Origin of the sequence: Azonexus caeni (genome assembly GCF_048146105.1) — a bacterium.
GTDB classification, from domain to species: Bacteria; Pseudomonadota; Gammaproteobacteria; order Burkholderiales; family Rhodocyclaceae; genus Azonexus; species Azonexus aromaticus_B.
The window spans coordinates 1-54,187 of the sequence record NZ_JBKJAD010000015.1; the positions used below are offsets into that span (position 1 = coordinate 1).

Here is a 54,187-nt window from a genome sequence, read left to right on the forward strand (position 1 = left end):
GGCCGTATTGCGTCCGCAGTAGCAAAAACAAGGGAAAATCGTGCGCTTCCAGATAAAAATCACCAAATCTCGGCCATCCAAGCTCAATTTCAGCAGCCAGGTCGCCTCAAGTCCGACAGGCTGCTAGTTGTCGTTACCGGAAAAACCAATTGTCGCCAGACACAGACTGGCGTGGCGCAAGAAATCTGCTGTTCTGGAAATGTACATAGGAATGCAGAGGATGTTCTCGCCGATGAAATCGAGGATTTCACTCAAGCCTGTTCAATTGGCGTACTGGAAACCGCGGCGTAACTCCATGCCTTGCGCCATGGCACCGGAAGCGCTAATTTTTTGAGCGTGGCTGATGCCTTCCCGGAAACACGGGCGGCCCTTGATCAGGTTCTGAATGAAAAGGAATTGTGATGTACGTCGCCTGTTCGTATCACCCGAAAGAGGACAGGGTCGTCGTGATGGGCCGCACCGACTACCCGGACTGCGGTGATTTCAAGTCCCAGATTTCGCCCGGCGAAACGTACTACGGCTTGACGTACGATGAGCTGGCTACGCTTGATGGATTCGAAACCGACCCTCTGACCGACCAAGTCATCCGCACCGTTCCGGCAACACCCATACCGCCTGACGCAGACCGCTCCGGAAAACTGATCCCGGACTGGCTGAGAAAGCAGCCTGCGCCATGAACCTGAGCATTACGGTCGATTCCAAACTGCTGACTACAGTGCTCAATCGGATCGGCAAGCTGACGATGACATATCGCTGCCATGAGTGTGCTTGGCATGACGATGAAACGCATGTCCGTAACCGCTTCGAGGCACGGACCGACCCCTTCGGCCAGCCATGGGCGCCGTGGAAACCCTCAATGCTGAAGTCCTATCCCAACGCAACTACCCTTGCGCCGGCCGACGAAGCAGCATTGCTCGACGTCTTCGTAGATGTTCTCAGTAAAATCATCCACAAGGAGAATAAGGTGAGTCCCTCCTCTTTCATCTCGAAGTGCTCGCCGGACCAGCAAGCACGGCTTGATGCTTTGTCGCGCCGCTATCGTTAGGGATGTCTTGATCTGGTATTGGCGGAACTGAATTTCACCATGCAAATTTTTACCATCCGCGATCTGCGTGAACATCCTGGGGAGTTGCTCCGCAGGGCGGAGGATGGCGAGTTGTCGGTGGTTACCCGGCGGGGCAGGCCGGTGTTTGTTGCCGTGCCGTGTGATGAAGCGCTGTTCAGTGACGGGTTGGGGGTGGCGTTGGCGATCAGGCTGTTCGACGATGAGCGTATTTCTCTCAGGCAGGCGGCAAGGCTGGCTGATGTTTCCGTCAGCGAAATGATCGATCTCTTGGGGCGCAGTGGTGTGGCAGTGATTCGCTCGACCGCGGAAACGCTTGAGCGTGAGCTTGCCGATTTTGGCCTGGATGTTGCCGGCAACCCGATTCAATAGCCATCCTGCTGGGGGGCGTCTGTTTCCACTTCGCCGCTATCGAGTTGTGCGGCACGCCTGGCGATTCCCCGTTCAAAGCTTGCGATCCGGGCGCGCGCCAGGGCAATGGCTTCGTCGAAATCTATCGTGCCCATTTCACCTCGCTCGTACGCATCGGTCCGGCGTTCGGCTTCTTCGATCCAACTGGCGAGTATTCCGTCGTCTTGATCGAGACTGAACGGCGGGTCTTCCATCAAGCTGGCGGATTCGTCCGGCGCCAGCTGTGGGGTGGGGGTTTCGTTGTCGTCAGCGGGTATTTGGGGCATGGTGCGCGCCTTCTGGTTTTTTCGGCCGGGGCGCTGCAATCTGCCGGGGCAAGGTGCCGGGCCTCGGCGAGATTGCAGTTTTTCAGCGACCGCGTTTTCCGTATTGCCGCGGGGTTGGGGCGATTACTGCCCGGCTTCGCACTTCTTCATGAATGAAGCCTTGGCAGCGCCGGCCAGGGCCTTGCCGTTCTTGTCCATGGCCTTGGCTTCGCAGGCGGCTTTGGCGCTGCCCTTGTTTTCTGCCTGGCATTTCTTCATGAACGAGGCCTTGGCGGCGCCGGCCAGGGGCTTGCCGTCCTTGCTGACGGCCTTCGATTCGCAGTCCGCGGCTTGCGCGAAACAGAGGCTTGCGGTGAACAAGCCAGCCAGCAATCCCATAAGCAGTTTTTTCATCATGACCTCTCGGTAGTTGATCGTTAGTGCAATGCCGCGATGGCTTCCTGCCGGCGGCGGCTTGAGAGTAGCATCGTTACTGACGAAAGCAATATGCTGCGGTTTGGGCTTCCTGCTGGCTGTGGCAGGATTGCCCGGCGCTTTCCCTTTTCATCCTTGCCCGGAGATTCCGATGTCCGCCTTGTTCGCCCCTTTTACTCTGCGGGACCTGTGCTTGCCCAACCGCATCGGCATGCCGCCGATGTGCCAGTACTCTGCCTGCGAAGGCGTCGCCAACGACTGGCATGTGCAGCATTACGGCAGTCGGGCGGTGGGCGGGGTGGGGCTGGTGATCGTCGAGGCGACGGCGGTGCTGGCGGAGGGGCGGATCAGCCCGGGCGATCTCGGCCTCTGGCACGACGAGCAGGTCGAGCCCCTGGCGCGCGTGCTGCGCTTGATCGAGGGGCAGGGGGCGGTGCCGGCGATCCAGCTGGCGCACGCCGGGCGCAAGGCCAGCGTCGGTCTGGGCTGGGAGGCGCAGCGCACGCTGACGGCGGCGGAAGGCGGGTGGACGGCGGTGGCGCCTTCTCCTTTGGCCTTCGGTACCTATGCGGCGCCGCTGGCGCTGGATGCGGGCGGCATCTGGCGTGTCGTCGATGCCTTTGCAGCAGCGGCGCGGCGGGCTGTGCGGGCGGGTTTCCGGGCGGTGGAGATTCACGCCGCGCATGGCTACCTGCTGCATCAGTTCCTGTCGCCCTTGTCCAATCTGCGCGATGACGGCTACGGCGGCGATTTTGCCGGCCGCACGCGGCTCGTGCGTGAGGTCGTGGCGGCGGTGCGGGCAGTGCTGCCGGCCGGCATGCCGCTGCTGATCCGGCTGTCGGCGACGGACTGGGTGGAGGGCGGCTGGGATGCCGCGCAGACGGTGGAACTCTGTCGGCTGCTCAAGGACGATGGGGTCGATCTGGTCGATGTGTCGACCGGCGGCCTAGTGGCTGATGCGAAGATTCCCGCCGGGCCGGGCTTCCAGGTGCCGTTCGCGACGCGCATCCGGAGCGAGGCTGGCTTGCCGGTGGCGGCGGTGGGCTTGATCACCGAGGCGGCGCAGGCCGAGGCCATCATTGCCAAGGGCGAGGCCGACCTCGTGCTGGTCGGCCGCGAACTGTTGCGCAACCCGTTTTGGCCGCTGCAGGCGGCGCAGGCGCTGGGGGCCGAGGTGGCGTGGCCGAAGCAGTACCTGCGGGCGAAACCGGTCGCTCGTTGAGAGGCTGGCGGTGATGTCGGTTGTGCAGGAATTCCGGGCCTGGTGGCGACGCCGGACGGCGCCTGCGCGGATGTTGCCGGGCTGCGCCTTTCCGGCGCTGGGCGGCCTGCTGGAAGGAGACGTCGCACAGGCGGTGGAGATCCTGGACGATCCCCGGACGCCGCTGCGCTTCATCGAGCAGGTGCTGCAGGCCGAACTCGGGCTGGCGCGTGGCGACGCGCTGCTGGCCGCAGCCTTGGCGCATGGTCACGGTGGGGTGCTGATTCCGGTCATCGATGCGGCGACGGCGGCGACAGCGGCGTCGACGTTGACGGAAGCGGCAAGGAAGGCGGGCTGGCCGTTGCGTTGTCGAGCCGTGGCGCTGGACGGAGTGGGTTCATGAAGCTGACCAGCAAGGCGGTGTACAAATTGTTGCGGGCGGCCATTTCGCCCCGCTTGCCGGCCGGGTTCGTGGCAGCGCCGGGCAATGTTGCCGATTGGCAGCAGGAGAGCGCAGCGGGGGTGCTGGCCTTCTGGTGTCAGTGCGACAAGTGGGGCTGGGATGTGCGCTGGGGTTCGCGCTTCACGCTGGAATTCCTCTTTGCCAGCGATGCCGGCGCGGCCGAGCGTCTGAGCGGCCGGCGCGAGCGGATCGGCGAACTGCTGGAAGGCTTTCCCGAACTGGACGAACTGCGCCAGCGCAACAACGCGGTGATCGCCCGCTTGCCGGGGACGCTGGCCGACGCCTGTGTGGTGACGGTGACCGACGACGGCAACGAGATCATCCTCGAAGGTTACCGGGCCGATCCGCAACCGGCGATCTATGCCCAGGACATCTGGCTGCATTACTACACGGCGGACGATGTGGCCGCCTGGGGGGAATACCTGGCGGCGCGGCTGCCGCGTTTCCTCGAATGCTTCGCACAGCAGACGCGCAGCCCCGCCGGCCTGGCGCACCGGCGCTTCGACGCGGCGCTCGGGCGGGTGCAGGATTGCCGGGATTTTCCCGGCAGGCTGGTGCTGCTTGACGACTATCTGGGCAGCGAGAGCGATCCTTACTACCGTGCGATCGCTGCCCGCCTGCGCGATGAGGTGTTCAAGGTGCTGAACCCGGGCTGAGGGGAGTTTCAGCGGAGTTCGAAGGCTTCCTGATGAAAGTCGTCGCGCGCCAGGCCTGTGCTTCGTTCCCGCGGTGCGGGCCACAGAGCCAGATGCTGCTGCGGTCGCCGCCGAAGGGCCCTTGCGTTCGCTTTGCCGGCGGCGCAGGCGTGCGTCGGTGCGGGCGCGGAGGGTGATTGGCAGGTCCGCGCGACATGGCGCGGACCTTGGAGCGGGCTTAGTGCTCGCTGGTGACGGGAACGTTTTCTACGCTGGTGCCGCCCAGGCTCCAGCCACCGACGCCTTCCCAGGCGTCGTTAATGGCAAAGTGGGCATCGAAGGGAGCCAGATAGGCACCGATCGCCGGCGGTGGCACCGTGATGACGGCACTGCCTTGCAGGGAAACGATCTTGGTGTATTCGCCGAGGCCGGTGTAGCGAATCTGGCCGGTCACGTTGCTGATCAGGACGTCGGACATCGGGCCTTGAACGGCCTGCGTCTGGCGGGCCTGGCCGCTGACGGCGCCGGTGCTGGCGTTGACCATCAAGGAAAAATGAAGGATCGGGGCGCCCGGAGTACCGACATTGCCGGCGGTTCCATGGACGAGATATACACCTACTTTGCCAACTGTGGTTGTCATCGTCATCTCCTTTTGAGGTTGACCAGGAATGCGAAATGCATTCCTTGGTGGACGATGCCATGGGAATAGTTTCCTGGAAAGCAGAGTTTTGTTACACCTGCGCTGCGGCTACGCGGCGCAGGTGCGTGATGGGCTTCCGTCGGAGCAGTTCCGGCGGAATTGGTGGCGGCTTAGCGGAACTCGAAGGCTTCCTGATGGAAGTCGTCGCGCGCCAGGCCTTTTTCCTGGAACAGGCGGGCCAGCGCTTCGCCCCAGCGGCGCGGGCCGCAGAACCAGACGCTGGTGCCGTCGCTGCGGCAGGCGGTGATTTCCTCGCCGGTGAACGGGCCGTCGCGCTCGCTCAGGCGACGGTGCAGGCGAACGCCGGTGCGGGCGCAGAGGGCGTCGAGCTGTTCCGGGAAGGGGCTGTCGCTGGCGCTGGAGTAGAAGAGATCGACGTCGGCGCGCTGGCCGCTGGCGGCGAGCGTTTGCAGGCGGGCGAGGAAGGGCGTGATGCCGATGCCGCCGGCGACCCAGATCTGGCGGGCCGAGGCCGAGGCGAAGTCGAACTGGCCGTAAGGGCCTTCGAGACGGATCGTCTGGCCGGCGGCGACAGTTTGCGGCAGCTTGCCGGTGAAGTCGCCGAGCGCCTTGACGGCGAGCGTCAGGGTGCCGGTTTCGGCGCTCCAGGCCGAGGCGATGGTGAAGGGGTGGGCGCCTTCGCCGCGCACGCCGAAATCGGCCAGCAGGAACTGGCCGGCCTGGTGGCCGGGCCAGGAGGCGGCTGGACGGCAGACGATTTCCAGTACCTGGCCGTCGGCCTGCCGGACCTGTTCAACCTGCGCCGGATGCTGGCGCCGGCGGCCGATGCGGCCGCTCAGCGAGAGCAGCGCCGGCACCACGCCGAGCGCGGCGACGGCGAGCGTCGCCCAGGCCAGCGGCGTCTGCCAGAATTCCTTGGGCATCAGCAGCAGGCCGTGGAAGGCGCCGCCCAGGAAGATCAGGCCGAAAGCTTTGTGCGCGAGGCGGAACCAGTGATAGGGCAGGCGCCGGAGCAGGGCGACGACGACCAGCGCCATCAGGATGTAGCCGGCCCATTCGCCGACGTCCTTGGCCAGCTCGATCCACATGTCGGGCTCGCCGCGCGGCCCGCGCGGCCGGTTCGGCCCGGCGATCAGCCCGGCCTTGGACAGGGTTTTCGGCAGCCATTCGAGTTGCCAGTGCAGCAGCACCAGGAGACCGGCGCCGATGCCGATGTTCTTGTGCAGGCGGTAGAGCTTGTCCAGCCCGCCGAAGCGCTTTTCCAGCCAGGGGGCGCGGGTGGCGAGCAGCATGCCGGCGCTCATCCACCACAGCGCGACGATGCCGGAGAGCAGGATCAGGTTGCGCCGCCAGAACCAGGGGCCGCCCTGTTCGGCGGCCAGTAGATCGGGCAGGGCAAAGGCGGCCCAGAGGCCGAGCGGCAACAGGCCGAGCAGCAAGCGCGGATGTTTCATTGTTTTTCTCCCTTTTCGTGAGGCCTCAAGTCTACGCCGCAGGCAACGGACAGTCTGCCGCTCGCCGGTTTCGGGATGTAAGCAAATGCAAGCGATGTTGCGAGCGGGGGCCGCCGGAGCTGTGTATAATCCGCCCCGTCATTGGGGAGTAGCCGCTCTGCATCCGCCAGAGGCCTGCGTCAACAGACTTGTCCTGCGGGACATGGCGCAGGCGGTTCCGTACTTGGCAAGACCTTTGACCATGTCGCTTTCCCGGGCCGGAGAAGCGATGTGGTCAATCGTCCTGATCCGGCCAGGTATCTTCAGATGGAAGCTTTCCTCATTTCCACGGGCATCGTTGCCCTGGCCGAAATCGGCGACAAGACGCAACTGCTCGCCTTCATCCTCGCCGCCAAGTTCCGTAAGCCGCTGCCGATCATCGTCGGCATCCTGGTCGCCACCATTGCCAACCACGCTTTTGCCGGCGCGCTCGGCGCCTGGATCACGTCACTGGTGGCGCCGGGAACGATGCGCTGGGTGCTCGGCCTGTCCTTCATCGCGATGGCGGTGTGGACGCTGATTCCCGACAAGATGGACGACGACGAGGCGGCGCTGGCGCGTTACGGGGTTTTCGGGACGACGCTGATTGCCTTTTTCCTGGCCGAGATGGGCGACAAGACGCAGGTCGCGACAGTGGCGCTGGCCGCGCAGTATCAGGCGGTCGTCGCCGTCGTTGCCGGCACCACGCTGGGCATGATGATCGCCAACGTGCCGGCCGTGCTGCTCGGCGACCGCATCGCCAACCGCATACCGGTGCGCGTCGTGCATGCGATCGCCGCCGCCATCTTTGCCGTGCTCGGCATCGCGACCCTGCTCGGCGCCGGCGGCAGCCTGGGGTTCTAGGCGGGCTTAGAGCTGGGCGGCAAGCGCGAGCACGCCGCCCAGATTGATGGCGATGCCGGCTGCGAAACGGACCGGGTGTTTCCGGAAAGCGTTGGTGGCAAGGCGGGTCATGACGGTTTCCTTCGGGATCGGTATGCCGTCATTGTCGGCAAGGCCTTGCCGCCTCGCCAATTGACAATGCCGATGCGCTGGATTTGTCCCGGCTATCGCTTGAGCTTGGCGAAGGCGTTGGCCATCGCGTTGCCGGCCGGCGGCGGCGCGTTGTGGCGGGCCTGCTGTTTCGACAGCGGGGCGCCGCGCTGGCTGCCGGCATCGTGCTTCTTCGGCTCGTCGCTCATGCGCATGGTGAGCGCGATGCGCTGGCGGGCGAGGTCGACTTCCAGCACCTTGACCTTGACCACCTGGCCGGCCTTGACCACGTCGTGCGGGTCCTTGACGAAGGTATTGGACAGCGCCGAGACATGGACCAGGCCGTCCTGATGCACGCCGATGTCGACGAAGGCGCCGAAGGCGGCGACGTTGGTCACCACGCCTTCGAGGATCATGCCCGGGCGCAGGTCTTTCACTTCCTCGACGCCGTCGGCGAAGGTCGCGGTCTTGAACTCGGGGCGCGGGTCGCGGCCGGGTTTTTCCAGTTCCTTGAAGATGTCCTGGACGGTCGGCAGGCCGAAGCGCTCGTCGGTGTATTTGGCCGGGTTGAGGCCCTTGAGCGCCTGGCTGTTGCCGAGCAGTTCCTTGATCGGCTTCTTCAGGTCGACGATGATCTTCTCGACCAGCGGGTAGGCTTCCGGGTGCACGGAAGACGCGTCGAGCGGGTTGTCGCCGTTCGGCACGCGCAGGAAGCCGGCGGCCTGTTCGAAAGTCTTGTCGCCGAGGCGCGGCACCTTCTTCAGTTCGTCGCGCGACTTGAAGGCGCCGTGGGCGTCGCGGTAGCCGACGATGTTGGCGGCCAGGCTGCCGTTGAGGCCGGAGATGCGGGTCAGCAGCGGCACCGAGGCGGTGTTGACGTCGACGCCGACGGCATTGACGCAGTCCTCGACCACGGCATCCAGGTTCTTCGCCAGCTTGGATTGCGAAACGTCGTGCTGGTACTGGCCGACGCCGATCGACTTCGGTTCGATCTTCACCAGTTCGGCGAGTGGGTCCTGTAGGCGGCGGGCAATCGAGACCGCGCCGCGGATCGAGACGTCGAGGTCGGGGAATTCCTTGGCGGCGAGTTCGGAAGCCGAGTACACCGAGGCGCCGGCTTCCGAGACGACGATTTTCTGCAGCCGCGCTTCCGGGTACTTCTTCATGACGTCCTGCACCAGCTTGTCGGTCTCGCGGCTGGCGGTGCCGTTGCCGATGGCGACCAGCGTGACGCCATGCGTCGAGGCCAGGCGGGCGATGGTCGAGATCGAGCCGCCCCAGTCGTTGCGCGGTTCGTGCGGGTAGATGGTGGCGGTGTCGAGCAGCTTGCCGGTGGCATCGACGACGGCGATCTTGCAGCCGGTGCGGATGCCCGGGTCGATGCCCATGGTCACGTGCTGGCCGGCCGGCGCGGCGAGCAGCAGGTCCTTGAGGTTCTTGCCGAAGATGCGGATGGCTTCTTCCTCGGCGCGCTCGCGCAGTTCATTCACGAGTTCGAGTTCGAGGTGGGTGTAGACCTTGACCTTCCAGGTCCAGCGCACGGTGTCCTGCAGCCATTTGTCGGCCGGGCGGTTCTGGTGCTTGATGCCGAAGCGGGCAGCGATGCGCTGTTCGCAGGCATTCGGGCCGGGCTTGACGGCGTCTTCGTTGAGTTCCGAGTCGAGCACCAGCGCGACGTTGAGGAAGCCTTCGTTGCGCCCGCGCAAGAGCGCCAGCGCCCGGTGCGAGGGCATGTCGACGATGGATTCGGCGAAGTCGAACCAGTCGCGGAATTTGGCGCCTTCGGTTTCCTTGCCTTCGACGACGGTCGATTTGAGCAGGCCGTGTTCCTTCAGGTAGTCGCGCAGCGTCTGCAAGAGTTGCGCGTCTTCGGCGAACTTCTCCATCAGGATCTGGCGGGCGCCGTCGAGTACCGCCTTGGTGTCGGCGAAACCGGCGTCGGCGTTGAGGTATTTCTCGGCTTCGTCTTCCGGCGTCAGCTCGGGGTTTTCCAGCAGACCGAGGGCGAGCGGCTCGATGCCGGCCTCGCGGGCGATCTGCGCCTTGGTCCGGCGCTTCTGCTTGTACGGCAGGTAGAGGTCTTCGAGGCGCTGCTTCGTTTCGGCGTTCTCGATCTCGCCGCGCAGTTCCGGCGTCAGCTTGCCCTGTTCCTCGATGCTGGCCAGCACCGCGCCGCGGCGATCCTCGAGTTCGCGCAGGTAACCGAGGCGCTCTTCCAGCGTGCGCAGTTGCGTGTCGTCGAGTTCGCCGGTGACTTCCTTGCGGTAGCGGGCGATGAAAGGCACGGTGGCGCCTTCGTCGAGGAGCTGGACGGCGGCCTTGACCTGGGCCGGACGGACGTTGAGTTCGAGGGCGATGCGGTGTTCGATGGGAGCGAGCATGGGGGCGGCGACTGCTGAAGGGGGCGGCAATGATGCCGTAATCTGAAGGTGAATTACAACTCTCTGCGGAGTGGTGTAGGATGCCAATTGATACATCCCAACTCAAGAGGAGAGAGCACATGCAAGTGAATACCTATCTGTTTGGTACCGTCGATGTGGCAGAAGACAAGGTCATCAGCTTTCCGAACGGCCTGATCGGTTTCGAAGACAAGAAGCAGTTCATGCTCGCTCACGAAGAAGGCAAGGGCGAGCCGCAGAGCTTCACGCTGCAGTCGGTGGATGACGCGGCGCTGGCTTTCCAGATCATCGATCCGACCGCGCTCGGCTTCAACTACGAGCTGGAACTCACCGACGAGGAAAACGCGCTGCTGCAGTCGCCGGCCGCCGACGACGTGGCGGTGATGATCACCCTCTACAAGCAGGAAGAAGGCGGCGGCGTCGCCCCCAGCCTGCGCGCGCCGCTGATCATCAACCTCAAGGCCCGCGTCGGCCTGCAGAAGTTGTTGGCGCAGATGACCACCAACGTCACGCTGTCCAACCTGGTGAACAAGGTCTGATTCCTCGACACCCACGCCAAGCCGGCCTGCGCGCCGGCTTTTATTTTTTCTGCAGGCGGGCTAACGGGTCCTGCCGGTAGTAATCGCGTAGTAGTTCGTAAAGCGCCGGGTATTCGGCGGCGACGACATCGGGAATGCCGAAGAAGCATTCGCTGAGAACGGCGAAGAATTCCCCGGGGGCCTCGGCGGCGTAGGGGTCGATGATCGTTTCCTCGCCGGCGTCGACGCGGGCGCAGAAATCGTCGTAAGCGGGAAGGAGAACGCCTTCCCAGCGTTCGGCGGTGATTCCGGAATGCAGCGCCGGCATGCCGTCCACTTCGCCGTTGAGCATGTCGAGCTTGTGCGCGAACTCGTGGATGACGACGTTGTAGTCGCCGCCGGCCATCTGCACGTCGCGCCAGGAAACGAGCAGCGGGCCGCCTTCCCAGGCCTCGCCGGAGAGCACGTCGGCGTAACGGTGCACCACGCCGTCGTCGTCGGCGATTTCGCGCGGGACGACGAACTCGTCGGCATAGACGACGATGCCAACCCAGTCGCCGTAGGCGCCGAGGCCGAGTTCGAGCACCGGCAGGCAACCCTGGGCGGCGATGGCGACGCAGATTTCGTCGCTCAGTTCGAGCCCGCCGGCGGCGGTGAATTCCTTGTCGGCCAGGAAGCGTTCGGCCAGCGCCCGCAGGCGGCGCGCCTCATCGGCGTCGAGCGCGGCGAGGAAGGGCTGGCTGGCCAGCGTCCGTTGCCAGAGGTCGTCGGGGATTGCCGCCGGACGGCGGCGCAGCCAGTCGAACAGGCCCATCCGCCGCTCAGCCTTTCTTCATCGTCAGCCAGATGCCGGCGAAGATCAGCGCGATCCCGGCATAGTGGTAGGGGTGCGGGATTTCGCCCAGAAAGACGACCGAGAGCAGGGTGCCGAACACCGGCATCAGGTGGATGAACAGGCTGGCCTTGTTGGCGCCGACTTCGGCAACGCCGCGGTTGTAGAAGATGTAGCCGACGAAGCTCGGGAAAATGCCGACGTAGGCGAGCGAGAGCAGCGATCCGGCATGCACGTTGATCGTCCGCCCTTGCGCCATCTCCCACAGGTAGGCGGGAAACAGGGCGGCGAGGCCGACCAGCGTGAACGCGGCGAGCGCCAGCATCGGGTGCACGCCGGCCGGGCGCCAGGCCAGACCGACGGTGTAGATGGCCCAGACGGCGACGGCGCCGAGCATCCAGAGGTCGCCGATGTTGAGGTTGAGATGGAGCAGCACGCCCAGTTCGCCGCGGGCGACGATGGCCAGCGCGCCGAGCAGCGAAACGACGACGCCGGTTGCCGCCAGCGGCGTCAGCCGCTTGCCGAGGAAGGCCCAGGAAATGGCGATGGTGGCGACCGGGATGAAGGAGTTGAGCAGCACCGCGTTGGTCGCCGTCGTCGTCTGCAGCGCCAGATAGGCGAAGGTGTTGTAGCCGCCGACGCCGAGCAGGCCGAGAAGCAGCACCGGCCGCCAGCCTTTTTTCAGCAGCGGCCACTGCGCCTTGAAATGCGGCAACGCCAGCGGCAGGACGAGCAGGAAGGCGATCGCCCAGCGCCAGAAGGCGAGCGCCAGCGGCGGCACGTCGGCGCGGATGCCGCGGCCGAGCACCATGTTGCCCGACCAGAAGAGCGCGGTCAGGGTCAGCAGCAGGTAAGGGTTGGTCAGGAATTTCGGCATGGTCGGCGGGATGCGGCACCGTCGACCACGGGTTCGACGGTGGGGTGGATCAGGGGTAGAGCCCCCGTTCGGCGCGGGCTTCGAGGACCCGGTGGCAGGCGATGATGAAGGCGGCGGTGCGCAAAGGCACCTGTTTTTCCTGGGCAACCTGCCAGATCGCATCGAAGGCGCTGACCATGATGCGCTCCAGCCGGGCGTTGATTTCGTCTTCGGTCCAGAAGAAGCTGGAGAAATCCTGCACCCATTCGAAGTAGGAAACGGTGACGCCGCCGGCATTGGCCAGCACGTCGGGGACGACCAGAACGCCACGGCTGCGCAGCACGTCGTCGGCGGCCGGCGTGGTCGGCCCGTTGGCGCCTTCGACGACGACGCGGGCGCGCACGCGGGCGGCGCGTTCCGGGGTGATCTGGCCTTCGAGCGCGGCCGGCACCAGGTAGTCGCACTCCAGTTGCCAGAAGTCCTCGATGTCGATCGGTGCGGCACCGGGGAAGCCGGCCAGGCCCGCGTGTTCGGCGGCCCAGGCCTGGGCGGCGGGGATGTCGATGCCGGACTCGTTGACCAGCGTTGCCGTGTGGTCGGCGATGGCGATCACCCGGGCGCCGGCGGCGCGGAACAGGCGGGCGGCGATGCCGCCGACGTTGCCGAAGCCCTGGACGACGATGCGCGCGCCTTCCATGGCGATGTGCTGGCGCTTGCCGGCCTCGCGGGCGCAGAAATAGACGCCGCGGCCGGTGGCTTCCTGGCGGCCGAGACTGCCGCCAAGGGCGACCGGCTTGCCGGTGACGACGCCGGTGGCGGTGCCGCCGCGGTTCATCGAGAAGGTGTCCATCATCATCGCCATGATCTTGGCGTTGGTGCCGACGTCGGGCGCCGGGATGTCGCGGTCGGGGCCGATGATGATGCCGATTTCCGAGGTGAAGCGGCGGGTCACGCGTTCCAGTTCGCCGCTGCTCAGCGTTGCCGGATCGACCCGGATGCCGCCCTTGGCGCCGCCGAAGGGCAGGCCGATGGCGGCGTTCTTGACGGTCATCCAGCCGGCCAGCGCCATCACCTCGTTGAGCGTCACCGCCGGGTGGTAGCGGATGCCGCCCTTGCCGGGACCGCGCGACAGGTTGTGCTGCACGCGGTAGCCCTCGAAATGGGCGATCGTCCCGTCGTCGCGTTCGATCGGGATGTCGACGATCAGCGTCCGTTTCGGGTGCTTCAGAGTTTCAATCCAGCGCTCAAGCGGGCCGAGATGGGGGCGCACCCGTTCGATCTGCTCGATGAAGCTGGCCCAGGGCTCCGGCGCGGCCGGGTCGAGGTAGGAGAGCCCGCCCAGGCTGGCGGGCGGGATGCGCGATTGGCTCATCGGGAACTCCTTTCAGTGACGGTTCAGGCGGCCTCGCGCCGGCGGCGCGCGTTCTGCATGAACCAGACCAGCGCCAGCAGGAGCAGCGCCGGGATGAAGATCCATTCCTTGTCCGGACGATCCGGGTGCGGAATCTCGATCCGGGTCAGGTTGAAGCCCTGTTCCAGGCCGAGTTTTTCCGCCGGGCTGCCGAAGCGTACGGCGGCGACCTGCACCTGGTCGCCCAGCGTCATCACGGTCAGTCCCATGCTGGCCAGGCGTTCGCTGGCCTTGCCTGGGGCGCCGAGCGAAAGCAGCACGCCCTTGGTGACTTCCTGGCCTTCGAGGCTGAGACCTTCGACCCAGACGCGCAGCTTGCCATCCTTCGGCGCCGCTTCGACGAGGCGCGTCAGTTCGGTCGGGGCGGCTTCGTCGAATGGCGGATAGATCATGTCCATCCAGAAACCGGGGCGGAACAGGCTGAAGGTGACGAGCAGCAGGAGCAGGGTTTCGTGCAGACGATTGCGGACCAGGAACCAGCCCTGCGTCGCGGCGGCGAACATCAGGCTGGCCAGCGTCGCGCTGACAACGGTCAGGATCAGGTGGAAGGCATCGGTGATGCCGATCAGCAATAGCTGGGTGTTGAAGATGAACATGAAGGGCAGGATCGCCGTCCGCGCGCTGTAGCCGAAGGCGGTGAAGCCGGTCTTGATCGGGTCGCTCTTGGCGATGCCGGCCGCCGCGTAGGAGGCCAGGCCGACCGGCGGCGTGACGTCGGCCATCAGACCGAAGTAGAAGACGAACAGGTGGACGGCGATGAGCGGCACGAGCAGGCCGCTCTGCGCGCCGAGTTCGACGATCACCGGCGCCATCAAGGTCGACACGACGATGTAGTTGGCAGTGGTCGGCAGGCCCATGCCGAGGATCAGCGAAATCACGGCGACCAGCCCGAGCATGACCATCAGGTTGCCGCCGGAAAGGATTTCGACCAGTTCGGTCATCGCCAGGCCGACGCCGGTCAGCGTCACGGTGCCGACGATGATGCCGGCCGTCGCGGTGGCGATGCCGATGCCGATCATGTTGCGGGCGCCGGTGACCAGGCCGTCGAACAGATCCTGGAAGCCCTGCCGGGCGGCGGCAGCGAATTCGCCCTGGCCGCGGAAATAGGCGAAAAGCGGGCGCTGCGTGACCAGGATGAACATCAGGAACAGGGTCGCCCAGAAGGCGGAGAGGGCCGGCGAGAGTTGTTCGACCATCAGGTTCCAGACCAGCGCGGCGACCGGCAGCAGGAAGTGCAGGCCGGACTTCAGTGTCGGCCCGATTTCCGGCAGGAATTCCATCTTCTCGTCCGGCCGGTCCATGTGCAGCTCGGGATAGCGGGCGGAGAAACGGATGATGGCGATGTAGGCGCCGAGCATCAGCACGCTGACGATGGCGAAGGCGGCGTCGCCGGCCACCGTCTTGATCCAGCCGAAACCCCAGTAGATGACGGCGGACAGGATGACCAGCCCGGATACCGTCATCACGGTGGACACCAGCGCTTTCTGCCAGGGCAGCGGTTCGCGCCTTGGCAGCCCTTCGAGTTTCATCTTCAGCGCTTCCAGATGCACGATGTAGAACAGCGCGATGTAGGAAATCAGCGCCGGGACGATCGCGTGCTTCATCACCTGCGTGTACGGGATGCCGACGTACTCGACCATCAGGAAGGCAGCGGCGCCCATCACCGGCGGCATGATCTGGCCATTGACCGACGAGGCGACCTCGACCGACGCCGCCTGGTCGGCGCGGTAGCCGACGCTCTTCATCAGCGGGATGGTGAAGGTGCCGGTGGTGACGACGTTGGCGATCGACGAGCCGGAAATCAGCCCGGTGCTGGCCGAGGCGACGACGGCCGCCTTGGCCGGTCCGCCGCGCATGTGGCCGAGCAGGGCGATCGCCGACTTGATGAAATAGTTGCCGGCGCCAGCCGTTTCCAGCAGCGCGCCGAAGAGCACGAAAAGGAAGATGAAGCTCGCCGAGACGCCGAGCGCGACGCCGAAGACGCCTTCGGTGGTCAGCCAGATATGGCTCATGCCTTTGGCCAGCGAGGCGCCGCGGTGGGCGATGACCTCCGGCATGTAAGGGCCGAGGAAGATGTAACCGAGGAAGACGATGGCAAGGATGACCATCGGCAGGCCGAGGGCACGGCGGGCGGCTTCGAGCAGCAGGACAAGACCGGTGACGGCGACGGCCAGGTCGAGCGTGGTCGGCATGCCGGGGCGGCTGGCGAGTTCGCTGTAGAAGAGGAATAGATAGGCGGCACAGACGGCGCCGACGCCGGCCAGCAACCAGTCGATGGCGGGAACGTAGGCGCGCGGCGAGCGTTTCCAGGCCGGGTAGGCGGCAAAGGCGAGGAAGACGGCAAACGCCAGGTGGATGGCTCGCGACTGGGTGTCGTTGAGGACGAAGACGCCGAGCGAGAAAGGCAGCGGCGAGGCGATCCACAACTGGAACAGGGACCAGGCCAGGGCGACGGCAACGAGTAGCCTGGCTGCGATGCCGGTCGGTTTGCGGCCGCCGGTATCGGCTTCGGCAACGATCTGCTTGAGCTGCTCTTCGCTCAGTTCATGCACGGTGGTGTTTTTGTCCGGGCTCGTCATGAGAAGCTTCTCCGGGAATTTCCAGAAAGGCGGCGGGCTGCCCCTCGACAAACCGCCGCCGTGTCATCGCGCGTCGCCCCCGGCGACGCGCAACGCGGGGCGCTTACATCCAGCCCTTTTCCTTGTAGTACTTGACCGCACCGTTGTGCAGCGGGGCCGACAGACCGTCCTTGATCATCGTCTTCGGGTCGAGGTGGGAGAACGCCGGGTGCAACTTCTTGAACTCGTCGAAATTCTCGAATACCGACTTGACCAGGGTGTACACCACTTCGTCCGGCACCTTGGCCGAGCTGACGATGCTGGCGACGACGCCGAAGGTGGTGGCGCCGTTCGGGTTGTTGGCGTAGAGGCCGCCCGGGATGGTCGCCTTGGCGTAGTAGGGGAAGCTGGCGATCAGCTTGTCGACGCCGGGGCCGGTGACATTGACCAGTTGGGCGCCGCAGGTGGTGGTGACGTCCTGGATGTTGGCGGCCGGGTGACCGACGACGAAGGCGAAGCCGTCGATCTTGTTGTCGCACAGGGCGGCGCCATGCTCGTCAGGCTTCAGTTCGGAGACCAGCGAGAAATCGGCAGTCTTCATGCCGATTGCCGGCAGCAGGACTTCCATCGTCGCGCGCTGGCCGGAGCCGGGAACGCCGATGTTGAAGCGCTTGCCCTTGAAGTCCTCGAACTTCTTCACGTTGGCTTCCTTGCGCGCAACGATGGTCAGCGGTTCCGGGTGCAGCGCGAAGACGGCGCGCAGGTCGCCCATCGCGCCGCCGTCCTTGAACTGGGCCAGGCCCTTGATCGCGTTGTACTGGACGTCGGATTGCGAGACGCCGAAATCGAGTTCGCCAGCCTTGATCGTGTTCACGTTGTAGACCGAGCCGCCGGTGCTTTCGACCGAGCAGCGGATGCCGTGCTTGGCGCGGTCCTTGTTCATCAGGCGGCAGATGGCGCCGCCCGCCGCGTAATAAACGCCGGTCACGCCGCCGGTACCGATGGTGACGAATTTCTGCTGGGCCATGGCCGGGGAAGCGCCGAGGGCGCCAATGACGGCGAGGGTGGAAGCCAGGACGGTGAAGTTCTTCATGTTTGCTCCTTACGGGTGACGTGAAAAGGACGATGCAATGCCGTTCAGGCTTGTGGCCTCTGGCAACTGGCCGAAACGGCGCATACGGCAGTCGACGGTCCCACAGAAACGGTGGGCCGGGGATTGGGGTAAACCCCGATGGTACTCCCCGCCCTGTCCCCGGCAAACCCTTCTCCAGCGCGGCATTTGCCGTCCGCATCTGTCATTCCTTGTCACTCAGACCTATAATCGCGGCCATGGTTTCCGTCGTCCATTCCGTCGCCGCCCACGGCGACTCTGAACAGTTCCTGGCCGCGCTCACGGCCAACTTGCCGGAAGCCGATGTCCGGCGTCTCCGGGACGCCGTCGATTTCGCCGCGCAGATTTACGGCAACAGCCTGCTCGGCAGCGGCGAGGGCATCTGGCCGCACGCGCTCGGCATGGCGGTGATCATCGCCGGGCTGCGGCTCGATGCCGATTCGCGCATCGCCGCGCTGCTCTTCGCGGTGCCCGCGCAGGACGAGCACGGTGTTGCCCACATCGAGGAACGCTTCGGCAAGGCGGTCGCCAGCCTGGTCTATGGCATCTTCCGGCTCAACCGCCTGCGGCCGATCGCCAAGGGCTTCGTCGCCGTCGACCTCGAGGCCGGCGAGAGCAACCCGGCGGAAATCCGCGCCCAGGTCGAAGTCCTGCGCAAGATGCTGCTGGCCATGGTCGAGGACATCCGCGTCCTCCTCCTGCGCCTGGCCAGCCGCACGCAGACCCTGCGCCATTACGCGGCCAATCCCGACGACCTGCGCGTGCAGGTGGCGCGCGAGACGCTGGAACTCTATTCGCCGCTCGCCAACCGGCTCGGCGTCTGGGAGCTGAAGTGGGAACTGGAGGATCTGTCGTTCCGCTTCATCCATCCCGACATCTACAAGACGATCGCCAAGCAGCTCGACGAGAAGCGCAGCGAGCGCGAGGCCTTCATCGCCGATGCCGTCGCCCGCGTCCGCGCCGAGCTGGCCGAGGCCGGCATCGCCCAGGCGGAGATCTACGGTCGGCCGAAGCACATCTACAGCATCTGGAACAAGATGCGCAAGAAGGGCGTCGGCTTTGCCGAGGTCTATGACGTGCGGGCCCTGCGCATCATCGTCGACGACGTCAAGGACTGCTATACCGCGCTCGGCATCGTGCACAACCTGTGGACGCCGATTTCCAAGGAATTCGACGACTACATCTCGAAGCCCAAGGGCAACAACTATCGCTCGCTGCATACCGCGGTCGAGTGTCCCGACGGACGCAGTCTGGAAATCCAGATCCGCACCTGGGACATGCACAAGCACGCCGAACTCGGCGTCGCCGCGCACTGGCGCTACAAGGAAGGCGCCAAGGCGCCGGGGGCCGACGCCTACGACGAGAAGATCGCCTGGCTGCGCCAGCTGCTGACCTGGAAGAACGAGGTCGCCGACAGCTCGGACTGGGTCAACCACTACAAGCAGGCGGCGCTCGACGAGACCATCTACGTGATGACGCCGCAAGGCCGCGTCGTCGACCTGCCGTCGGGATCGACCGCCGTCGATTTCGCCTACCGCGTCCATACCGATCTCGGTCACCGTTGCCGCGGCGCCAAGATCAACGGCCAGTTGATTCCGCTCAACACGCCGCTCGAAACCGGGCAGCAGGTCGAGGTGCTGACCGCCAAGCAGGGCGGACCGTCGCGCGACTGGCTCAATCCGGCGCTCGGCTACATCCACACCAAGAGCGCGCGGGTCAAGGTGCGCGCGTGGTTCGCCAACCTGGCGCTGGAAGAGACGCTGGCCGAAGGGCGGGCGCTGGTGGCCAAGGAATTGCAGCGCGCCGGACAGACCGGCGCCAACATCGACGAACTGGCGCGCCGCCTCGAGTTCGCCAAGGCCGACGACCTCTACATCGCCGCTGCCCGCGGCGAACTCAACCTGCGCCTGTTCCAGGCGGCGGCGCGCGGCGAAGCGGCGACCGAGGCGCAACTGCCGGACGAAGTGCAGACGCGGGCGCCGCGCAAGCACAGCGAAGGCAATCAGGGCATCCTGATCGTCGGTGTCGACAAGCTGCTGACCCAGCTCGCGCGCTGCTGCAAGCCGGCACCGCCGGACGAGATCCACGGTTTCATCACGCGCGGCAAGGGGATTTCGATCCACCGCGCCGATTGCCCGAATTTCGCCAACCTCGCCGCGCTGCATCCGGAGCGGGTGATCGAGACCGACTGGGGCAGCGAGACGACCGGCACCTTCGCCTGCGACATCGTCGTCGATGCGCACGACCGCCAGGGCCTGCTGCGCGACATCTCGGAAATCTTCACCCGCGAGAAGCTCAACGTTGTCGGCGTCAACACCCAGTCGCGCCAGGGCAATGCGCACATGAGCTTCACCGTCGAAATCGTCAATCTGCGCCAGTTGCAGCGCACCCTGGGCCTGATCCACGAGGTCGAGGGCGTTGTCGGCGTCCGTCGTGCCTGAATCCAGGGAGTCCCCGATGAAGGGAAACGTTGCTGCCATCGTCCTGATCACCGTCGGCGTCGTCGCCCTCGGCGCCAACCTGGACCTCTTTCACGTCAACATCTTTCAACTGATCGGCACCTGGTGGCCGCTGATCCCGATCGGCGTCGGCATCACCATGCTGTTTTCCCGGGATGGCCGGCAGGATCGCTCCTGAGCGGCAGCGGTCAGCGCAGCAGCAGCGGCGCCGCGGCGTCGAGGTCGGCCTGGCGCAGCATGCCGAGCTTGCCGCCGATCACCTTGCCGTTGCGGTCGATGAACAGCGTGTAGGGCAAACCGCCGCGCGCGTTGCCGAGGCCGGACATCAGCGCGTGCGCCTGTTCGCGGGCGAGATAGACCGGGTACTGGATCGGGAAGTCGCGGGCGAAGGCCTTGACCGCCGCCGCGTCGTCCTCGATGCCGATGCCCACAACCTCGATCTTGCCGGCGTGTTTTTTAGCGAAATTGTTGAGTTCGGGAATCTCGGCCCGGCAGGGCGGGCACCAGCGGGCCCAGAAGTTGACCACGAGCGGCTTGCCACGGTAGCGGCTCATCGCCACCGGCCGGTCGTCGGCATTGGCCAGCGTGGCGCCGAAGAAGGGGGCGCTGTCCGGTGCCGGCTGGGCGCTGCTCAGGTTGGCGACAAGGGCGAGGGCAAGGGCGGCAAGAAGTTGCTTCACGGGGCGGTCGGAAAAAATGGGCAGGGGCTGAATATTAGCATTTGATAAATGAGCTGTCCGCCGACCTGCGGCAATTTGTCGCAGGGGGGCGCCAGCGGGGCTGTGCCAGAATCGCCGCCGGTCTTGCCGGGCGCCTGGCGGCAAGTCCATGCGGAAGGAAACAAGTGAACAGGAAGATACTCCTCGACCTCATCGGCATCCTGCTGATCCTGCTGGTCGTCGTCGTCGGCTACAAGCTGTCGCCGCTGCTGCTGCCGAAGTCGGACCTGACGGTCGAACCCGACGCCGCCTGCAATCTGCAGGAAGGCGCCTGTTCGGCCAGCCTGCCCGGCGGCGGGCGGGTCACGCTGAATATCGGCACGCGGCCGATCCCGCTGGTCAAGGCCTTCCCGCTGACGGTCGAGGCGGCCGGCGCCAGCCGTGTCGAGATCGATTTCGCTGGCGTCGACATGGACATGGGCTTCAATCGCCCCTTGCTGCGGGAAGACGCGCCGGGCCTCTTCTCCGGCGAGGCGACGCTGCCGGTCTGCGTCACCGGCCGCATGAGCTGGCAGGCGACGGTGCTGGTCGATCTCCCCGGTTCACGGGTGGCCATTCCCTTTCGTTTCGTGACGGGCTGACATGTCTGAACGCATCCTTGCCGCCATCGCCGCCGCGCTCGCCGCGCTGATTCTCGCCTTGCTGCTGTTCTGGCATCCCGATCCCGGCGCCCGGCCGGCGACGCCGCCCAACCCGCTGCCGGCGGGCGGCGATTTCACGCTGCAGGGCGCGGCCGGGCCGGTCGCCCTGCACGATTATGCCGGCCGTCTCGTCCTCGTCTATTTCGGCTACACCTTCTGCCCCGACATCTGCCCGACGACGCTCAACACCGTGCTCGAAGCGCGCGCGCTGCTGACCCCGGAAGAGCGACAGAAGGTCGCGCTGCTCTTCGTCTCGGTGGACCCGCAACGCGACACGCCGGCCCATCTCAAGAGCTATCTCGAATTCTTCGACCCCAGCTTCGTCGGTGTCACCGGCGACGCGCCGCAGATCGCCGAAGTCGCCGCTCGCTACGGCGTGATCTACAAATTGCAGCCGCCGGGCGAGGGCGGCAACTACGCCGTCGATCACTCGGCGGAAACCTTCCTCGTCGGCCCCGACGGCCGCCTGCGCGCACGCCTGGCGCACGGCACGCCGCCGGCACAGATGGTCGCGCTGATCCGTCAATACCTGAACTGAAACAAGGAGCCCTGCCATGAAACGCCTGTCCCTGCTGATCGCCGCCCTTGGCCTGTCGAGCGCCGTCCTTGCCGGCAGCGCCGACGACGTCGCCGTCGTTGATCCCTACATCCGCCTGGCGCCGCCCAACGCCACTGCCACCGCTGCCTTCATGGTGTTGAAGAACAAGGGCGCCAATGAGGCGAAGCTGGTCAAGGTGGCGAATCCGGCCTCGAAACTCTCTGAACTGCATACGCACCTCAACGACAACGGCGTGATGCGCATGCGCCAGATTCCCGAAATCGTCATCCCCGTCCGGGGCGAAGCGGTGCTTCAGCCGAGCGGCCTGCACATCATGCTGATCAACATGCAGGCGCCGCTCAGCGAGGGGCAGGTGGTGCCACTGACGCTCGGTTTCGCCGACGGCAGCAGCAAGTCGGTCGAGGTCAAGGTGACGAAGGCGATGCCGGCGGCGATGCCGATGAGCCACATGCATCACTGAGTGGCGGCGGCCGGGTCTGGTCGCTCGCCGCTTCCCGCTCCGCTTCGCCGGCATCGAAAGTCGACCAGCCGCGCTGCGCGGGTTGCGGCAGATCGCCTGGCCGCTGGCTGTGCATCCAGGCCTTGGCCAGGAAGTGGGCGGTCAGCGGCGCGGTCAGGAACAGGAACAGGGTGATCAGCAGTTCGTGCACCGACAGCGTGCCGTTGCCGGCCAGGAAATAGACCATCGAGGCGACCAGGGCGCCGCCGACGCCGAGCGTCGTTGCCTTGGTCGGCGCGTGCAGCCGGCTCATCAGGTCGGGCAGCCGGACCAGCCCCCAGGAGCCGACCAGGGCAAAGCTGGCGCCGATGACGATGAGTGCCGAGACGAGCAGTTCGTTGAACCATGCCATGCTTTTCTCCTATTCGATGATGTTGCCGCGCAGGATGAACTTGCAGTAGGCGACGGTGGACACGAAACCGAACATGGCGAGCAGCAGTGCCGCTTCGAAGTACATCGTGCTGCCGGTCTGGATGCCGTAGACGATGATCAGCGCGATGACGTTGATCACCATGGTATCGACCGCCAGCACCCGGTCGGTCGTGCTGGGGCCGACGAACAGCCGCCACAGGTTGAAGAGCAGGCCGAGACTGATCGCCACGTAGGCGTAATGGATGGCGTATTCGATCACGGGAAGATCTCCAGCAGCCGGGATTCGTAACGTTCCTTCATGTCGCGCACAGCGGCTTCGGGGTCCGGCGCGTCGAGGCAATGCACGAGCAGTGACTTGCCGTCGGCCGCCAGGTCGCAACTGACGGTGCCCGGCGTCATCGTGATGGTGCCGGCGAAGACGGCGATGCCTTCCGGGCTGGTCAGGGCCAGCGGCACGCAGACCCAGCGCGTGTGCAGGCTGGCAAGCGGGCGGAAGAGGATGATCCTGGCCACCTGGAGGTTGGCGACGGCGATGTCCCACATCACCAGCAGGAGATAGCTGAAGATCCGGCGGTAGTTGCGGATACCCGGGCGATCCGGCCAGAAGCCGCCGGTCAGCCGCGGGATGGCGATGCCCAGCGTCAGCCCGACCAGCAGGCCGCCGACCGAGACAGCGTTGATCAGCAGCAGCCAGATCAGCGTCAGCGTCAGGCTGAGCAGCGGATGGGGAAACCAGCGCCGGAGCAGGGTCGGGCGTGGCGCAGATGGATGAGCCATCAGAGCAGTCCTCCTGGCAGAACGGTATTGCCGAGTACGGCTTCGATATAGCGGTGGGTGGCGAAGACTTGTTCCGCCGTCGCGTCGAGATAGGCGGTCAGCGGGCCGGCGAACAGCGTCAGGGCGACATTGCCGGCGAGCAGCAGGCCGATGGCGACCAGCGCCAGCGCATTGCCACTGGCCGGGGTGGGGAAGCTTCCCGGTTGGCTGGTGCTCTTCCAGAACAGCGTGCTGCCGGCGCGACCGAAGCCGATGATGGCGAGCAGCGAGGTGCCCAGCACCAGCGCCCAGATCGTCGTCGCCTGCAGGTTGTCGCGGGCGGCGTCGAGGATCAGCAGCTTGCCGACGAAGCCGGACAGCGGCGGCATGCCGGTGGCGGCGATGGCGGCGACGAAGAAGGCGGCGGCGAGCAGGCTCTGCTGGGCGAAACGCGGGGCCGGCGCCAACTGGTCGTCGAGGCCGGGGCGGCGGCGGGCGATCAGGTCGGCGATCAGGAACAGCACGGCGCCGGCCAGCGTCGAATGCAGCAGGTAGTAGAGCGCGGCCGCCAGCGCTGTCGGGGTGAACAGCGCGATGCCGGTGAGCAGCATGCCCATCGAGCCGATCACCGCGAAGCTGGCGAGCTGGCCGAGACGGCGGGCGGCGAGGACGCCGAGCATGCCTAGTGTCAAGGTGACGAGGGCTGCCGGCAGCAGCCAGGGCGCGGCCAGCCAGGCGGCGGCACCGGCCGTCTCGCCGAAGGCCAGCACGTAGAGGCGGATCACGCAGTAGGCGCCGACCTTGGTCATGATCGCGAACAGCGCGGCGACCGGTGCCGGTGCGTTGGCGTAGGTGCCGGGCAGCCAGAAATGCACCGGCACCAGCGCCGCCTTGATGCAGAAGACGAGCAGCAGGAGCAGCGCGCCGGCCTGCAGCAGCGCCTGGTCGGCGGCAGCAACCTGCGGCACCTTGAATGCCAGGTCGGCCATGTTCAAGGTGCCGGCGACCGAGTAGATCATGCCGACGGCGATCAGGAACAGCGTCGAGCCGACCAGGTTGATCACCACGTACTGGACGCCGGCCTTGACCCGGGCCGGCCCGCCGCCGTGCACCATCAGCCCGTAGGAGGCGATCAGCAGGACTTCGAAGAAGACGAAGAGGTTGAAGAAGTCGCCGGTCAGGAAGGCGCCATTGATGCCCATCAACTGGAACTGGTAGAGGGCGTGGAAATGGCGGCCGTCGCGGTCGCCGCCATCGATCGCGAAGAACAGCACGGCCAGCGCGAGGAGCGCGGTGAGGACGAGCATCATCACCGACAGCCGGTCGGCGACGAGGACGATGCCGAAGGGGGCGACCCAGTTGCCGAGCGCGTAGGTCAGGATCTGGCCGTCGCCGACCATGCTGCCCAGCGCCAGGGCGATGCCGAGCAGGGCGACGGTCGAGGCGAGCGAGAAGACGCGGGCGAGGACGATGTCGTGGCGGGCGCTCATCAGCAGGATCGGCGCCATGATCGCCGGCAGCAGGATGGGGGCGATGATCCAGTGGTTCATGCGGCGTCCTCCGCCTTGCCGTCGACATGGTCGCTGCCGTTCTCGAAGAAGCTGCGCAAGGCCATGACGACGATCACCGCGGTCATGCCGAAGGAGATGACGATGGCGGTGAGGACCAGCGCCTGCGGCAAGGGATCGGTGTAGCCGGCGGCACTCGCCGAGATCACTGGCGGCAGGTTGAGCACCAGGCGGCCGGTGGCGAACAGGAACAGGTTGGTGGCGTAGGAAAGCAGGGCGAGGCCCAAGACGACCGGCCAGCTGCGGGCGCGCAGCACGAGATAGACGCCGGCGGCGGTGAGCAGGCCGATGGCCGAGGAAAGCAGGAATTCCATGTCAGTGTTCCTCGGCGCGGGCGTTTGCCGGTACCGGTTCCATCGGTCCCGTCTGCGGCGGCGACGCGTCGGCCAGGTTACCGATGCGCGACAGGTTGGCCAGTGCCAGCATCACCGCGCCGATGACGGTGAGGAAGACGCCGGTGTCGAAAGCCATCGCCGACGCCAGTTCGAATTCGCCGACCAGCGGCAGGTGGAAATGGCCGAAGGCGCTGGTCAGGAAGGGGTGATCGGCAAGCCAGGCGACGATGCCGGTGGCGGCGGCGGTCAGGACGCCGACGCCGATCAGCGCGTGGTAATCGACCTTCATCCGTTGCGCCGCCCAGCCGTGGCCGCTGGCCATGTACTGCATGATCAGCGCGATGGCGACGACCAGGCCGGCGATGAAGCCGCCGCCCGGCACGTTGTGACCGCGCAGGAAGATGAAGGCGCCGACCAGCAGGGCGAGCGGCAGCATGACGCGGGTGGCGACCACGAGCAGCAGCGGGTGACGGTCGGCGGCCCGCGCCTGGTCGGGCGCCCAGGCCGCCAGCCTGCGGCCGACCGCGCCGCGCGTGGCACCGTCGAGCAGGGCGTAGATGGTCAGCGCGGCGATGCCCAGCACGATGATCTCGCCGAAGGTGTCGAAGCCGCGGAAGTCGACCAGGATCACGTTGACCACGTTGGTGCCGCCGCCGCCGGGTACCGACTGTTCGAGGTAGTAACCGGACAGCGTCGCCGCGTCGCGCGTCGTCATCGCCCAGGCGGCACCGCCGACGCCGATGCCGGCCAGGGCGGCGAGCAGGCCGTCGCGCAGGCGTCGGCCACCGGAACTTTCGAGCGGCGTCTCCTTGGGCAGGAAATTGAGCGCCAGCAGCATCAGGATGACGGTGACGACCTCGACCGAAATCTGCGTCAGCGCCAGGTCCGGCGCCGACAGATAGACGAAGGCGAGTGAGACGACCATGCCGATGACGCCGACCACGACCAGCGACAGCAGGCGTCGCCGGTGCAGGGCGAGCAGCGCGCCGGTGGCGCCGAGCAGCAACAGCCAGGCGACGATGGCCACCGGCGTCGCCGGCAGCAGCGGGCGCGCGCCCGGCGCATGGCTGGCCATGGCGAAGGCGGTGAAGCCGACGACGACGGCGCTGCCGATGGCAAACGCCAGGTGGCGTTGCAGCGAGCCGTTGTGCAGCCCGTGCGTGAGCGCCTGGGCAAGACGCACGGCGGTGCCGACGACGGCGTCGAAGATCGCCTTGGCTTCCGGATGTGGGCCGGCAGACCACAGGCCACGCAGGCGGGCGTAGCCGGCGAGCAGAAGTAGACCACTGGCGACGGCGATCGCGCTCATGCCGAGCGCCGGCGTCAGACCGTGCCAGATCGCCAGATGGTAGTCGGGCAGCGGGCCGCCGATCACCGCGCCGGCAACGGTGGCGACCAGCGGGCCGGCGACGCTCGCCGGAAAGAGGCCGATCAGCACGACCAGGACGACCAGCAGCGCCGGCGGCCCCCACATGCCGAAGGGCGGGTCATGCGGCTGGCGCGGCGTTTCGCCGGCCGGTTTGCCGAAGTAGACATGGACGATGTAGCGGAACGAGTAGGCGACCGAGAAGGTCGCCGCCAGCGTCGCCAGCAGCGGCACCAGCCAGGGCAGGTCGAGCCAGCTGGTGTGCGCCGCCTGTTCGAGCATCATTTCCTTCGACAGGAAGCCGTTCAACAGCGGCAGGCCGGCCATCGACGCGGCAGCGATGGTGGCCAGCGTGCCGGCGATCGGCATCAGTGTCATCAGGCCACCGAGTTTCCTGATGTCGCGGGTACCGGTTTCGTGGTCGACGATACCGGCGTTCATGAACAGCGCCGCCTTGAAGGTGGCGTGGTTGAGGATGTGGAAGACGGCGGCGACGGCGGCCAGCGGCGAACCGAGGCCGAGCAGGAAGGTGACCAGACCGAGATGGCTGACCGTCGAATAGGCGAGCAGGCCTTTCAGGTCGTCCTTGAACAGCGCGATCCAGGCGCCGATCAGCATGGTGACGAGGCCGGTGCTGGCGACCAGGTAGAACCATTCGTCAGTGCCGGCGAGCACCGGCCACAGCCGCGCCATCAGGAACAGGCCGGCCTTGACCATGGTCGCCGAGTGCAGGTAGGCGGAAACCGGCGTCGGTGCCGCCATCGCGTGCGGCAGCCAGAAATGGAAGGGGAACTGCGCGCTCTTGGTGAAGCAGCCGCCGAGGATCAGCAGCAGCGCCGGCAGGTAGAGCGGCGAGGCCTGGATCGCTTCCTTGTGCTGGAGGATCGTCGACAGATCGTAGGAACCGGCGATGTTGCCGAGGATCAGCATGCCGGCGATCATCGCCAGACCGCCGGCGCCGGTCACGGTGAGCGCCATGCGCGCGCCCTGGCGGCCGGCCGGCAGGTGTTTCCAGTAACCGATGAGGAGGAAGGACGAGAGGCTGGTCAGTTCCCAGAAGATCACCAGCAGCAGGATGTTGTCGGACAGCACGACGCCGACCATGGCGCCCTGAAAGAGCAGCAGGTAGCTGTAGAAGCTGCCCATCGGATCTTCCTTGCTCAGGTAGAAACGGGCGTAGACGATGATCAGCAGGCCGATGCCGAGGATCAGGCCGGCGAAGAAGAAGCCCAGGCCGTCGAGGAAGAAATTGACGTTGAGGCCCAGTTGCGGAATCCATTCCCAGCGCGCCTGCAGCACCTCGCCGCGCAACACCGCCGGGGCGTGCGTCAGCAGCAGCAGGAAGGCGAGCAGGCTGGTGGCCAGGGTGCCGGTGGTGCAGGCGTTGCGGCCGGCGCGGATGAGCAGCGCCGGTAGTGCGGCGCCGAGAAAGGGGAGGATGACGATCAGCGCCAGGCTCATGGGCTCTCTTTCCGGATGTCACGGTGAACAAATGCTGCGGTGGCAGTGCGGGAGACCACGATCAAGCTGTGGAGCGGCCAGTATAAGGGCCGCTTTACGGATTCACCAAGGCGGGGCGGGGAAAAGAAGCTTCGGTTTTTCCGGAACGACCGTCCGGGGCTTTCCGGTTTCAGGCGCGGACCGGGTGCTTGGCAAGCTTGCGTTGCAGCGTGCGGCGATGCATCTTCAGGGCGCGGGCGGTGGCCGAGACGTTGCCGTCGTTTTCCTTGAGCACGCGCTGGATGTGTTCCCATTCCAGGCGGTCGACCGACAGCGGCTCGTCGGGCGTGCTATCGCTGTCGCCGGGGTCGGCGTCGTCGAAGGCGCTGAGGATGGCCTCGATTTCGACCGGCTTGGCGAGGTACTGGGTGGCGCCGCGCTTGATCGCTTCGACCGCAGTGGCGATGCTGCCGTAACCGGTGAGGACGACGATGCGCGCCAGCGGATTGATGTCGAGCAGTTGCGGGATCAGCGACAGGCCGGACACGCCGGCCAGGTTGAGGTCGAGGACGATGCGCGAGGGCTGGTGCTGCTGCGCCAGTTGCAGCGCTTCCTCGCTGCTGTGGGCGCCGATCGCCGTCTGCTGGCGGCGGCCCAGGGTGCGGATCAGGATCGCGTTGAAGGTCGGGTCGTCGTCGATGATCAGGATCGGAGCGGTCATTTCTTCTCGATGGGTAGCAGGATGCGGGCGAGGGCGCCGCCGTCCGCAGGGTTGCTCAGTTGCAGCTCGCCGCCGAGCTGGCCGAGCGCCGAGCTGGTGAGCAGCAGGCCGACGCCAAAACCGCCGTCGTGGCCGGGAAGCTTCTGGCGGCCGCACAGACGCAGCACTTCGTCGGGGAAACCGGGGCCGCGGTCGCGGATTTCGATCTCGATGCGCTGCCGGGTCCAGGAGAGGCGGATGTCCACCGGCAGCGGGCTGGCGTTGGCGGCGTTGTTGAGCAGGTTGAGGAGCGCCTGTTCGAGGCGCGGATCGATCGCCAGCCGCGGCGCCGCGTCCTGGCTGAGCACTTGCAGGCGGCTGCTGGCCGTCGGGCGCAGCGACTGCCACTGGCAGCGCAACTCGTCGAGCCACTGGTCGACCGCTTGGGCATGCGTGTCTTCCAGGCGTTCGGCGCCGGCCCGCCGCGACAGGCCGGTGATGATCGTCTTGCAGGCGGCGACCTGCTGGCGCAGCAGGCCGAGGTCGTCGCGGGCGTCCGCCGGCAGCCGTTCGTCGCCGGCCAGTTCGCCGAGGATCAGCGCCATCGTCGCCAGCGGCGTTCCCAGTTCGTGGGCGGCGCCGGCGGCCAGTGTGCCCATTGCCGTGATCCTTTCGTCGCGCAGCGCCTGCTCGCGCGCGGTGGCCAGTTCGGCGTCGCGCTGGCGGATCAGCCGGGTCATGCGCAGGATGATCCAGGCGATCAGCAGCGCCGAGACGGTGAAGGTCAGCCACATGCCGATCAGGTGCAGTTGCGTCGCCCGCGCCGCGTCGGCGATCGGCAGCGGCAGGTAGTAGAGCATGAGCAGCGAGTAGGCGACGACCGCCGTGCTGCCGACCAGCAATACCAGGCGCTGCGGCAGGCCGAGGGCGGCGATGGCGACCGGCGGCAGCAGCAGCGAGACCAGCGGGTTGGTGGCGCCGCCGCTGAAGAACATCAGCGCGCTCAGGGCGACGATGTCGATCAGCAACTGGCTGCACAGTTCGTTGGCGCTGGCGTCCCGGCTGCGCGCCGCCTGCCACTGGCCGAAGCCGTTGAGCAGGGCGACGACGAGGAGGATCGCGAACATCACCAGGCGCGGCAGTTCGATGCCGATCAGTGGCGGGGCAACCACCACCAGCAGCGCCATCGCCGCCAGCATCGCCCAGCGCAGGGCGAACAGTCGGCGCAGGTTGAGCAGGTATTCCCTGCTGTCGGCGGAGGGGGCGATCAGTGGCATGCGCGGATTATCGGCGATTTGCCCGGTGCGGTGCGTAGCCACAGGCTGCGGCGGATTGTCGCAGTCTGTGGCGTCCCGGCGGACTGCCTTTTGCGGTGAAGCCTACTTATAATGGGAAAATTATCAGAGAAATAAAATATAAAAATGCCTTTTGCGTTGCGCGACAACTTCCTGCTCGCCCTGTTTTATGCGTTGACCGGCTGGCTGGCCTTGCAGATTGCCGTGCCGCCGGGTTATGCGGCGCCTCTTTTCCCGCCAGCCGGGGTCGCGCTGGCGGCGCTGCTGGTGCGCGGGCCGCGCTGTCTGCCCGGCGTCTTCGTCGGTGCTTTCATCGTCCAGTCGCTGGCGGCGATGCAAAGCGGCTTGTCGACGGCGGTCTGGCCGATGCTTGTCGTGCCGGCGCTCGGTGCCACCGCGCAAGCCGCCTTCGGTTACCTGCTCGCCGGCCGTCTGCTCGGGCGCGACAACCCGCTCGACAGCCCGGACAGCATCGTCCGTTTCGTCTTCGTCGTCGCCCCGCTGTCGTCGCTGATCAGTCCGACGCTGGGTACGGCGACGCTCTACCTGATGCAGGCGACCGCGTTCGCCGATTTGTCCTTCACCTGGGCCAACTGGTGGGCCGGCGACCTGCTCGGCATCCTCATCATGGTGCCGCTGCTGCTCGTCTTCCTCGGTCATCCGGCCGATGCCTGGCGCTCGCGGCGGACCGCCGTCAGCGTGCCGATGCTGATCGCGCTGGCCGTGCTCGCCGCCAGCTTCATCCAGATCCGGCACTGGGAAGAGAAGCGCCAGCAGGCGCAACTGAACCGCGATGCCGAACACCTGGCGAGCCTGGTCGGCAAACGTCTGGACGCCCAGCTCGACCAGATACAAGCGCTCGAACGTCTGGCCAGCGTGCATCCGGCGCTCGACGCCAGGGTCTGGCGCGATTTCGTCACGCCGTTGCTCGAACGCTATCCGGGGACGCAGAACTTCGGCTGGAGCCCATTGGTCCTCGATGGCGATCGCGACGCCTTCGAGGCCGCGGTGCGCGCCGCCGGTCACCCCGATTTCGCCATCCTCGGTCGCGATTCGTCGGGCAATACCTTCGTCGCCGAACGTCGCGACGAATACCTGCCCATCCTCCATGTCGAACCCGAGGCCAGCAACCGCAGCGTCCTCGGTCTCGACCCGCTGGTTCTCGAACAAACCCGCGCTGCCGCCCGGCAAAGCCGGGAGACCGGCAAACCGGTGGCTTCCGGATCGATCCGCCTGGTCCAGGAACGCGGCGAGCAGCGCGGTGTGGTGGTTTATCAGGCGGTGTTCGGCGCGCAGCCGGGGCGCCAGATCGGCATGGTTTCCGCCGTCTTCCGCATGGACGATGCGCTGAACGCGGCCTTGCACGGCAAGATAGGGCAACTGCTGGTCTGCTTGAGCGATCTCGACCAGGGCGCCGGCCAACGTCTCTACGGGCCAGTCGATTGCACCGCCGGCGCCTGGCCGGGGCGGCAACTGCACTGGCGCGACCATTTCGAGTTCGCCGGCCGCCACTGGCAACTGACGATTGCCGCCAGCGACGAATACATGGCCGGCCTGCGCAACTGGAGCGTCTGGGCAACGCTCGCCGTCGGCCTGTTGTGTACGGCGGTGCTCGGCGCCTTCCTGTTGCTGACCAGTGGCCGCACCCGGCGCGTCGAGCGGCTGGTCGAGGAGCGCACCCGGCAACTGGCCGAGGCCGGGCGGCAGGTGGCGCAGCAGCAGGAAGAACTGGCGCAGGCGCAGCGCATTGCCCGTCTCGGTAGTTGGGAAATCCTGCCCAGCAGCGGCGAATGTCATTGCTCCGACGAGTTGCGCAAGATGTTGCGCCTGGCGCCGGAAGAAACGATCCGCCGGGAAGGGCTGCTCGAACGGATGCATCCGGATGATCGCCCCTTGTTGGCGCGGGCCCTCGATCAGGTGGCGATGGCGCCGGGGCAGGCGGATTTCGACTGCCGCCTGGACGGCGGCGGGACGCTCGCCAGCACGCTGCATTTCCGCATCGAGAGCGACTGGGTCAAGGGCGCCGGCCTGCGTATCCGCGGCACCGCCCAGGACGTCACGGCGGCGCGGGTGGCCGAGGAACATATCGCCTTCCTCGCCCACTACGACGTGCTGACCGGCCTGCCCAACCGCACCCAGTGGAATGAACGGGCGCATCTCGAACTGCGCAGCGCGGCGCTGCAGGGCGATTGCCTGGCGGTGCTCTTCCTCGACCTCGACCATTTCAAGGCGGTCAACGATTCGCTCGGTCACCCGGTCGGCGATCAGCTCCTCTCCGGCGCCGCCCGCCGCTTCGCCGCCTGCCTGCGCGACGGTGATTTCCTCGGCCGTCTCGGCGGCGACGAATTCGTCGTCCTGCTGCCCCGGCTCGAACGCCCGGAAGATGCCGCCGTCGTCGCCCGCAAGCTGATCGCCGCGCTGCAGGCGCCGATGCTGATCGAGGGGCATGAACTGACTGTGTCGACCAGCGTCGGCATCGCCGTCTTTCCGGAGGACGGCGAGGATGCCAGCACCCTGCTCAAGCACGCCGACGTCGCGATGTACTGCGCCAAGGATCAGGGGCGCAACACCTATCACTACTTCAAGCCGGAGATGGACGTCCATGCGCTTGAACGCCTGATGTTGGAAAACGCGCTGCGCCGTGCCATCGAGCGCAACGAACTGGTCCTCCACTACCAGCCGCAGGTCGCCGCCGACGATGCCCGCGTTCTCGGCTGCGAGGCGCTGGTGCGCTGGCAGCACCCGGAACTGGGCATGCTGCAGCCGGTCCAGTTCATCGGTGTGGCCGAGGAAAGCGGCCTCATCGTCGCGCTCGGCGAATGGGTGCTGGAGACCGCCTGCCGGCAACTCGCCGCCTGGCAGGCCGCCGGCCGCGAGCTGGTGGTGGCGGTCAACATCTCGGCGCTGCAGTTCCGTCATGGTGGCTTCTTCGACAGCGTGCGCCGCATCCTGCGCGACACCGGCGTCGATCCCCGCCATCTCGAACTTGAGCTGACCGAGAGCGCGCTGATGCAGCCGACGCCGGAAGTGCTGGCGCGCATGCAGCAATTGCGCGATCTCGGCATCATGCTGGCGCTCGACGACTTCGGCACCGGCTACTCCAGCCTCTCCTACCTGAAGCGCCTGCCGATCCGCCGGCTCAAGCTCGACCGCAGCTTCGTCAAGGACCTGCCCGACGACGCCGAGGACGTGGCGATCGCCATGGCGACCCTGTCGCTGGCCCGCGACCTGGGCATGGACGTCGTCGCCGAAGGCGTCGAAAACGAGGTGCAGTGGCGCTTCCTGGCCCAGCATGGTTGCCAGGTGATGCAGGGTTACCTGTTCAGCCGCCCGCTGCCGGCGGATGCCTGGGAGCGTTGGCTGGCCGAGCGGCAGGGGGTGTGAGGAGGGGGCGTGCTCCGGTCGATAAAAATGTTTGACCGAAGAGAGTCGGGTTGGGTTTATGTCATGCGGATACTTGGCGAGGATTCCTTGGTAGAATCCAACGTCATTTTTTGTCGTTGCGCGTCAGGACCGATCAGCAAGGGCCTGTTTGCCAGACAACTCTCCGGAGCAAAGCCGTTTGAGCACCGAGCGCGCCGTTGCTGCGGCGAACACCTGTCTGAATGACAGGATCAGTACGGTCAGGGAGGGGGCGAAGGCTTTCTTTTCGACCTGGAAGGTCGACAGCATTTATGACTTCGAGCCGTTCAGCGTTGGCTATTTCACCAATATTCCGCTGGCCGAAGGGTACGTCCTCAAACTGCCCGACGGGCTGTCGCACCATCTCACCACCATCGGCGTGGCGAGTGATTTTTCTTATACCGCGAGCTGGACTGAAAGGTGGACAGGATGAGGCCAGGCAAGGGGGGCTTGTTTGTCGCACTGCTTTGCGGCCTGCTGGCTGCCTGCGATGGCGGAAATGACTGCGGCGTCGCCGATGTCGTCCAGGAGGTTCGCCAGGTCGAGGTCGGAGCGGTTCGCTACCACCTCTATCTCAGGACCAGTGGGGTCAGCGACAAGACGCGTTTCCTGGTGCTTTATGACCGCCAGCCCGCGTTTGATCGCTGTGGCGTGGCCAACCGCGAACCGGTCGGCGAAGCCGTGCTCGACGACGGGCAGGGAAGGCCGGTCCGCGTCGTGCTGGCCGCCGGGCAGCTTGACGTGCAATACGCTGGCGGCGGCGATCGCGGCGTGCCGCCTGATATCGCGCTCGAGATCAGCGCCGCGCCGTAACGCGGCGGTAGCCGGCCTAGCCGGCAAGCGCCGCGCTGAGTGCGGCGATCATCCAGGCGTGGTCGAGGACGCCGGCGCTTTCGCGGACGCTGTGCATCGCCCACATCGGCGCGCCGACGTCGACGCTGGGGATGCCGAGGCGGGCGGCGACGATCGGGCCGATCGTGCTGCCGCAGCCGAGATCGCTGCGGTGGGCGTATTGCTGACAGGGGACGCCAGCGCGCTCGCAGATGGTGAGGAAGCGGGCGGCGCTGGCGGCGTCGGTGGCGTAGCGCTGGTTGGCGTTGCGCTTGATCACCGGGCCGCCGTTGACCAGCACGCGGTGGCAGGGTTCGTAGGCGGCGGGAAAGTTCGGATGCCAGCCGTGCGCCATGTCGGCGCTGATGAAGTAGCTGGCGGCGAGCATCCGCCGCTGGTCCTCGCCGTCCAGCCCGCAGGCGGCAGCGAGCCGCTGCAGGACGTCGCCGACGAAGGAGCCGCCGGCGCCGACGGCGCTTTCCGAGCCGACTTCCTCGTGGTCGAAGAGGGCGACCAGGCCGCTCGCCGCGTCGTCTTCCTGCGCCAGCAGCGCGCTCAGCGCGGCGTGGCAGGAGGCCAGGTTGTCGAGCTGGCCGTTGGCGACGAATTCCCGGTCGGCGCCCCAGAAACTGCCCTTTTGCGTATCGCAGGCGACCAGGTCCCAGGTCAGCAACTGCCCCGGATCGACGCCCAGGGCGTCGGCCAGCGGCCGGCGGAACTGGGCGTCGGCACCGTCGTCGCTGCTGCCGAGGAGGAGCGGCAGTTCGGTCTGCTTGTTGAACTTGAGGCCGTTCTCGTTGGCCTCGCGGTTCATGTGGATGGCCAGGTTGGGCAGGCGCAGCAGCGGCCGGTCGATGTGCAGCAGGCGGCTGACGATGCTGTCCCCGGCGCGCACCATGACCCGGCCGGCGAGGCCGAGGTCGCGGTCGGCGAAGGTGGCGAGCAGCGGCCCGCCATAGACTTCGACGCCGATCCGCACCAGGCCGGCGGCGTCTTCCGCCGGGCGCGGCTTGACGCGCAGGCCCGGCGAATCGGTGTGGGCACCGATCAACGTCAGGCCGGCTTCGGCCAGCGGCCGCTCGCCGAGGCGGAAGGCGATCAGCGACGAGTCGCCGCGCGTCACGTAGTAGCGCCCACCGCTGCTCAGCGTCCACCGTGCGCTTTCGTCGAGCTGCTGGTAGCCGGCGGCCTGCAGGCGCTGCACGCTGCTGGCGACGGCGTGCCACGGGCTGGGGCTGGCGTCGATGAAATCGAGCAGGTCCTGCGCCTGGCGGCGGACTTCGGCGGAAATCGCGGTCATGAGTGGGATCTTCCCTGGGTGCAGGCGTCGACGATGACGTCGCCGACTGCCGGGTGGTAGAGCATGGCGAGATGGCCGACCGGCGGCAGGTCGGCGTTGTGGGCGCCGGGCAGTTGCTGGTTGTCCTGCGGCATCACGTAGTTGTCGGCTGGGTTGCGCAGGGCGATCGTCGGCACGCCGGTCTTCTCGCCCTGCATGTCGCGCAGCCACAGCGAATCGGGCTCCATCTCGCGGGCGTTCTGGCCGATGCCGTAGCGGGCCAGTTCGCTGCCGGCGTTCGGCGTTGCCAGGGTGATCAGCGCCTGCACCTTGTCAGTGCCGTGGCGGGCGAGGTAGGAGCGGCAGACCAGGCCGCCCATGCTGTGGCCGACCAGGGTCAGGCGGCGGGCGCCGCTTTCCCGGCAGACGGTTTCAATGCGCTCGCGCAGTTGCGGCACCATGCGGCCGAGACTGATGAAGGGCGGAAACAGGCTGACGCTGGCGACGGTGCAGCCGGCCGCTTCGAGGCGCCGGCGGAGCAACCAGAAGACGCCGCGGCTGCAGCCGTAGCCATGCACCAGCAGGACCACCCGACCGCCGCGGTCGAGGCGGTCGGCCGGCATCCACAGGGCTTCCAGCGGGATGACCAGGAGGAAGGTGAACAGGTAGGCGGCGTAGTCCTGTAGCATCAGCCACAGACGCCGGCCGACGTTGCGCGGGTAGCCGGGGCTGGCGTAACGGGCGGCGAGCCGCCAGGTGCCGAGGTTGAGCAGGGCGCGGCTGACGAGCAGCACGGCGAACGCGGCGAGCAGCGCGTGGCGTGCCGGCAGGTCGAACAGGGCGCCGGCCAGGAAGTGGTAGGTGGCGAGTTCGGCGCCCAGCCAGAGCAGGACGGAGATGGGTTGCATGCCCGGGCTCAGGTGGCTTCGGCCGTCGGCTTGGGCAGCCACAGGCAGGCGCCCTTCGATTCCTTGTCGATCGCGGCTAGCACGCGCTGGTGCTCGGCCAGCTCGGCGTCACTCGCCCGCCGGACGCGCAGCGGCTTGCGCTGGCGCGCCTTGCCGTCGGCGCCGAGCAGCGCCGGCGGCGCTTCGTCGGGCTCGATCATCAGCGAGTTCTGGCCGCGCGTCATCGCCAGATAGACCTCGGCCAGCAGTTCGGTGTCGAGCAGCGCGCCGTGCAGGGTGCGGCTGGAGTTGTCGATCTCGTAGCGTTCGCACAAGGCGTCGAGACTGTTGCGCTTGCCCGGATGCAGTTCCTTGGCTTCGCGCAGGGTATCGATGACGCCGCGGCAGACGGTCTCCACCGGCACCCGGCCGAGGCGGTCGAGTTCGGCGTTGAGGAAGCCGAGGTCGAAGGGCGCGTTGTGGATGACCAGTTGGGCGCCGTTGATGAATTCCAGGAACTCGTCGACGATGTCGGCGAATTTCGGCTTGTCGGCGAGGAATTCGAGCGTGATGCCGTGCACCGCCTGGGCGCCGGCGTCGATCTCGCGTTCCGGATTCATGTACTTGTGCAGGTGGCGGCCGGTGAGCCGGCGATTGACCAGTTCGATGCAGGCGACTTCGATGATGCGGTGGCCGTCGCGCGGGTTGAGGCCGGTGGTTTCGGTATCGAGGACGATCTGTCTCATGCCGTTTCCTTCAGTTCGTCGATGCCGCGGTTGGCCAGCGCATCGGCGCGTTCGTTCTCGGGGTGGCCGGCGTGGCCCTTGACCCAGATCCATTCGAGCTGGTGGCGGCGCGCCTGTTCGTCGAGCTGCTGCCAGAGATCGGCATTCTTCACCGGCTTCTTGTCGGCGGTCTTCCAGCCGTTGCGCTTCCAGCCGTGGATCCACTCGCGGATGCCCTTCAGCACGTATTGCGAGTCGCTATGCACGCGCGCCTTGACCGGCCGCTTCATGGCGTCGAGGGCGCGGATCACCGCCAGCAGCTCCATGCGGTTGTTGGTGGTGGCCGCTTCGCCGCCCCACATTTCCTTTTCGTGGGCGCCGGCGCGCAGGATGGCGCCCCAGCCGCCGGGGCCGGGATTGCCGCGGCAGGCGCCGTCGGTGTAGATGTCGACGATCTCAGTCGCCATGGCTTTCCTTTTGTGCGATCGGGCGCAGCGCCTTGCTGCGCAGGCTCTTCTTGCGCCAGTTGGGGGTGATCAGGCGCATGCCATGCACGCGCTTGACGGCGCGCAGCATATAGACTGCGCCGGAATATTTCCACCAGCGGCGCCCGGCCAGTTCGGCGAAGCGCCAGCGCTGCAGCCATTTCTGCTGTTCGCAGGGCGGCGCGTAGCAGCCGTAGCTGCCGCGATCGACGTCGAAGCCGAGCAGCTTCAGCCAGTCCTTGAGGCGGGTCGGCGACAGGTAGTTGCCGTCCCAGGGGAAGCCGCACTGGTGGCGCAGGCGCCGTTTGACGCCCCACAACGAGAGCGGGTTGAAGCCGGTGACGATCAACTGGCCCTCGGGGATCAGGATGCGCTCGACCTCGCGCAGGATTTCGTGCGGATCGGCGGCGAATTCGAGGATGTGCGGCAGGACGACGAGGTCGATGCTCTGGTTGGCGATCGGCAGCGCCGCCGGCGAGCAGCGCACCGCCACCGGGTCGCCGGCGCCGATCTTCAGGCGTTGCGCCATGCGGTTGGCGCGCAGCAGATCGCATTGCGGCAGGCCGATCTGCAGCGCGTTGAAACCGAAAATGTCGGACACCGCCTTGTCGATCTGCGCCACCTCCCAGTCGAGCACGTAACTGCCTTGCGGCGAGGCGAGCCAGGCGGCAAGTTCGGGATTTGACATCCGCGCGGACTGGTTCGATAGTTCCGGCATGTTCGAAGAAATATCGCTCATTCCTGCCTTCAAGGACAATTACATCTGGCTGCTCCGGCGCGACCGGCAGGCCTTCGTCGTCGATCCCGGCGATGCCGCACCGGTGCGCGCCCGCCTGGCGGCGGAAGGCTTGCGGCTGGCCGGCATCCTGATCACCCACCACCACGCCGACCACCAGGGCGGCGTCGCGGCGCTGCTCGCGGAACACGACTGCCCGGTCTATGCGCCGGCCGAAGAGTCTATCACAGGCCGTACCCATTCCCTGCGCGGTGGCGAGCGTCTCGACGTGCTCGGCGTGCCGGTCGAGGTGCTGGCCGTTCCCGGCCACACGCTGGGCCATCTCGCCTACCTCGCGGCGGACGCCTTGTTCTGCGGCGACACCCTGTTCGGTGCCGGTTGCGGCCGCCTGTTCGAAGGCACGCCGGCGCAGATGCAGGCCGCGCTGGCGCGCATCGCCGCCTTGCCGGAGACGACGCGGATCTACTGCGCCCACGAATACACGCTGATGAATCTGCCTTTTGCCGCTGCCGTCGAGCCCGGCAACCCGGCAATCAGCGAGCGTACGCGTCGGGCGGCGGAACTGCGTCAGGCCGGACAGGCGACGGTGCCGCTGACGCTGGCCGAGGAAAAGTCGACCAATCCCTTCCTGCGTTGGGCGCAGCCGGCGGTGATCGCCGCGGCGCTCGCCCACGGTGCGGCGGATGACTCGCCGGCCGCCGTCTTCGGCGCGCTGCGCGCCTGGCGCAACACCTTCTGACCGCGTCAGGCCGCCGGTTGTCGCTGGCGGATGCGGCTGGCGGCCTTCTTCATCGCGTCGAGGACGCGCGCGGCGTTGAACGGTTTGACGATGAAGCCGGTGGCGCCGTGGTGGATCGCCTCCTGGACGGTTTCCGGATCGGCGCTGCCGGTGATGACGATGAACTCGGTGTCCGGGTAGGCGTTCCGGATTTCCGCCATGGCGACCAGGCCGTTCTTTTCCGGCATCAGCACGTCCATGCAGACGATGGCGGGGCGCAGGCGCTCGGCCGCCTCGACGGCCTGCACGCCGTTGCGGGCTTCGCCGACGATCTCGTATTCGTCGCCGCGCAGCATGCTGCGCAGGATGGTGCGCATCATGTCGTTGTCGTCGACGATGAGGACGGACAGCGCGTTCTTGTTCATGGCGGGCGGATCAGAAGCAGTACTTCATGAAATAACTGAGGGCGGACAGGCTGATGAAAAGGGCGAGGAACCCCCAGAAGAAGGCCCATTTCGTCGCCGCTGCAGCATCCTGGTGGCGTCCGCGCTGGCGCATCTCGAATAAGCGCTGCACTTCGCCCAGGGTCAGCAGGGCGCTGAAAATGAAGAAGATCATGCCGGTGAACATGGCGATGATCGTCGCGTTGTTCAGCGTTGGACAATAGCCGGTGGTCAGGTGGGCGAAGGTCAGCACGGCGTCGGTCTTCATCGCGTACATGCCGACCAGGAAGGCGAGCAGCGCGAAACCGGCGATCAGCAGCGTGGTCGCCCACACCTGCCAGCGACGCAGTTCCGCCAGAACTTCACGTATTTCCTCAAGCAGGCGCTTCATGGCCGTGTTCCATCGTTGCGCATCGTTGCGCTGTGCTAGATTTGGCGAAATTGAATTGGCCGAAGATTAACATGACCGCAGCCCGCTCGTCCGCCCTCAACAAGCTTGCCCGATGGCGCACCCGTTTCGATACGCCGCCCAACCGGCGGCGCGGCAAATGGCTGGTGGGCGGCCTGCTGGCATTCGTGTTGTTCGGCTTCTTCGCCGCGCCGCCGCTGCTCAAGAGCCTGCTGCTCGATAAATTGGGCGAGGCGCTGCACCGCGAAGTCAGCATAGCGCGCATCGACGTCAATCCGCTGGCCTTGTCGGCGACCGTCGCCGGGCTTGCCGTGCGCACGGCGGAGGGGCGCGAGGTGGCTGGTTTCGACGAGTTGTACGTCAACCTGTCGGCCAGTTCGCTGCTCAAGTTTGCTGTCGTCGTCGATGAAATCCGCCTTGTCGGCCCGCGTCTGGCCGTGGTCCGTCTCGACGAGGGGCGTTACGACGTGTCCGACCTGCTCGATGAATGGCTGAAGCCGGACGACGAGCCGGACAGCGGGGTGCCGCGCTTTTCGCTGAACAACATCCAGCTCAGCGGCGGCAAGCTGGTGTTCGACGACCGGCCGCGCGGCCGTGTCCACACCGCGGAAGAGATCAATCTCGGTTTGCCGTTCGTTTCCAGTCTGCCGTACCAGGCGGAAATCCTGGTCCAGCCGATGTTCTCCGCCCGTCTCGACGGTTCGGAACTGCGTCTCGACGGCCAGGCGACGCCCTTCGCCGACGGCCGCGAGAGCGAGCTGAACCTGCAGCTTAACGGCTTCGACCTGGCGCAATTGCAGCCCTATCTGCCGGCCGGCGTGCCGCTGCGGATCGGCGCCGCCAGGCTGCATTCGCAGTTGCGCCTGGTGTTCCGGGAACTGACCGACGGCGCCAATTCGCTGACCCTGACCGGTCAGGCGCGCCTCGACGGGCTGGCGCTGAGCGACGATGGTGGCCGGCCGCTGGTCGGCTGGAAATCGCTGCTTGTCGATCTCGAGCAGTTCGATCCGTTCAAGCGTAATCTGGCGCTGCGCAAGGTTACGCTGGACGGCGCCGAACTCGATCTGGCGGTCGACGGGCGCGGCGAACTCAACCTGCTAACCATCGCCCAGCGGCTCGCCAGGCCGGCTGCGCTGACCGTCACGCCCGCAGCGCCGGTAGCACCGTTCGCGTGGTCGCTGGCAGCTTTCGAGTTGAACGATGCGCGCGTCCGCTGGCGCGACGCCTCCGGGCCACAGCCGGTGAGCGGCGAGATCGGCGCGCTGAATGCCCGGCTCGGTGCCGTCGATCATCGTCTAGCGGCACCGCTGGAGATTGCCGAGGCGGGTTGGCAGATGGATTTCGGCACGCCGCTGAAAGTCGGCAGCGTCGGCCTCAAGGCGCTGCGCGTCGACCTGGCGGCGCAGCGTGTCGAGATCGGCGAACTGGCGCTCAGCGGCGCGCGCATCGCCGCTGGCCTGGCCGCCGACGGCAGCTTCGTCTGGCTGACGCCACCGGTGCTGCGCGGCGTCGCTCAGGGCGGCAAGGCGCCGGCGCCGCGGCCGTGGCTGGCGCAGGTGGCGAAGCTCAAGGTGGACGACCTCGGCCTGCGTTTCGAGGATCAGTCGGTGCAGCCGGCGGCGGTGCAGGAGATCAGCGGCTTGAGCCTGCAGGGCGAGCGCCTGGGCAACCTGCCGAACGAGAAGGGCCGCCTGACCTTGCAGGCGACGGTCAATGGCGAAGGCAAGCTGGCGGTGGGCGGTGAGGTCCAGGCGGTGCCGCTGGCGGCCAAGCTGCAGATCGACAGCAGCGGCATCCCGGTGCAGGGCCTGCAGGCCTATTCCGGCCGCTACCTCAACATCCGCCTGCAGCGTGGCCAATTCTCGAACCAGGGTGAGGCCGTCGTCCGCGTCGACGGCGGCCGGCTGAAGGCGGCCTACAAGGGTTCGGCGACGATCGGCAACCTGCTGGCGGTGGACCCGGACAACAAGGCCGATTTCCTGAAGTGGAAATCGCTGCATTTCGGCGGCGTCGATTTCCGCCTCGATCCGCTGGCGATCGACGTGCGCGAGATCGCGCTGGCCGATTTCTACTCGCGCCTGATCCTCAACAAGGACGGCCGCCTCAACCTCGCCGACATCGTCCGCCGCAACGAAGCGGCGCCGGTCGCCGCCGCCGACGCAGCGGCAGCGCCGGTGAATCCGCCGCCGGTTGCGGCAGCTACGACACCGGCAGCCCCGCCGGTGCCGATCCGCATCGCCAAGGTGACGCTGAACAACGGCACGGTCAATTTCTCCGACTACTTCGTCAAGCCCAACTACACGGTCAACGTCGGCAAGCTGAACGGCCGGGTCAGCGGCCTGTCGTCGGCCGCGGGCACGCTCGCCGACATGGAGCTGCGCGGCACCTACGCCGGTTCGGCGCCGGTGCTGATCAGCGCCCGCCTCAATCCGCTGGCGGCGCAGTCCTTCCTCGACCTCAAGGGCGAGGTGAAGGGCGTCGACATGACCGGCTTCTCGCCTTACTCCGGCAAGTACGCCGGCTACCTGATCGACAAGGGCAAGCTGTCGCTGAACGTTGCCTACAAACTGGAGAACCGCCAGTTGAGCGCCGACAACCGCCTGTTCATCGATCAATTCACCTTCGGTGAGCGGGTCGATAGCCCGGACGCCACCAAGCTCCCGGTCAACCTGGCGCTGGCGCTGCTGCGCAACAACCGCGGCGAGATCGACATCAACCTGCCGATTTCCGGTTCGCTCGACGATCCGCAGTTCTCGGTCGGCGGGCTGGTGATCAAGGTCATCGTCAACCTTTTCGTCAAGGCGGTGACCTCGCCGTTCGCGCTGATCGGCTCGCTGTTCGGCGGCGGCGAGGAACTGTCCACGCTGGCCTTCGCCCCGGGGCGCACGCAGTTCGACGCGGCGGCGCAGAAGAAGCTGGAGACGCTGGCCCGCGCCCTCACCGAGCGTGCCGCGCTGAAGCTGGAAATCGCCGGCTACGCCGATCCGGAGATCGACAGCGAGGGCGTCCGGCGCGTCGCCATCGAGCGGGCGATGCAACGCGAGAAATTCGCCGACCTGCAGAAGAAGGGCGGCGACGCCGAATCGGCCGACGCCGTGCGCATCGCGCCGGAGGAATACAAGACCTACCTGGTCCGGGTGTACAAGGCCGGCAAGTTCCCGAAGCCGCGCAACTTCATCGGCCTGCAGAAGGATCTGCCGGTCGAGGAAATGGAAAAGCTGCTGCTTGCCAACCTGCCGGCCGGCGACGAAGAACTGCGTCTGCTCGCCCGGCAGCGCGCCGAGAACGTCCAGACCTGGCTGATCGAGCAGGGCAAGGTGGCGGCCGAGCGCATCTTCCTGGTGCCCGGCAAGGCGAAGGCCGAGGCGCCGGCGGCCGCTGGCGGGCGTGTCGAATTCGCGCTGAGGTAGGACGATGAGCGAGGCGATGACGCTGGCCCTGCTGCTCGGGCTGATGACGGTGATCCTGCTGCAGGTCGCGCTGCTCTGGCGCGGCAGCCGGCCGGGCGAGGAGGCGGCCGCCTTGCGCACCTTGCAGGACGGCCTCGACAAGGGGCTCGCCCGGCTCGAGCGCGAACTGCGTGAGGAGCTGGCGCGCAGCCGCCGCGAGGACGCCGAGGAGGCTTTCCGCGACCGCGAGGAACGCGCCCAGTCGGCCAACCTGCTCGGCCAGGCGGTGAGCACCCAGATGGGCCAGCTCGGCACATTGCAGGCGGAGCGCCTGGAAGCCTTCGCCCGCGAACTGAGCCGTTTCTCGCTCGGCCTCGACGAACGTTTCGAACGCCTGAAGAGCGGTGTCGAAAGCCGGCTGAGCGCGATGCAGGCGGACAACGCCGGCAAGCTCGAGGAAATGCGCCGCACCGTCGACGAGAAGCTGCACGCGACGCTCGAACAGCGCCTCGGCGAATCGTTCAAGCTGGTCAGCGAGCGCCTCGAACAGGTGCATCGCGGCCTCGGCGAAATGCAGAATCTGGCCGCCGGCGTCGGCGACCTCAAGCGTGTGCTGACCAACGTCAAGACCCGCGGCACCTGGGGCGAGGTACAACTGGCGGCACTCCTCGAACAACTGCTCACCGCCAGCCAGTACGCGGTCAACGTCGCCGTCCGTCCGGGCAGCGCCGAGCGCGTCGATTTCGCCATCCGCCTGCCCGGGCGCGACGACGGCGCGACGGTCTGGCTGCCGATCGACGCCAAGTTCCCGGTCGAGGACTACCAGCGCCTGCTCGACGCCCAGGAGCCGGCGGCGATCGAGGAAGCGGCGAAGGCGATCGAGATGCGGCTGAAGAACGAGGCGAAGAGCATCCGCGACAAGTACGTGGCGCCGCCGCACACCACCGACTTCGCGCTGCTCTACCTGCCGGTCGAGGGACTGTACGCCGAGGCGCTGCGCCGGCCCGGGCTGGCCGAGACATTGCAGCGCGAGTACCGGGTCAGCCTGGCCGGGCCGACGACGCTGGCGGCGCTGCTCAACAGCCTGCAGATGGGCTTCCGGACGCTCGCCATCGAGCAGCGCTCGGCCGAAGTGTGGGCGGTGCTCGGCGCGGTCAAGAGCGAATTCGGCAAGTTCGGCGAGGCGCTCGCCCATACCCGCAAGAAGCTGGAAGAGGCGAGCAACAGCATCGTCCGCGCCGAGACGCGGACGCGTCAGCTGACAAGAAAACTCAAGGACGTCGAGGCCTTGCCGGCCGGCGACGCGCAACAACTGATCGGGGGAGATGAGGATGGCGAAGACGCCTGAACTGGAAGCGGCGTATCGGGCAACGACGTACCGGGTGTTCCTGCCCGAGGGAGTGTTCGAACTGCGCGTTGACCAGCCATCGCCGTCACTGGCCGAGTGGCTGGCGGCGGCGCGGGCGCCCGGCTTTGCGGTGATCACCGCGTTCAACCCGGGTGGGCGGCGGTTTCCCGACGACGACAACCTCGGCCGCCAGTCGGCGCTCGAGTGCGACCTGCTGGAAGGCAACTACGAGCCCTATTCGGCCGAGAACCGGCCGGATGATGCGGCGGCACCGGTCGAGGAGAGCTGCTTCGTCCCCGACATCACGCGCGAGGACGCGCTGGCACTGGCCGACGATTACGAACAGAATGCGATCCTCTGGGGAGGCGTGGACGGGATTCCCCGTCTGGCATGGACGGAAGAACTCGAATAATGACGAGCAGGATCGGCCGCTTCGAAATTCGCGGCGAACTGGGGCGGGGCGCGCAGAGTGTGGTGTACCGGGGCTTCGACCCGCAGTTGCAGCGCGAGGTGGCGATCAAGACCCTGCATTTCAGCAATCCCGATCCGGAGCAGAACCGGGTCCTGCTCGACGAGGCGCGCCTGGTCAGCAAGCTGCGTCACGCCAACATCGTGCCGATCTTCGACGCCGGCGAGGAAGGCGGCGACATCTACCTGGTGTTCGAGCTGGTGCCCGGCCAGAGCCTGGCCGATTTCCTGCGCACTGCTGGCGTTCTCTCGCCGGTCAAGGCAGTCAGCCTGCTGCGCCCGGTGCTCGACGCGATCGCCCAGGCGCACGCCAACGGCATCATCCACCGCGACCTCAAGCCGTCGAACATCCTGCTCGACGAGAACGGCATGCCGCGGGTCATGGATTTCGGCATCTCGGTCCGCATCAGCGGCGAGAGCGAGCGCCTCGACAAGCTGTCGGGAACCCCCGCCTACATGGCGCCGGAGTACATCCTGAAGCGCGAGGTCGGCGAACGCTCCGACATCTTCGCCGCCGGCCTGATCCTCTACGAGATGCTGGCCGGCCGCCGCGCCGTCCAGGGCAGCAGCCTGCAGGAGATGTTTCGCCGCATCGTCAGCGAGGATATCCGCCTGCCGGAGCAGGTGCAGGTCGACGAGCGCCTGGCCGGCATTCTCTACAAGGCGCTGGCGCGCGATCCGGCGCTGCGCTATCGCAACGTCGGCCAGTTCGCCGAGGCGCTTGACGCCTTCATCGAACCGGAAGCGACGCTGCCCGCCGACGCCAGCGGTCAGGCGACGATCGATTTCCTGCTCCGCCGCATGCGCCACAAGAGCGATTTCCCGGCGCTCTCGGAATCGGTCGGCGCGATCAACCGCATCGCCAACAGCGAGACGGAAAGCGTCAGCCGGCTGTCGAACACCATCCTCAAGGACTTCGCGCTGACCAACAAGCTGCTGCGCCTGGTCAATTCGGCCTATTTCCGGCCGGCCGGCGGCGGCAACATCAGCACCGTGTCGCGGGCGGTGGTCGTGCTCGGTTTCGAGACGGTGCGCAACATCGCCATCTCGGTACTGCTCTTCGAGCATCTGCAGAACAAGGGCAACGTCGGCCAGCTCAAGGAGGAATTCCTGCGCGCCAACCTGGCCGGCATCCTCGCTCGCGATCTCGGCGCCGCGGCGCAGATGCGCGATCTCGAACAAGTCTTCATCTGCGCGCTGTTCCACGGCCTGGGGCGGCTGCTGGCGCAATACCACTTTCCCGACGAAGCCGCCGAAATCCGTCGTGTCATGGCGCAGAAAGGTGTGCGCGAGGAGGTGGCGGCACAGCAGGTGCTCGGCATTTCGCTCGAGGAACTGGGGGTGGCGATCGCCCGCCAGTGGGGCTTCCCGCCGCTGATCGTCGGTGCCATGCGGCGCCTGCCGGCGGGCCGGGCACGCAAGCCGGGCTCGCCGGAAGAGCGGCTGCGGACGCTGTCCGGCATGGCCAACGAGTTGTGCGAAGTGATTGCCGTGGCAACGCCGGAAAGCCGCGATCAGGAATTCCGCAAGGTCGTCACCCGTTTCAGCGAGGCGATCCCGCTTGACGATGGGCAGGTGATGCAGACGCTGCGGCGGGCGGTCGAGGAGGTCGGCGAACTGGCCCGGATCGTCCATCTGGGGGTGCAGAACACGACGTTCGGCCGGCAGATGCGGCATTTCGCCAAGCTCGCGCAGAATCCGGGCGAAGCGACGGGCGCCGGCCAGACGGAGGATTCGCTCGGCAGTATTGCCCTCGGCGACGATGTCGTGCCGGGTGCCGTCGGTGACGCTGCCGCGGTCGTTGGCGTCGATGCGCAGGCAGTGCTGACCGCCGGCATCCAGGACATCAGCAACACACTGGTCGACGGTTTCAAGCTCAACGACATCCTGCGCATCATCCTGGAAACCATGTACCGGGCGATGGGCTTCAAGCGCGTCATCCTGTGCGTGCGCGATCCGCGCAGCAACACCATGCAGGGGCGTTTCGGCTTCGGCCCGGAGGCCAGCGAACTGGCGCGCGGTTTTCGCTTTCCGCTCAGCTTCACGCCGGACATCTTCCACGCCGCGACTTCGAAAGGCGTCGATATCCTGATCCGCGACATCGACGATCCGAAGATCGCCCAGCGCGTTCCCGCCTGGTACCGCAGCCTGCTGCCGGCGCGTTCCTTCGTCGTCTTTCCGCTCAACCTGAAGGGCAACCCGGTGGCGCTGATCTACGCCGATTGCGACGAGGCGGACGGCATCCACATCCCGGAAAAGGAATTGTCGCTGCTGCGCACCCTGCGCAATCAGGCGGTGCTGGCGATCAAGCAGGGCGGATAGCAAAAGCCCGCCGGGAGGCGGGCTGTCGGACGATTCAGGGGCGCTTCACCAGAGTTGCCACCAGGCGGTCTTGCGTTCTATCCCCTCGGTGTAGAAACGGCTGTTCGGGAAATTCTGCTTCAGCACCCGTTCGGCGTCGTCGCGCAATTCCTTCATTTCCAGCTTTTCGTAAGCAAGGACGAGGATGTACAGCGCTTCCTCGATCGCCGGCGCGCGCGGGTAGGTTTCGACGGCGACCTGCGCCCGGTTGGCGGCGGCAATGTAGGCGCCGCGCTTGATGTAATAGCGGGCGACGTGAACTTCCAGCGAGGCCAGTGCATTGACCAGGTAGTTCATGCGCTTGATCGAGTCCGGCGCGTATTTGCTGTCCGGGAAGCGGGTGACCAGTTCCTTGAACGACTCGAAGGCTTCGCGCGCCGCCTTGGGGTCGCGTTCGGTCAGGTCCTGGTTGCTGATGTGGCCGATCAGGCCGAGATCCTCGTTGAAATTGACGAGGCCCTTCAGGTACATCGCGTAATCGACGGCGGGATGGTTCGGGTGCATCTTGATGAAGCGGTCGGCGGCGGCGAGCGCCGATCCCGGTTCGTTCGATTTCCAGTAGACGTAGGCCAGTTCCAGTTGCGCCTGCTGGGCGTAGCGGCCGTAGGGGTAGCGGGCTTCGAGTTTTTCCAGCATCTTGACCGCGATCTCCCACGATCCTTCGGTCTGCGCCTCGCGGGCCGCGGTGTAGAGGCGATTGGCGGACCAGCCAGCGGTTTCGTCTTGTTCGGCCGGCAGCGAACTGCAGCCGGCAAGTACGGCAGCGGCAAGGAGTGCGAGCAGCCAGCGAAGGCTGGCGGCGAAAGTCGGGAATGCAGGTAAACTGCGCATCATGAATGATCCTCTTGAAAACTCGGGCGATTATAGCCCAAGCGAGCCGCTCAAAATGACGGTTCCCGATGTCATGGGCGGTCGCCGGCTCGACCAGGCGCTCGCCGAAATGCTTCCCCAATATTCCCGCAACCGCCTGCAATCCTGGATTCGGGAGGGCTGCGTCACGCTCGACGGCGAGCCGGTCGGCGAACCGAAGCGCAAGCTGGTGGGCGGCGAACAGTTGCTGCTCGAACTGCCCGACGACGAATTCCTCGGTGCCGAGCAGGCGGAAGACATTCCGCTCGCCATCGTCTACGAGGACGAGGCGCTGCTGGTGATCAACAAGCCAGCCGGGCTGGTCGTCCATCCCGGCAGCGGCAACCGCAACGGCACCCTGATGAACGCGCTGCTGCACCACGTGCCGGGCATCGGCGAGGTGCCGCGGGCCGGTATCGTGCATCGCCTGGACAAGGAAACCAGCGGCCTGCTGGTCGTCGCCAAGACACTGGAAGCGCAGACCGACCTGGTGCGGCAGTTGCAGGCGCGCACCGTCAAGCGCCAGTACCTGGCGGTCGCCGCCGGCGTAATCCGGCGCGACGGCGGTGTCGATACGCCGATCGGCCGTCACCCGGTGCATCGCATCAAGATGGCGGTGGTGCCGGAGAGCCGCGGCGGCAAGCCGGCGCTGACCTGGTACCGGGGGCTGGAAATCTATGCTCACAGCACGCTGATTGAATGTTCGCTGGAAACCGGCCGCACCCACCAGATTCGCGTGCATATGGCGTCGATCGGTCACCCGCTGCTCGGCGACCCGGTCTATGGCAAGCGCGATCCGCGGCTGCCGGCTTTCCATCGCCAGGCCTTGCACGCAACCCGGCTCGGTCTGCTGCATCCGGTGAGCGGCCGGCAGATGCAGTGGGAGGTGCCGCTGCCGGAAGACATGCGCGAACTGGTCGATCTCCTGCGCCATGCTTGATTTCCTCGTTCCCGATTGGCCAGCCCCCGCCAACGTTCAGGCGCGGCAGACGCAGCGCGGCGGCGGCGTCAGCCCGGCGCCGTGGGCCAGCCTCAACCTCGGCGATCACGTCGGTGACGATCCGGCGCGGGTCGCCGCCAACCGTGCACGGTTGCTCGCCGAACTGCCGGCGCCGCCGCTCTGGCTGCGCCAGGTGCATGGCACGGTCGTCGTCGATGCGGCGACATCCGCCGCCGACAGCGAGGCCGATGCCAGCTTTTCCCGCGTTGCCGGCGTCGTCTGCGCGGCGATGACCGCCGACTGTCTGCCGGTCCTTTTCTGCGACCGGGCCGGCAGCGTCGTCGCCGCCGCCCATGCCGGCTGGCGCGGGCTGCTCGCCGGCGTGCTCGAGCAGACGCTGGCGGCAATGGCGGTGGCGCCCGGCGAAGTGCTCGCCTGGCTGGGGCCAGCGATCGGTCCGGAGTCTTTTGAAGTCGGCGCCGAGGTCCGTGCCGCCTTCGTCGCCCGCGATCCGGCCAGCGCCGCCGCTTTCCGCGCGCACGGCGATGGCAAGTGGCTGGCCGACCTCTATGCGCTGGCCCGGCAGCGTCTAGCGGCGGCCGGCGTCGCCGGGGTCTTCGGCGGTGGCGCCTGCACCTTCGCCGACGGCGAGCGCTACTTCTCCTTCCGTCGCGACGGCGTTACCGGGCGCATGGCCAGCCTGATCTGGCTGGCTTGACGCAGCCAGCCGTTGCTGTTCGTGGAAGGCGCGCCGCTCGCGGCGCACCCGGCTGCCGGCGAAATAGAGGATCAGTCCGCAGGGCAGGGCGCCGCAGAACAGGAAAGAAATGATCCCGGCAACGAGGCTGGCCTCGCTGGCGGCGACCAGGACGGTGACATAGAGCCACCCGATAACGATGATCATGGCTAGGGACATCCGCCGATTCTAAATCGAAAGCGGCCGCCCGGCAGCCGGCAATCACGCTGCTGCTGAAGCGCCGATTTATGCATTGACAGTGCCGGGACGGGTATGGAGAATCCAGAAGCTGAAGCCCACGACAACCAACGAGAAACGGCATTCCATGGCGCAAGGATCGGACAACAACCAGGCATTCCTGGCTTCTGCCATGCAGTTCCTGCAGGCCGGACAAGGCTACGCGCAGCAATTCATGGAACAGTTCAGCAAGCAGGCCGGCATCGCCGACCAAGCCCCGGCGCTTGACCCGCAGGCGCTGACGGCGTTGCAGAAGGAGTTCATGGATCGCCAGATGTCCTTGTGGCAATCCGTGCTCGCCAAGCAGCAGGGCCAGGCGCCCACCTTCGAGGTCCGTCCGGAACCAGGAGACCGCCGTTTCGCAGCGCCGGAATGGCACGAAAGCCCGATCTACGATTACCTGCACCAGGCCTACCTGCTCAACGTCCAGTACCTCAAGGAAATGGTCGAGAAGTTGCCGGCCGACGACGCCAAGGCGCGCGACAAGATGCGCTTCATCGCCCGCCAGATGGCGGATGCGCTGGCACCGACCAACTTCGCCGCGACCAACCCCGAATTCATCAAGCTGGCGCTGGAAACCAAGGGTCAGAGCATCACCGACGGCATCAACAACCTGATCCGCGACTTCGAGAAGGGGCGCATCTCGATGACCGACGAATCGGTCTTCGAAGTCGGCCGCAACATTGCCACGACCGAAGGCGCCGTCGTCTTCGAGAACGAGGTGATGCAACTGATCCAGTACGCGCCGCTTACTGCCAAGGTTGCCAGCCGGCCGCTGCTGGTGGTGCCGCCGTGCATCAACAAGTTCTACATCATGGACCTGCAGCCGGACAATTCGCTGATCCGCTACATGGTCGACCAGGGCAACACCGTCTTCCTCGTCTCCTGGCGCAACCCGAGCGAAGCGCAGGGTCACTTGGGCTGGGACGACTACCTCGAACAGGGGCCGATCCAGGCACTGAGCGTGGTGCGCGAACTGACCAAGGTCAAGCAGGTCAATGCCCTCGGTTTCTGCGTCGGCGGCACCATCCTGACCTCGGCGCTGGCCGTGCTGAAGGCGCGCGGCGACGACTGCGTCGCTTCGCTGACCCTGCTCACCACCTTGCTCGACTTTTCCGACACCGGCGAGATCGGCCTCTTCATCGACGAACAGGCGCTGACCACGCGCGAGGCGACGATCGGCCAGGGCGGTCTGCTGCCGGCGCGCGACCTGCAGAACACTTTCTCCTTCCTGCGTGCCAACGACCTGGTCTGGAACTACGTCCAGAACAACTACCTCAAGGGCCAGAAGCCGCAAGCCTTCGACCTGCTCTACTGGAACTCGGATTCGACCAACCTGCCGGGGCCGTTCGCCTGCTGGTACATGCGCCACATGTACCTCGACAACAGCCTGCGCGAACCCGGCAAGCTCGCCATGTGCGGGGTCAAGGTCGATCTCGGCCAACTGGCGATGCCGGTCTACCTGCTGGCAACGCGCGAGGACCACATCGTGCCCTGGCAGTCCGCCTACCAGAGCACCCGCATTCTCGGCGGCCAGTGCCGCTTCGTTCTCGGTGCCTCCGGGCACATCGCCGGGGTGATCAACCCGGCGAGCAAGAACAAGCGCAGCTACTGGATCAACGACGACGTCACGACCGACGCCGCGACCTGGCTGGCCGCAGCGGCGGAAATGAAGGGTAGCTGGTGGACCGACTGGTCGACCTGGCTGCAGCAGCACTCCGGAGCACAGCGCGCCGCGCGCAAGATCGGCAATACCAAGTACAAAGCCATCGAGCCGGCACCGGGCCGTTACGTCAAGGAACGTGCGGTCTGATTCCAATAAACCCACAGAGGAGCGGAAAATGTTGCGAGTTGCACTGATTACCGGCGGTATGGGGGGCCTCGGCGAAGCCATCTGCATCAAGATGGCGGGGCTGGGCTACAAGGTGGTGACCACCCATTCGCCCGGCAATGCCAAGGTCGACGAGTGGCTGAAGAACATGAACAACATGGGCTACGGCTTCAAGGCCTATCCCTGCGATGTCACCGACTTCGAATCGGCGAAGGCCTGCGTCGAAACGGTGACCCGCGAAGTCGGGCCGATCGACGTCCTGGTTAACAACGCCGGCATCACCCGCGACATGACCTTCAAGAAGATGACCAAGGCCGATTGGGATGCCGTCATCCGCACCAACCTCGATTCCGTCTTCAACATGACCAAGCAGGTCATGGAAGGCATGATCGAACGCAAGTGGGGACGCGTCATCAATGTCGCCTCGGTCAATGGCCAGAAGGGTGCCTTCGGCCAGACCAACTATTCGGCCGCCAAGGCCGGCATGCACGGTTTCACCAAGGCGCTGGCGCTCGAAGTCGCCCGCCAGGGTGTCACGGTAAATACCATCTCGCCCGGTTATATTGGCACCAAGATGGTCACCGCGATCCCGCAGGACATTCTCAATTCGAAGATACTGCCGCAGATTCCGGTCAGCCGCCTGGGCAAGCCCGAAGAAATCGCCGGCCTCGTCGCCTACCTCGCTTCCGATGAAGCGGCGTTCGTGACCGGGGCCAACATCTCCATTAATGGCGGTCAGCACATGTACTGACCGGCGTTTTTCAACCCCGCTTCAACAAAAAAGGAAGGAAACATCATGACGCAACGTGTCGCTCTCGTTACCGGTGCCATGGGTGGTCTCGGTACCGCCATCTGTCAACAACTGGCCAAGGCCGGTCACAAGGTGGTCGCCGCCTACCATCCCCAATTCGACAACAAGGACGCCTGGCTGGCCGAGATGTCCGCTGCCGGTTTCAACGATTTCGTCTGCGTCGCCGGTGACGTTTCCGTCCTCGAAGACTGCCAGAAGATGGTTGCCGAAGCCGAAGCCGCCTGCGGCCAGGTCGACATCCTGATCAACAATGCCGGCATCACCCGTGACCGCATGTTCGCCAAGCTGGAAAAGGATGGCTGGGATGCCGTCATCTCGACCAACCTGACCTCGCTGTTCAACATGACCAAGCAGGTTTCCGCCAAGATGGCCGAACGTGGCTGGGGCCGCATCATCAACATCTCGTCGGTCAACGGCGTCAAGGGCCAGGCTGGCCAGACCAACTACTCGGCCGCCAAGGCCGGCGTCATCGGCTTCACCAAGGCGCTGGCCGCCGAACTGGCTGCCAAGGGCGTCACCGTCAACGCGATCGCCCCGGGCTACGTGGCGACCAAGATGGTCATGGCGATCAAGCCGGAAGTGCTGGAAACCATCGTCGCCTCGGTGCCGATGAAGCGCCTGGCCAAGCCGGAAGAAATCGGCTTCGCCTGTGCCTACCTGTCCGACGAACTGTCCGGCTTCACCACCGGCGCGACGATCAACGTCAACGGCGGCCTCTACTACCAGTAAGAAGCCCGCGCAGGAAGCGAAAAGGGCGCCTTGGGGCGCTCTTTTTTTCCGTTATAATGCTGCGCTGCACATAAATTTTCTCTTGAGGCTCCAGCATGTCCGAACCGGTTCGCCTGATCAAGAAATACCCCAATCGCCGCCTCTACGATACCAAGACAAGCGCATACATCACACTGGGGGACGTCAAGGAACTGGTGCTCAAGTTCGAACCGTTCAAGGTGCTCGATGCCAAGTCCGGCGAGGACCTGACCCGCAGCATCCTGCTGCAGATCATCCTGGAAGAGGAAACCGGCGGCGTACCGCTGTTCTCCTGCGAACTGCTCTCCGGCTTCATCCGTTTCTACGGCAGCACCTCGCAGAGCATGCTCGGCAAGTTCCTCGAGAACAACATGAAGACCTTCGTCGATTTCCAGCAGAAGGTGCAGGAGCAGTCCCGCTCGCTGTACGGCGGCTCGGACACGGCGAGCGTGCAGGCCGATTTCTGGAACCAGTTCCTGACCTTCCAGCAGCCGGCGATGCAGAACATGATGACGGCCTACATGGACCAGTCGAAGAAAATGTTCCAGTCGATGCAGGACCAGTTGCAGTCGCAGACGCGGA

General features: G+C 66.3%; 55 protein-coding genes and 1 riboswitch (1 of these 56 cut by a window edge). Of the genes, 28 read left to right on the forward strand and 27 right to left on the reverse strand.

The window, feature by feature from the left end; genetic code table 11:
• The 4 genes from ACLIIZ_RS13925 to ACLIIZ_RS13940 form a co-directional block, all read left to right on the forward strand.
• A partial coding sequence (locus tag ACLIIZ_RS13925) for a hypothetical protein (RefSeq protein ID WP_416693079.1) occupies nucleotides 1-291 on the forward strand: 291 nt, incomplete at its 5' end.
• Nucleotides 292-401: 110 nt separating this feature from the next.
• Entirely contained in the window at nucleotides 402-677 is a 276-nt protein-coding gene (locus tag ACLIIZ_RS13930; protein WP_416693080.1) for a hypothetical protein, read from the forward strand.
• Nucleotides 674-1,045: a phage virion morphogenesis protein gene (locus tag ACLIIZ_RS13935; RefSeq protein ID WP_416693081.1), complete on the forward strand. Its 372-nt coding sequence runs from the start codon at nucleotides 674-676 to the stop codon at nucleotides 1,043-1,045. Before ACLIIZ_RS13930 ends, ACLIIZ_RS13935 begins: the two co-directional genes overlap by 4 nt.
• Nucleotides 1,046-1,063: 18 nt before the next feature.
• A complete protein-coding gene (locus tag ACLIIZ_RS13940) occupies nucleotides 1,064-1,435 on the forward strand; it encodes a type II toxin-antitoxin system prevent-host-death family antitoxin (protein WP_416693082.1) in 372 nt (123 codons plus the stop codon).
• On the opposite strand, the gene ACLIIZ_RS13945 is transcribed toward ACLIIZ_RS13940, so the two are convergent.
• On the reverse strand, nucleotides 1,429-1,740 hold the full coding sequence (locus ACLIIZ_RS13945; protein WP_416693083.1) for an addiction module protein: 312 nt from the start codon (nucleotides 1,738-1,740) through the stop codon (nucleotides 1,429-1,431). The two genes, ACLIIZ_RS13940 and ACLIIZ_RS13945, sit on opposite strands and share 7 nt — an antisense overlap.
• A gap of 123 nt (nucleotides 1,741-1,863) precedes the next feature.
• Nucleotides 1,864-2,133, reverse strand: coding sequence for a hypothetical protein (locus ACLIIZ_RS13950; protein WP_416693084.1), 270 nt, complete (start codon nucleotides 2,131-2,133; stop codon nucleotides 1,864-1,866).
• A gap of 172 nt (nucleotides 2,134-2,305) precedes the next feature.
• Between ACLIIZ_RS13950 and ACLIIZ_RS13955 the strand changes: the two genes are divergently transcribed.
• The 3 genes from ACLIIZ_RS13955 to ACLIIZ_RS13965 are packed head-to-tail and all read left to right on the forward strand — an operon-like array spanning nucleotide 2,306 to nucleotide 4,474.
• Nucleotides 2,306-3,376, forward strand: coding sequence for an NADH:flavin oxidoreductase/NADH oxidase (locus ACLIIZ_RS13955; RefSeq protein WP_416693086.1), 1,071 nt, complete (start codon nucleotides 2,306-2,308; stop codon nucleotides 3,374-3,376).
• A 13-nt stretch (nucleotides 3,377-3,389) separates the two neighbouring features.
• Nucleotides 3,390-3,758 carry an ATP-dependent Clp protease adaptor ClpS gene (locus tag ACLIIZ_RS13960; protein ID WP_416693087.1) on the forward strand — a complete coding sequence of 123 codons (369 nt, stop codon included), beginning with the start codon at nucleotides 3,390-3,392 and terminating at the stop codon, nucleotides 3,756-3,758.
• Nucleotides 3,755-4,474: a hypothetical protein gene (locus tag ACLIIZ_RS13965; RefSeq protein WP_416693088.1), complete on the forward strand. Its 720-nt coding sequence runs from the start codon at nucleotides 3,755-3,757 to the stop codon at nucleotides 4,472-4,474. Before ACLIIZ_RS13960 ends, ACLIIZ_RS13965 begins: the two co-directional genes overlap by 4 nt.
• Nucleotides 4,475-4,691: 217 nt before the next feature.
• On the opposite strand, the gene ACLIIZ_RS13970 is transcribed toward ACLIIZ_RS13965, so the two are convergent.
• Together ACLIIZ_RS13970 and ACLIIZ_RS13975 are read right to left on the reverse strand one after the other, a co-directional pair.
• Nucleotides 4,692-5,093 carry a DUF1842 domain-containing protein gene (locus ACLIIZ_RS13970; protein WP_416693090.1) on the reverse strand — a complete coding sequence of 134 codons (402 nt, stop codon included), beginning with the start codon at nucleotides 5,091-5,093 and terminating at the stop codon, nucleotides 4,692-4,694.
• Nucleotides 5,094-5,263: 170 nt separating this feature from the next.
• Nucleotides 5,264-6,568, reverse strand: a complete 1,305-nt coding sequence (locus ACLIIZ_RS13975; protein ID WP_416693092.1) for a ferredoxin reductase family protein — start codon at nucleotides 6,566-6,568, stop codon at nucleotides 5,264-5,266.
• 131 nt (nucleotides 6,569-6,699) lie between these two features.
• A riboswitch (yybP-ykoY riboswitch) is annotated at nucleotides 6,700-6,870 on the forward strand.
• A gap of 4 nt (nucleotides 6,871-6,874) precedes the next feature.
• On the opposite strand from ACLIIZ_RS13975, the gene ACLIIZ_RS13980 reads away from it, so the two are divergent.
• On the forward strand, nucleotides 6,875-7,450 hold the full coding sequence (locus ACLIIZ_RS13980) for a TMEM165/GDT1 family protein (RefSeq protein ID WP_416693093.1): 576 nt from the start codon (nucleotides 6,875-6,877) through the stop codon (nucleotides 7,448-7,450).
• A gap of 203 nt (nucleotides 7,451-7,653) precedes the next feature.
• On the opposite strand, the gene ACLIIZ_RS13985 is transcribed toward ACLIIZ_RS13980, so the two are convergent.
• Nucleotides 7,654-9,960, reverse strand: coding sequence for a Tex family protein (locus ACLIIZ_RS13985; protein ID WP_416693095.1), 2,307 nt, complete (start codon nucleotides 9,958-9,960; stop codon nucleotides 7,654-7,656).
• Nucleotides 9,961-10,079: 119 nt separating this feature from the next.
• Here ACLIIZ_RS13985 and fliW point away from each other — a divergent pair, with 119 nt between their 5' ends.
• Nucleotides 10,080-10,517: a flagellar assembly protein FliW gene (fliW, locus tag ACLIIZ_RS13990; protein ID WP_416693096.1), complete on the forward strand. Its 438-nt coding sequence runs from the start codon at nucleotides 10,080-10,082 to the stop codon at nucleotides 10,515-10,517.
• A 40-nt stretch (nucleotides 10,518-10,557) separates the two neighbouring features.
• Here the strand turns inward: fliW and ACLIIZ_RS13995 are convergent, their stop codons facing one another.
• The 5 genes from ACLIIZ_RS13995 to ACLIIZ_RS14015 form a co-directional block, all read right to left on the reverse strand.
• A complete protein-coding gene (locus ACLIIZ_RS13995; RefSeq protein WP_416693097.1) occupies nucleotides 10,558-11,310 on the reverse strand; it encodes a M90 family metallopeptidase in 753 nt (250 codons plus the stop codon).
• 7 nt (nucleotides 11,311-11,317) lie between these two features.
• The gene (locus ACLIIZ_RS14000) at nucleotides 11,318-12,205 is read right to left on the reverse strand and encodes a DMT family transporter (RefSeq protein ID WP_416693098.1); all 888 of its coding nucleotides are present in this window, start codon (nucleotides 12,203-12,205) and stop codon (nucleotides 11,318-11,320) included.
• Between the two features lie 49 nt (nucleotides 12,206-12,254).
• A complete protein-coding gene (locus ACLIIZ_RS14005; RefSeq protein WP_416693099.1) occupies nucleotides 12,255-13,556 on the reverse strand; it encodes a Glu/Leu/Phe/Val family dehydrogenase in 1,302 nt (433 codons plus the stop codon).
• Nucleotides 13,557-13,579: 23 nt separating this feature from the next.
• Nucleotides 13,580-16,174, reverse strand: coding sequence for a TRAP transporter permease (locus ACLIIZ_RS14010; RefSeq protein WP_416693100.1), 2,595 nt, complete (start codon nucleotides 16,172-16,174; stop codon nucleotides 13,580-13,582).
• Nucleotides 16,175-16,277: 103 nt separating this feature from the next.
• Nucleotides 16,278-17,246 carry a TAXI family TRAP transporter solute-binding subunit gene (locus ACLIIZ_RS14015; RefSeq protein ID WP_416693102.1) on the reverse strand — a complete coding sequence of 323 codons (969 nt, stop codon included), beginning with the start codon at nucleotides 17,244-17,246 and terminating at the stop codon, nucleotides 16,278-16,280.
• A 236-nt stretch (nucleotides 17,247-17,482) separates the two neighbouring features.
• Here ACLIIZ_RS14015 and ACLIIZ_RS14020 point away from each other — a divergent pair, with 236 nt between their 5' ends.
• A complete protein-coding gene (locus ACLIIZ_RS14020; protein ID WP_416693103.1) occupies nucleotides 17,483-19,705 on the forward strand; it encodes a RelA/SpoT family protein in 2,223 nt (740 codons plus the stop codon).
• Between the two features lie 16 nt (nucleotides 19,706-19,721).
• Nucleotides 19,722-19,901, forward strand: a complete 180-nt coding sequence (locus ACLIIZ_RS14025; RefSeq protein WP_416693105.1) for a LiaI-LiaF-like domain-containing protein — start codon at nucleotides 19,722-19,724, stop codon at nucleotides 19,899-19,901.
• A 10-nt stretch (nucleotides 19,902-19,911) separates the two neighbouring features.
• On the opposite strand, the gene ACLIIZ_RS14030 is transcribed toward ACLIIZ_RS14025, so the two are convergent.
• On the reverse strand, nucleotides 19,912-20,403 hold the full coding sequence (locus tag ACLIIZ_RS14030; RefSeq protein ID WP_416693106.1) for a TlpA family protein disulfide reductase: 492 nt from the start codon (nucleotides 20,401-20,403) through the stop codon (nucleotides 19,912-19,914).
• Nucleotides 20,404-20,567: 164 nt separating this feature from the next.
• On the opposite strand from ACLIIZ_RS14030, the gene ACLIIZ_RS14035 reads away from it, so the two are divergent.
• From ACLIIZ_RS14035 to ACLIIZ_RS14045, 3 genes are read left to right on the forward strand one after another with little or no spacing between them, the layout of a single operon-like run.
• Nucleotides 20,568-21,023, forward strand: a complete 456-nt coding sequence (locus ACLIIZ_RS14035; protein ID WP_416693107.1) for a hypothetical protein — start codon at nucleotides 20,568-20,570, stop codon at nucleotides 21,021-21,023.
• A gap of 1 nt (nucleotide 21,024) precedes the next feature.
• Nucleotides 21,025-21,621, forward strand: coding sequence for an SCO family protein (locus ACLIIZ_RS14040; RefSeq protein ID WP_416693109.1), 597 nt, complete (start codon nucleotides 21,025-21,027; stop codon nucleotides 21,619-21,621).
• A gap of 16 nt (nucleotides 21,622-21,637) precedes the next feature.
• On the forward strand, nucleotides 21,638-22,102 hold the full coding sequence (locus ACLIIZ_RS14045) for a copper chaperone PCu(A)C (RefSeq protein WP_416693112.1): 465 nt from the start codon (nucleotides 21,638-21,640) through the stop codon (nucleotides 22,100-22,102).
• On the opposite strand, the gene ACLIIZ_RS14050 is transcribed toward ACLIIZ_RS14045, so the two are convergent.
• The 8 genes from ACLIIZ_RS14050 to ACLIIZ_RS14085 all read right to left on the reverse strand — a co-directional run bounded on the left by ACLIIZ_RS14050 (nucleotide 22,047) and on the right by ACLIIZ_RS14085 (nucleotide 29,955).
• Complete coding sequence (locus tag ACLIIZ_RS14050) at nucleotides 22,047-22,493, reverse strand: Na+/H+ antiporter subunit G (protein ID WP_416693114.1); 447 nt, start codon at nucleotides 22,491-22,493, stop codon at nucleotides 22,047-22,049. The genes ACLIIZ_RS14045 and ACLIIZ_RS14050 overlap by 56 nt on opposite strands.
• A 9-nt stretch (nucleotides 22,494-22,502) precedes the next feature.
• Nucleotides 22,503-22,772, reverse strand: a complete 270-nt coding sequence (locus tag ACLIIZ_RS14055; RefSeq protein WP_416693117.1) for a K+/H+ antiporter subunit F — start codon at nucleotides 22,770-22,772, stop codon at nucleotides 22,503-22,505.
• Nucleotides 22,769-23,290: a Na+/H+ antiporter subunit E gene (locus ACLIIZ_RS14060; RefSeq protein ID WP_416693119.1), complete on the reverse strand. Its 522-nt coding sequence runs from the start codon at nucleotides 23,288-23,290 to the stop codon at nucleotides 22,769-22,771. Before ACLIIZ_RS14060 ends, ACLIIZ_RS14055 begins: the two co-directional genes overlap by 4 nt.
• Complete coding sequence (locus ACLIIZ_RS14065) at nucleotides 23,290-24,819, reverse strand: monovalent cation/H+ antiporter subunit D (protein ID WP_416693121.1); 1,530 nt, start codon at nucleotides 24,817-24,819, stop codon at nucleotides 23,290-23,292. The genes ACLIIZ_RS14060 and ACLIIZ_RS14065 overlap by 1 nt, the downstream gene beginning before the upstream one ends.
• Nucleotides 24,816-25,151 carry a Na+/H+ antiporter subunit C gene (locus ACLIIZ_RS14070; protein ID WP_374328353.1) on the reverse strand — a complete coding sequence of 112 codons (336 nt, stop codon included), beginning with the start codon at nucleotides 25,149-25,151 and terminating at the stop codon, nucleotides 24,816-24,818. The genes ACLIIZ_RS14065 and ACLIIZ_RS14070 overlap by 4 nt, the downstream gene beginning before the upstream one ends.
• A gap of 1 nt (nucleotide 25,152) precedes the next feature.
• A complete protein-coding gene (locus ACLIIZ_RS14075) occupies nucleotides 25,153-27,999 on the reverse strand; it encodes a monovalent cation/H+ antiporter subunit A (RefSeq protein ID WP_416693123.1) in 2,847 nt (948 codons plus the stop codon).
• Between the two features lie 169 nt (nucleotides 28,000-28,168).
• Complete coding sequence (locus ACLIIZ_RS14080) at nucleotides 28,169-28,699, reverse strand: response regulator transcription factor (protein WP_416693125.1); 531 nt, start codon at nucleotides 28,697-28,699, stop codon at nucleotides 28,169-28,171.
• Nucleotides 28,696-29,955: an ATP-binding protein gene (locus tag ACLIIZ_RS14085; protein WP_416693126.1), complete on the reverse strand. Its 1,260-nt coding sequence runs from the start codon at nucleotides 29,953-29,955 to the stop codon at nucleotides 28,696-28,698. The genes ACLIIZ_RS14080 and ACLIIZ_RS14085 overlap by 4 nt, the downstream gene beginning before the upstream one ends.
• Before the next feature lie 144 nt (nucleotides 29,956-30,099).
• Between ACLIIZ_RS14085 and ACLIIZ_RS14090 the strand changes: the two genes are divergently transcribed.
• From ACLIIZ_RS14090 to ACLIIZ_RS14100, 3 genes are all read left to right on the forward strand, one after another.
• Nucleotides 30,100-33,357 (forward strand): EAL domain-containing protein, encoded by a 3,258-nt coding sequence (locus ACLIIZ_RS14090; protein ID WP_416693128.1) that lies wholly within the window; start codon nucleotides 30,100-30,102, stop codon nucleotides 33,355-33,357.
• 178 nt (nucleotides 33,358-33,535) lie between these two features.
• Complete coding sequence (locus ACLIIZ_RS14095) at nucleotides 33,536-33,808, forward strand: hypothetical protein (RefSeq protein WP_416693130.1); 273 nt, start codon at nucleotides 33,536-33,538, stop codon at nucleotides 33,806-33,808.
• 17 nt (nucleotides 33,809-33,825) lie between these two features.
• Complete coding sequence (locus tag ACLIIZ_RS14100) at nucleotides 33,826-34,188, forward strand: hypothetical protein (RefSeq protein WP_416693133.1); 363 nt, start codon at nucleotides 33,826-33,828, stop codon at nucleotides 34,186-34,188.
• A gap of 16 nt (nucleotides 34,189-34,204) precedes the next feature.
• Here ACLIIZ_RS14100 and ACLIIZ_RS14105 read toward each other — a convergent pair whose 3' ends face one another.
• The 5 genes from ACLIIZ_RS14105 to ACLIIZ_RS14125 are packed head-to-tail and all read right to left on the reverse strand — an operon-like array spanning nucleotide 34,205 to nucleotide 38,270.
• Entirely contained in the window at nucleotides 34,205-35,506 is a 1,302-nt protein-coding gene (locus tag ACLIIZ_RS14105) for a M18 family aminopeptidase (protein WP_416693135.1), read from the reverse strand.
• Nucleotides 35,503-36,393 carry an esterase/lipase family protein gene (locus ACLIIZ_RS14110; RefSeq protein WP_416693137.1) on the reverse strand — a complete coding sequence of 297 codons (891 nt, stop codon included), beginning with the start codon at nucleotides 36,391-36,393 and terminating at the stop codon, nucleotides 35,503-35,505. Before ACLIIZ_RS14110 ends, ACLIIZ_RS14105 begins: the two co-directional genes overlap by 4 nt.
• Before the next feature lie 8 nt (nucleotides 36,394-36,401).
• Nucleotides 36,402-37,118 (reverse strand): DNA polymerase III subunit epsilon, encoded by a 717-nt coding sequence (gene dnaQ / locus ACLIIZ_RS14115; RefSeq protein WP_416693139.1) that lies wholly within the window; start codon nucleotides 37,116-37,118, stop codon nucleotides 36,402-36,404.
• Nucleotides 37,115-37,564: a ribonuclease HI gene (gene rnhA / locus ACLIIZ_RS14120; RefSeq protein WP_416693141.1), complete on the reverse strand. Its 450-nt coding sequence runs from the start codon at nucleotides 37,562-37,564 to the stop codon at nucleotides 37,115-37,117. Before rnhA ends, dnaQ begins: the two co-directional genes overlap by 4 nt.
• Complete coding sequence (locus tag ACLIIZ_RS14125; protein WP_416693144.1) at nucleotides 37,554-38,270, reverse strand: class I SAM-dependent methyltransferase; 717 nt, start codon at nucleotides 38,268-38,270, stop codon at nucleotides 37,554-37,556. Before ACLIIZ_RS14125 ends, rnhA begins: the two co-directional genes overlap by 11 nt.
• Before the next feature lie 28 nt (nucleotides 38,271-38,298).
• Here ACLIIZ_RS14125 and gloB point away from each other — a divergent pair, with 28 nt between their 5' ends.
• Nucleotides 38,299-39,057 (forward strand): hydroxyacylglutathione hydrolase, encoded by a 759-nt coding sequence (gloB, locus tag ACLIIZ_RS14130; RefSeq protein ID WP_416693148.1) that lies wholly within the window; start codon nucleotides 38,299-38,301, stop codon nucleotides 39,055-39,057.
• A 5-nt stretch (nucleotides 39,058-39,062) separates the two neighbouring features.
• Here the strand turns inward: gloB and ACLIIZ_RS14135 are convergent, their stop codons facing one another.
• On the reverse strand, nucleotides 39,063-39,461 hold the full coding sequence (locus ACLIIZ_RS14135) for a response regulator (RefSeq protein ID WP_416693150.1): 399 nt from the start codon (nucleotides 39,459-39,461) through the stop codon (nucleotides 39,063-39,065).
• 10 nt (nucleotides 39,462-39,471) lie between these two features.
• Nucleotides 39,472-39,870: a hypothetical protein gene (locus ACLIIZ_RS14140; RefSeq protein ID WP_416693152.1), complete on the reverse strand. Its 399-nt coding sequence runs from the start codon at nucleotides 39,868-39,870 to the stop codon at nucleotides 39,472-39,474.
• Nucleotides 39,871-39,941: 71 nt separating this feature from the next.
• On the opposite strand from ACLIIZ_RS14140, the gene ACLIIZ_RS14145 reads away from it, so the two are divergent.
• Genes ACLIIZ_RS14145 through ACLIIZ_RS14160 form a run of 4 tightly spaced genes read left to right on the forward strand, consistent with a single transcriptional unit; the run spans nucleotide 39,942 to nucleotide 47,415 of the window.
• Nucleotides 39,942-43,298: a DUF748 domain-containing protein gene (locus ACLIIZ_RS14145; RefSeq protein WP_416693155.1), complete on the forward strand. Its 3,357-nt coding sequence runs from the start codon at nucleotides 39,942-39,944 to the stop codon at nucleotides 43,296-43,298.
• A 4-nt stretch (nucleotides 43,299-43,302) separates the two neighbouring features.
• The gene (locus ACLIIZ_RS14150; RefSeq protein ID WP_416693157.1) at nucleotides 43,303-44,625 is read left to right on the forward strand and encodes a DNA recombination protein RmuC; all 1,323 of its coding nucleotides are present in this window, start codon (nucleotides 43,303-43,305) and stop codon (nucleotides 44,623-44,625) included.
• The gene (locus ACLIIZ_RS14155) at nucleotides 44,609-45,037 is read left to right on the forward strand and encodes a DUF3293 domain-containing protein (RefSeq protein WP_416693158.1); all 429 of its coding nucleotides are present in this window, start codon (nucleotides 44,609-44,611) and stop codon (nucleotides 45,035-45,037) included. Before ACLIIZ_RS14150 ends, ACLIIZ_RS14155 begins: the two co-directional genes overlap by 17 nt.
• Nucleotides 45,037-47,415, forward strand: a complete 2,379-nt coding sequence (locus tag ACLIIZ_RS14160) for a protein kinase domain-containing protein (RefSeq protein WP_416693160.1) — start codon at nucleotides 45,037-45,039, stop codon at nucleotides 47,413-47,415. The genes ACLIIZ_RS14155 and ACLIIZ_RS14160 overlap by 1 nt, the downstream gene beginning before the upstream one ends.
• A 45-nt stretch (nucleotides 47,416-47,460) precedes the next feature.
• Here the strand turns inward: ACLIIZ_RS14160 and ACLIIZ_RS14165 are convergent, their stop codons facing one another.
• Nucleotides 47,461-48,288 (reverse strand): outer membrane protein assembly factor BamD, encoded by an 828-nt coding sequence (locus tag ACLIIZ_RS14165; RefSeq protein WP_416693163.1) that lies wholly within the window; start codon nucleotides 48,286-48,288, stop codon nucleotides 47,461-47,463.
• Between ACLIIZ_RS14165 and rluD the strand changes: the two genes are divergently transcribed.
• The 6 genes from rluD to phaR form a co-directional block, all read left to right on the forward strand.
• Complete coding sequence (rluD, locus tag ACLIIZ_RS14170) at nucleotides 48,287-49,243, forward strand: 23S rRNA pseudouridine(1911/1915/1917) synthase RluD (RefSeq protein ID WP_416693166.1); 957 nt, start codon at nucleotides 48,287-48,289, stop codon at nucleotides 49,241-49,243. The genes ACLIIZ_RS14165 and rluD overlap by 2 nt on opposite strands.
• A complete protein-coding gene (gene pgeF, locus ACLIIZ_RS14175; RefSeq protein ID WP_416693167.1) occupies nucleotides 49,236-49,961 on the forward strand; it encodes a peptidoglycan editing factor PgeF in 726 nt (241 codons plus the stop codon). The genes rluD and pgeF overlap by 8 nt, the downstream gene beginning before the upstream one ends.
• Before the next feature lie 343 nt (nucleotides 49,962-50,304).
• Entirely contained in the window at nucleotides 50,305-52,029 is a 1,725-nt protein-coding gene (locus tag ACLIIZ_RS14180) for a PHA/PHB synthase family protein (protein ID WP_416693169.1), read from the forward strand.
• Nucleotides 52,030-52,057: 28 nt separating this feature from the next.
• Nucleotides 52,058-52,798, forward strand: a complete 741-nt coding sequence (phbB, locus tag ACLIIZ_RS14185) for an acetoacetyl-CoA reductase (protein WP_416693172.1) — start codon at nucleotides 52,058-52,060, stop codon at nucleotides 52,796-52,798.
• Nucleotides 52,799-52,843: 45 nt separating this feature from the next.
• A complete protein-coding gene (gene phbB / locus ACLIIZ_RS14190) occupies nucleotides 52,844-53,587 on the forward strand; it encodes an acetoacetyl-CoA reductase (protein ID WP_416693174.1) in 744 nt (247 codons plus the stop codon).
• Nucleotides 53,588-53,682: 95 nt separating this feature from the next.
• Nucleotides 53,683-54,187, forward strand: the 5' portion of a protein-coding gene (gene phaR, locus ACLIIZ_RS14195) for a polyhydroxyalkanoate synthesis repressor PhaR (RefSeq protein ID WP_416693176.1). It continues 47 nt past the right edge of the window; only the first 505 of its 552 coding nucleotides appear in the window; the start codon lies at nucleotides 53,683-53,685; its stop codon lies off the right edge, out of view.

Bases quoted from the DNA above. Each gene is read 5' to 3' on its own strand.
- ACLIIZ_RS13930 (WP_416693080.1), top strand. From the start codon at position 402: ATGTACGTCGCCTGTTCGTATCACCCGAAAGAGGACAGGGTCGTCGTG.
- ACLIIZ_RS13935 (WP_416693081.1), top strand. From the start codon at position 674: ATGAACCTGAGCATTACGGTCGATTCCAAACTGCTGACTACAGTGCTC.
- ACLIIZ_RS13945 (WP_416693083.1), bottom strand. From the start codon at position 1,740: ATGCCCCAAATACCCGCTGACGACAACGAAACCCCCACCCCACAGCTG.
- ACLIIZ_RS13950 (WP_416693084.1), bottom strand. From the start codon at position 2,133: ATGAAAAAACTGCTTATGGGATTGCTGGCTGGCTTGTTCACCGCAAGC.
- ACLIIZ_RS13955 (WP_416693086.1), top strand. From the start codon at position 2,306: ATGTCCGCCTTGTTCGCCCCTTTTACTCTGCGGGACCTGTGCTTGCCC.
- ACLIIZ_RS13960 (WP_416693087.1), top strand. From the start codon at position 3,390: ATGTCGGTTGTGCAGGAATTCCGGGCCTGGTGGCGACGCCGGACGGCG.
- ACLIIZ_RS13965 (WP_416693088.1), top strand. From the start codon at position 3,755: ATGAAGCTGACCAGCAAGGCGGTGTACAAATTGTTGCGGGCGGCCATT.
- ACLIIZ_RS13970 (WP_416693090.1), bottom strand. From the start codon at position 5,093: ATGACAACCACAGTTGGCAAAGTAGGTGTATATCTCGTCCATGGAACC.
- ACLIIZ_RS13975 (WP_416693092.1), bottom strand. From the start codon at position 6,568: ATGAAACATCCGCGCTTGCTGCTCGGCCTGTTGCCGCTCGGCCTCTGG.
- ACLIIZ_RS13980 (WP_416693093.1), top strand. From the start codon at position 6,875: ATGGAAGCTTTCCTCATTTCCACGGGCATCGTTGCCCTGGCCGAAATC.
- ACLIIZ_RS13985 (WP_416693095.1), bottom strand. From the start codon at position 9,960: ATGCTCGCTCCCATCGAACACCGCATCGCCCTCGAACTCAACGTCCGT.
- fliW (WP_416693096.1), top strand. From the start codon at position 10,080: ATGCAAGTGAATACCTATCTGTTTGGTACCGTCGATGTGGCAGAAGAC.
- ACLIIZ_RS13995 (WP_416693097.1), bottom strand. From the start codon at position 11,310: ATGGGCCTGTTCGACTGGCTGCGCCGCCGTCCGGCGGCAATCCCCGAC.
- ACLIIZ_RS14000 (WP_416693098.1), bottom strand. From the start codon at position 12,205: ATGCCGAAATTCCTGACCAACCCTTACCTGCTGCTGACCCTGACCGCG.
- ACLIIZ_RS14005 (WP_416693099.1), bottom strand. From the start codon at position 13,556: ATGAGCCAATCGCGCATCCCGCCCGCCAGCCTGGGCGGGCTCTCCTAC.
- ACLIIZ_RS14010 (WP_416693100.1), bottom strand. From the start codon at position 16,174: ATGACGAGCCCGGACAAAAACACCACCGTGCATGAACTGAGCGAAGAG.
- ACLIIZ_RS14015 (WP_416693102.1), bottom strand. From the start codon at position 17,246: ATGAAGAACTTCACCGTCCTGGCTTCCACCCTCGCCGTCATTGGCGCC.
- ACLIIZ_RS14020 (WP_416693103.1), top strand. From the start codon at position 17,483: ATGGTTTCCGTCGTCCATTCCGTCGCCGCCCACGGCGACTCTGAACAG.
- ACLIIZ_RS14025 (WP_416693105.1), top strand. From the start codon at position 19,722: ATGAAGGGAAACGTTGCTGCCATCGTCCTGATCACCGTCGGCGTCGTC.
- ACLIIZ_RS14040 (WP_416693109.1), top strand. From the start codon at position 21,025: ATGTCTGAACGCATCCTTGCCGCCATCGCCGCCGCGCTCGCCGCGCTG.
- ACLIIZ_RS14045 (WP_416693112.1), top strand. From the start codon at position 21,638: ATGAAACGCCTGTCCCTGCTGATCGCCGCCCTTGGCCTGTCGAGCGCC.
- ACLIIZ_RS14050 (WP_416693114.1), bottom strand. From the start codon at position 22,493: ATGGCATGGTTCAACGAACTGCTCGTCTCGGCACTCATCGTCATCGGC.
- ACLIIZ_RS14060 (WP_416693119.1), bottom strand. From the start codon at position 23,290: ATGGCTCATCCATCTGCGCCACGCCCGACCCTGCTCCGGCGCTGGTTT.
- ACLIIZ_RS14065 (WP_416693121.1), bottom strand. From the start codon at position 24,819: ATGAACCACTGGATCATCGCCCCCATCCTGCTGCCGGCGATCATGGCG.
- ACLIIZ_RS14070 (WP_374328353.1), bottom strand. From the start codon at position 25,151: ATGGAATTCCTGCTTTCCTCGGCCATCGGCCTGCTCACCGCCGCCGGC.
- ACLIIZ_RS14075 (WP_416693123.1), bottom strand. From the start codon at position 27,999: ATGAGCCTGGCGCTGATCGTCATCCTCCCCTTTCTCGGCGCCGCACTA.
- ACLIIZ_RS14080 (WP_416693125.1), bottom strand. From the start codon at position 28,699: ATGACCGCTCCGATCCTGATCATCGACGACGACCCGACCTTCAACGCG.
- ACLIIZ_RS14085 (WP_416693126.1), bottom strand. From the start codon at position 29,955: ATGCCACTGATCGCCCCCTCCGCCGACAGCAGGGAATACCTGCTCAAC.
- ACLIIZ_RS14090 (WP_416693128.1), top strand. From the start codon at position 30,100: ATGCCTTTTGCGTTGCGCGACAACTTCCTGCTCGCCCTGTTTTATGCG.
- ACLIIZ_RS14105 (WP_416693135.1), bottom strand. From the start codon at position 35,506: ATGACCGCGATTTCCGCCGAAGTCCGCCGCCAGGCGCAGGACCTGCTC.
- ACLIIZ_RS14110 (WP_416693137.1), bottom strand. From the start codon at position 36,393: ATGCAACCCATCTCCGTCCTGCTCTGGCTGGGCGCCGAACTCGCCACC.
- dnaQ (WP_416693139.1), bottom strand. From the start codon at position 37,118: ATGAGACAGATCGTCCTCGATACCGAAACCACCGGCCTCAACCCGCGC.
- rnhA (WP_416693141.1), bottom strand. From the start codon at position 37,564: ATGGCGACTGAGATCGTCGACATCTACACCGACGGCGCCTGCCGCGGC.
- ACLIIZ_RS14125 (WP_416693144.1), bottom strand. From the start codon at position 38,270: ATGTCAAATCCCGAACTTGCCGCCTGGCTCGCCTCGCCGCAAGGCAGT.
- gloB (WP_416693148.1), top strand. From the start codon at position 38,299: ATGTTCGAAGAAATATCGCTCATTCCTGCCTTCAAGGACAATTACATC.
- ACLIIZ_RS14135 (WP_416693150.1), bottom strand. From the start codon at position 39,461: ATGAACAAGAACGCGCTGTCCGTCCTCATCGTCGACGACAACGACATG.
- ACLIIZ_RS14140 (WP_416693152.1), bottom strand. From the start codon at position 39,870: ATGAAGCGCCTGCTTGAGGAAATACGTGAAGTTCTGGCGGAACTGCGT.
- ACLIIZ_RS14145 (WP_416693155.1), top strand. From the start codon at position 39,942: ATGACCGCAGCCCGCTCGTCCGCCCTCAACAAGCTTGCCCGATGGCGC.
- ACLIIZ_RS14150 (WP_416693157.1), top strand. From the start codon at position 43,303: ATGAGCGAGGCGATGACGCTGGCCCTGCTGCTCGGGCTGATGACGGTG.
- ACLIIZ_RS14155 (WP_416693158.1), top strand. From the start codon at position 44,609: ATGGCGAAGACGCCTGAACTGGAAGCGGCGTATCGGGCAACGACGTAC.
- ACLIIZ_RS14160 (WP_416693160.1), top strand. From the start codon at position 45,037: ATGACGAGCAGGATCGGCCGCTTCGAAATTCGCGGCGAACTGGGGCGG.
- rluD (WP_416693166.1), top strand. From the start codon at position 48,287: ATGAATGATCCTCTTGAAAACTCGGGCGATTATAGCCCAAGCGAGCCG.
- ACLIIZ_RS14165 (WP_416693163.1), bottom strand. From the start codon at position 48,288: ATGATGCGCAGTTTACCTGCATTCCCGACTTTCGCCGCCAGCCTTCGC.
- pgeF (WP_416693167.1), top strand. From the start codon at position 49,236: ATGCTTGATTTCCTCGTTCCCGATTGGCCAGCCCCCGCCAACGTTCAG.
- ACLIIZ_RS14180 (WP_416693169.1), top strand. From the start codon at position 50,305: ATGGCGCAAGGATCGGACAACAACCAGGCATTCCTGGCTTCTGCCATG.
- phbB (WP_416693172.1), top strand. From the start codon at position 52,058: ATGTTGCGAGTTGCACTGATTACCGGCGGTATGGGGGGCCTCGGCGAA.
- phbB (WP_416693174.1), top strand. From the start codon at position 52,844: ATGACGCAACGTGTCGCTCTCGTTACCGGTGCCATGGGTGGTCTCGGT.